This window comes from Oscillibacter sp., from assembly GCF_032018205.1.
Classification (GTDB): Bacteria; Bacillota; Clostridia; order Oscillospirales; family Oscillospiraceae; genus Oscillibacter.
Genome location: NZ_DALZOY010000005.1, coordinates 1 through 57,671, shown reverse-complemented (window position 1 = coordinate 57,671; position 57,671 = coordinate 1). Strand labels below are relative to the sequence as shown.

Here is a 57,671-nt window from a genome sequence, read left to right as displayed (position 1 = left end):
CGCAAGCCGCGTGCGGGACCTCTTTAAGGAGGCCAGCAAGGTGGCCCCCTGCATCGTCTTTATCGACGAGATTGACACCATCGGCAAATCCCGGGACAACCGCATGGGCGGCAACGACGAGCGAGAGCAGACCCTAAACCAGCTTTTGGCGGAGATGGACGGCTTTGACCCCACCAAGGGCGTAATCCTTCTGGCGGCAACCAACCGTCCGGAGGTACTAGATCAGGCGCTGCTGCGTCCCGGTCGGTTTGACCGGCGCATCATCATTGACCGGCCCAATCTGGCGGGCCGTCTGGCCACGCTGGAGGTCCACACCCGGAATATCCGTCTCAGCGAGGACGTGAATCTGAAAAAAGTGGCGCTGGCCACCGCGGGCACCGTGGGCGCGGACCTTGCGAATCTGGTGAACGAGGCGGCCCTGCGGGCCGTGCGTCTGGGCCGCAAGGCGGTGAATCAGGGCGATTTGCTGGCAGCCTTTGAGCTGGTCATCGCCGGCACGGAGAAAAAGGGCAGCGTGCTGACGGAATTTGAGAAAAAGCTGGTGGCATACCACGAGGTGGGCCACGCCATGGTGGCTTTTAAACAGAAAAATACAGAGCCGGTGCAGAAAATCACCATCGTTCCCCACACGCAGGGCTCTTTGGGTTATACCCTGCTGATGCCCGAAGAGGACAAAACGGAGCTGCGCACCCGGGATGAACTGCTGGCGAAAATCACCGTGTCCATGGGCGGCCGCGCCGCCGAGGAGGTGGTGATGGAGACGATGACCAACGGCGCGTCTCAGGACATTCAGGACGCCACGCAGGTGGCCCGGAACATGGTCGCCATGTACGGCATGAGCGACGAGTTTGGCATGATGGCTCTGGCCTCTCGCCGCAGCCAGTATCTGGACGGCGGCTACGGCATGGACTGCGCGCAGGACACCGCCGCCGCTATGGATAAAGCTGTGCGGGAAATTCTCACGGAGTGCTACGGCAACGCGGTATCCGTCATCCGGGAAAACCGAGAGGACATGGATAAGGTGGTGGCCTACCTTCTGGAGAAGGAGACGATTACCGGCGCGGAGATGGTGGCCATCATCGAGGGCCGGGACCCAGCTCTGGTGGAGGACGAATACGCTTCCACCCGGCAGGAGACACCGGGTATTGAGGCGCCCGCCAAGCGCATCAGCATGATTTCCGAGAAAATCGAGCCGCCCGCCCCGGCGGAGAGCGCTGACGAAGAAGCTTCCGTTGCCACAACGGAGAGTGCTGTGGAATCCCCCGCCGAAGAATCCGTTTCCCGGCAGCAGCCGGAAGCGGAAATGCCTGCCCCGCAGGCGGATGACGAAACCCGCTCCGTTTGATTTCATTATAAAAAGAGCGCCGCCCATCTGGGCGGCGCTCTTTTTGCTCTTTCATCCGTGCAAAACGGAACGCTCAGATCATGCACTCCTTATCCTGCCCAGAGAGACCTCTCTCCACCGCAGGCAGTGTATAACGGCTCATGTCTATCTGCAAATCCCGGACGAAGTTGCTGTCGTGCTTGATATTGTGCAGATACGTATGGGCGTCCACGTCCCGGCGGCTCATCTCAATGACGGAGACGGCGATGTTGGAGCAATGGTCTGAAATACGCTCGAAGTTGGTCAAAAGGTCGTTGAGCACAAAGCCCAACTGGATGGTGCACGCCCCGCATTGCAGCCGATCAATGTGCCGCAGGCGGATTTCCTCAATCAGCCGGTCAATCGTCTCTTCCAGCGGCTCCACACGGACGGCGGCCTCCGGGTCGTTGCTTGCAAAGCAGCCCATGGCCTGATCCATAATGTCCTCCAACGCGCCCATGAGCACCTTCAGCTCCCGCCGGGCGGCGTCGGAAAACTCAAGCTGCTTGTCGTGGAGCTCCTGTGCAGACTCCTGTACGTTTAGCGCGTGGTCTCCCATGCGCTCAAAATCCCCAATGGAGTGAAGAAGCCGACTTACCTGACGGCTGCTCTCTCCGGAAAGCCCATGACGGGAAATCTGTACCAGATAATCGCCCAGGCGGTCCTCGTAGATATCCAGCTTGTCCTCGTTTTCCATAATCCGCGCTTCCCTTGAGGCGGAATAGCTTTCAAGCTGCTCCACTGCCAATAGGACGTTTTCCCGTGCCACTTCGGACATTTTCCCCACCATGGCGACGGACTCGTTGATCGCCGCGCCGGGGGTGCGGAGCAGCAGGGGATCGAGAAACGCAAACTGGTCCTTCTTCGTATCCGTCTTAACCAGCACACAGGCCAGCTTTTCAAGCTGCTTGGACGCGGGAAGCAGCATAACGGTGGTAAAGACGTTAAAAATCGTATGGCACAGGGCGATGCTGACAGCGCCCGCCGTTTTATCCATAAACGAAAGGTCTACCACGCTTCCCACGCCGTAAAGCAAAATCAGACAGATAACGGTTCCGATGATGTTAAAGGAAATGTGAACCGCCGCCACACGCTTTGCGTTGCGGCTTACCCCGATGGAGCTGAGAATCGCGGTGACGCAGGTGCCGATGTTCTGCCCCATGATAATGGGAATGGCCATACCATAGGTAATGGAGCCGGTGATGGCCAGCGCCTGCAAAATGCCCACCGACGCGGCGGAGGACTGAATAATCCCGGTAAACACCGCGCCCACCAGCACGCCCAGCATTGGATTGTTGAACGCGGTAAGAATCGTGGCAAATTCGGGCATGTCCTTCAGCGGGCTGACCGATGCGGCCATCAACTCCATCCCGTACATCAAAATGGAAAAACCCATAAAAATACGACCGATGTCCCGCCGTTTCTGCTTTTTGGAAATCATGATGAGCAGAATGCCCACCAGCGCAACCAGTGGGGAAAAGCTCTCCGGCTTAATCAGGTTCACCCACACGTTATCGCTCTCGATTCCGCTGAGGGAGAGAATCCATGCGGTCAGCGTGGTTCCGATATTGCTGCCCATGATCACGCCCACGGTTTGCCCAAGCTCCATCACGCCAGAGTTCACCAGCCCCACCAGCATCACCGTCATGGCGGAGGAGGATTGAATTGCAATGGTGATGCCTGCGCCCAGCAGCAAGCTCTTCATCGGATTGGAGGTCATGCGCTTGAGCGTTCGCTCAAGCTTGCCGCCTGCCATTTTCTCAAGGCTGTTGGACATGATGTTCATGCCAAAGAGAAAAAAGGCCAGACCTCCGCAGAGGGTGAAGACGGAAAAAATGTCCATCAAACGGTTCTCCTTTGTCGTTCGCGGGACAGACTCGTCTGTTTCCCCGCCGCATTTCGTATGTAAACGCAGCCCGTAAAAAGTCGCGTAAGGTTATTATATAAAAAATTTGTCGGGATAGGAAGCCCTTCGGTATAAATTCCTTATAAAAATTTCCCTTAGGTCACACTCCGCTCCAGAATTCCGCCAGACGCGGCACAGCCGCGCGGCCCTGAAAATAGCCGTCCTGCCACAGGGCACGGATTTTTCCTGTGTCCCGTTCCGTGCGGGAATAGCCCTCGGTGGACGTGGGGGCAATCACCACGGCCCGCCCTTCCCGCTCCATCGCAAACAGACGCTCCCGGTTTTCATTGTACGAATCCGCCCGCCGATCCATGGTTTCGAGAAACCTAGGATATTGCCGGTAATGCCGCCGAATCAGACTGTCGGACCTTTCCGGCTTGCGGACATAAGACCGCTCCCGGGTCAGCACCACCAGAATGCGGTCGCAGCCCTTGTCCAGCGCCCTCTGCCAGGGAATAGGGTCAGCGCAGCCTCCGTCCAGATAGGGCTGTCCGCCAATGTGAAAGACGGGGAACAGCAGGGGCATGGCGCAGGTGGCTTTTAAAACGGCAGACTGCACACTGTTTCGGGGAATGGGGAGATAGTCTGCCTTTCCCGTGTCAAGATTCGTCAAAACCGCCTCGGCCTCGCCGGGGTAGGCGGCAAACGTCCCGTAGTCAAAGGGTACATACTGATTAGGAATCTCCTCATAGGAAAATTTCAGCCCAAAATAGCACCGGTTCCCGGGATTCAGGAGGTTTTTCACCCCCATATACCGTTTATCGTTGGCGTAGTGACAGAGAATATTCAAATTCCTCCACTTTTGCCGGGAGAGATAGCTCACGCCGTAAGCCGCCCCGGCAGACACGCCGATGAAATAGTCGGGCATCAACCTTGCGTCCAGCAGCGCGTCGCACACGCCGGTGGAAAAAACGGTGCGCAGCGCGCCGCCCTCCATCACAATTCCTGATTTCATATGATCACCTCAAAACGCTTAAAGAGACCCCTTGGAGGAGCCATTCTTATCATACGCTTTTTTTGCCGCGGGGGCAAGCCCGGCGGCAAAAAAGGCACAAAGACCCAATCACGAAGCTTCGGCTCCGTAAAAGTTTACTTCTCCGCAGAGTTCCTGTCCCTTGCCCCAGAAAAACGGACAGGCCGCAAAAAAGCGGTTTAGGCACACAAAAAGCCCCGCCGGGCCATGCCTCGGCGGGGCTTTTCTTAAATAGTACGACTTACAGCATCCCCATCAGGTTGAACCCGATAATCAAACCGGAGAACACGATGGATACGGTGGAGCAAAGCTTGATGAGAATGTTCAGGGACGGCCCGGAGGTGTCCTTGAAGGGATCGCCCACGGTGTCGCCCACGACGGCGGCCTTGTGGCAGTCGGAGCCCTTTCCGCCGTGGTGGCCGGATTCGATGTACTTCTTGGCGTTGTCCCACGCGCCGCCGGCGTTGGACATGAATACCGCCATGGCAAACCCAGTGACGGACACGCCGCCAAGCAGGCCCACCACGCCCTCAGGCCCCAGAATCAGGCCGGTCAGAATGGGAACAATAATGGCAAGCAGAGCCGGGGCCACCATTTCCCGCAGGGCGCCCTTGGTGCAAAGGCTTACGCAGGAGGCGTAATCCGGGTCGCATTTCCCCTCCATGATTCCGGCAATTTCCCGGAACTGGCGGCGAACCTCCATCACGATGGACTGTGCGGCGGTCTGCACGGCGCTCATAGTGAATGCGGAGAACACAAAGGTCAGCATCGCGCCGATAAACAGGCCCACCAGCACCGTGGGGCTGGTGATGGACAGGTCCATGGCAAAGCCCTTTTGCTCCACGATGTTCACATAGGACACCAGCAGAGCCAGCGCGGTGAGAGAGGCGGAGCCGATGGCAAAGCCCTTACCGGTGGCTGCGGTGGTGTTGCCCAGAGAATCCAGTGCGTCGGTCCGCTCCCGGACCTCTTCGGGCAGGCCCGCCATCTCGGCGATGCCGCCTGCGTTGTCGGCCACGGGGCCGTAGGCGTCTGTCGCCAGCGTGATGCCCAGCGTGGACAGCATGCCCACTGCGGAGATGCCGATGCCGTACAGGCCCTTTGCAAAGTCGCCGCTGCCGGCGGCAAAGAAGCTGATGACCACTGCAGCAGCCACGATGAGAATGGAAGCCGCTGTGGAGCGCATGCCCAGAGAAAGTCCGCCGATGATGACGGTGGCGGAACCGGTTTCGGAGGAAGCCGCCAGCTTTTGGGTGGGCTTATAGGTGTCGGAGGTATAGTATTCCGTAAAATAGCCGATGGCACAGCCGCCCACCAGCCCGCAGAGAATGGCCACATACACGCCCCAGTTGCCCACGGTGTAAAGCGTCAGCGGCGCGGCCAGCACGGCGGAGAGCACAGCGGCAAGATATGTACCGGTGCGCAGAGAACGCAGAAGGGACATCTGGGTGGCGTCCTCCTTCGTCTTGACGAAAAAGGAACCGATAATGGAGCACACGATGCCGCACACCGCAATCAGCATGGGCAGCAGCATGCCCGCGTAGCCATATCCGGCCACGGCGGACAGGGCGAAGGACGCCAGAATGGAGCCGACATAGCTCTCGTACAGGTCTGCGCCCATACCGGCCACGTCGCCCACGTTGTCGCCCACGTTGTCGGCGATGGTGGCGGGGTTGCGGGGATCGTCCTCGGGGATACCGGCCTCAACCTTACCCACCAGATCCGCGCCCACGTCGGCCGCCTTCGTGTAAATTCCGCCGCCCACACGGGCAAACAGAGCCATGAAGGAAGCGCCCATGCCATTCATCACCATGATGTTGGCAAGCTGGCCCGCATCGGTGATGCCGAACAGGCCATGTAGCAAAAAGTACCACGTGGAGATATCCAGCATGCCAAGGCCCACGACGGTGAAGCCCATGACCGAGCCGGAGGAAAACGCCACCCGCAGGCCCTTATTCAGGCTCTCGGATGCGGCCTGTGCCGTGCGGGCGTTGGCGTTGGTGGCAATCTTCATGCCGATAAAGCCTGCCAGCATAGACCAGATGCCGCCGGTGAGGAAAGCAAACGGCGTGAACTTCGAGAGCATCTCTCCGCCGGAGGCGAAGGCCATCACCAGCAAAACGACAAACACCACGGCGAAGACCTTTGCCACGGTGGCATACTGGTGCTTCAAATAGGCGTTGGCGCCCTCCCGGATAGCAGCCGCGATTTTCTGCATTTTCTCCGTTCCCTCGGAGTAGCTCATGACCTTCTTCTTTTGCACCCAGGCAAAGCCAAGTGCAAGCGCAAAGCCGACAAAGCCGATCCAGAACATGTTTTCCATAGGTTTTCTCCACTCCTCTTCATGCCGTAATTTGTTAGCTATTTTTTACGTCGCATTCATTTTAACATACGGAAAAATTTTTACAATATAGTATTACCTATCCTTTTGCACGAAATCTTCCCTGTTTTTTTATCAATATTCGGCTTTGCCTCCAAAAATGTAGAGAGACAAGCTCTCTCGGAGCCTGTCTCTCATTGTTTTTTTAATATCCCGCAGAGGCCGCGCCGGGGAGAAGCTTAATATACCAGATCAAAATCCGCAAATACCCAGCGGCCGTTCAACTCCCGATAGGGGAACGCATAAAATTCCGCACCGGTGACCGTGGCCTGATCTCTGTCCAGCAAGTCCACCGTCACATTGATCAGGTAAGACCCATCCTCCTCCCGCTCCACGGCGGCAGTGGCGGCGCCCTTTCCCGTGTCCGCCGGGCGGCCGTCAGGGCGGGCGTACAACGCACCGTCAATATCCCGATAACGGGGAGCAGGCGTTTCCCGGTCTAGCAGGCGGGCAATCACATCCTCTGAAAAAAGGCTTTCCAGATAGGTCTCCAAATCGTCCAGCGTGTAAAGCCCGACGTAGTCCACCCGCTGATATTTAACCCCGTTTTCCTGCCGCACCGGCCCCACGCAGGGCAGGGGATTCAGCTCAAACCACTCATATGCGGCCACGGCCCGGTCATAGGCGGCAAGGACCTCCTCCTCCGTCAGCTCCCGGGCGCTGCCCGTGGTTTCCGCCGCGTTCATCATTTCCGCAGAATCGACGGCATCCTCCTGCGGCGAAGCAGCCACAGCCTCCGCCAGCTCTCCGTTGGAAACGGCAGGGAAAACCGCCACTCCCGCCAAATCACCACAGCCGATCAGGAGCGCGGCGGACAAAAACAGCGCAGCATATTTCTTTGCGTTCATACGGGCGTTCCTCTCCCTTCCGCGGGTTTGGCGAAGAGTCCGCCAAAATTTCCCTTTGTGGTTTAAATGTATCACATCTATGGGAAAAAATCCACTGATTTTTCCAATTTTTTGCCAGAATTCAATCTATTTTTTACTTTGAGTGGGGATACAAGTCCATTTTTGCCCGCCAAGACTCGTTTTACTCCCAAAGCGCCAAAAAACGCCGCCGAGGCTCTCCCTCGCGGCGTCAAATCCATCCTATTTCGTTTTGCGTGTTGCCGGCAGCGGCCTGCCGGGGCGCGTCCGCCTCCGGTTCAGGTCCAATTTCTTCCCAAAATAGAAAAAACCCACGCTTTTACAAGCGCGGCTCCGTTGCTGCCTTAGCGATCGCTGGGTACCTGCGTGGCAGTGCCATAAATCAGGTCGTCCAGATCAAACGCTGTGAACTTGTCGTTCTGCATCATTGTATGCGCCTCCTCTCTGTTCTTTTGTAATTTTCATTATAGCTACTTTTTTTCAAAACGCAAGTGCTTTTTGACGCTTGTTACAAAAACTTAACATTTTTTATACGCATCTTACAATTCAACTCTTTTAACAATTTTGGGTAAACTCTATTTTACACCCAAAACGCTGTCAGACATCCCTTGGTTTTGTCATATCTCACGAGACGCCCCTCTGAAAAGGCGAATAATTTTTGGTTCTTTGTTGAATTTTCATCTCGTCAGAGGTCATAAATTTATGTTATAATCACCATACGCAAGGTGGCAAGGACCACTTGCATTCGCCGTAAGTCGTCGCCGTATTTTTTCGGCGGCCCGGACCGTGCCGCTTCGGCGGCGCGAAGAACGGTTTGAGGGACGCTACTGATGAAAAAAGCTACCGTGCGCCGCCGCATTGCGGAGTCGGCGCTGATTTTTCTGGCATTGGCCGGTTTTGTAATCTGGGACAACAATGCGCTGGAGGTAACCCGGGCGGAGTTTTCCTCCTCCCGCCTGCCCGCCGGGTTTGACGGGCTTGTGGTCATTCAGCTTTCAGACCTTCACGGGAAGGAATTTGGAGAGGGAAACAAGCGCCTGCTGGACGCGGTGGCGGCTCAGTCGCCGGACTTGATTGCCGTTACCGGCGATTTGGTGGACGAAAATACGAAGCGGCCTCTTCAATACGCCGCCGCCATCGGCGGGGCACTGTCGGCTTTGGCTCCCACCTATTATGTGACAGGGAACCACGAGTGGGCCTTACGGCAGGCAGAAGATGTCTGCGCCGCTCTGGAGAGCGTGGGCGTGACCTGCCTTAGAAATCAAACCGTTCCCATTGAGCGGGACGGAGAGCGGATTCTTCTCTCCGGCGTGGACGACCCCAATGCCTATGCCGACCAGAAAACGCCCGAGGAAGTGACACGGGAACTGCTGGAAGCCTATGGCGAAAACGATTTTCGCCTGCTGCTGGCCCATCGGAACAACCGCTTTGCCACGGAGTATTATCGGCTGGGCTATGATTTGACGCTGGCGGGCCACGCACACGGCGGCCTTGTCCGCCTTCCCTTTACCGACGGGCTGGTGGACCCACATCAGGGTTTGTTCCCGTCCTACACCTCCGGATTTTACACGGTGGAGGGCGCAAAGCTTTTTGTGTCCCGGGGTCTTGGCAATATTTTCCCCTCCGCGCGGCTGTTTAATCGGCCGGAGGTGGCAGTTCTGACGCTGCGGCGGGAGCTATGATTTCAGTCCCTGAACGGGGCTTTTTTGAGGATTGATCATGAGAGAGTTTCATGCCGCACAATTTGATATCGCAGTGGTTGGCGCGGGCCACGCGGGAATTGAGGCGGCGCTGGCGGCCGCCCGGCTGGGCCTGCGCACCGTGGTGTTCACCATCAATCTGGACGCGGTGGGCAACATGCCCTGCAACCCCGCCATCGGCGGCACCGGCAAGGGCCACCTTGTCCGGGAGCTGGACGCGCTGGGCGGTGAAATGGCAAGGGCCGCGGACGAGTGCTGCATTCAATACCGCCTTTTAAACCGAGGAAAAGGCCCTGCGGTCTGGTCCCTCCGGGCGCAGGCGGACCGGCGGAAATATCAGGAGCGGATGAAGCACACACTGGAACGGCAGGAGAACCTCACCGTCCGTCAGGGCGAGGCGGTGGAAATCCGCACCCGGGACGGCGCGGTGAGCGAGGTGGTGCTTTCCACCGGAGCGGTGTTTTCGGTCCGGGCGGTGATTATTGCCTCCGGCACCTATTTAAATGGACGGACACTGATCGGCGAGTGCGTGGAAGCCTCCGGCCCCGACGGAATGCACGCTGCGAATCGTTTGACGGACTCTCTTGTGAAGCTTGGTTTGCCCCTGCGCCGGTTTAAAACCGGCACGCCGCCCCGCGTCAACGCCCGCAGCGTGGACTTTGACGAGATGGAGCTGCAGGTGGGGGACGAGTCGCCCCCGCCCTTTTCGTTTACCACCGAAACGCCGCCGGTGAACCGGGCGGTCTGCTGGCTGACCTGGACCACGGAAGCGACCAAACAGATCGCTCTGGATCATTTGGACCGCTCCCCCATCTACGCGGGGGTCATTGAGGGGGTCGGCCCCCGGTATTGCCCCTCCTTCGAGACGAAGGTGGTCCGCTTTCCCGACAAAAAACGCCACCAGTTGTTTGTGGAGCCCATGGGACTGAACACGGAGGAGCTGTATGTGCAGGGCTTCTCATCCTCCATGCCGGAGGAGATTCAGCTTGAAATGCTCCACAGCGTTCCGGGCCTTGGGCACGCGGAAATGACCCGACCGGCCTATGCCATCGAGTATGACTGCGTGGACCCGCTGGCCCTGTATGCAACGCTGGAATCCAAGCAGATTCCGGGCCTGTTCGGCGCGGGGCAGTTTAACGGCTCCTCGGGCTACGAGGAGGCGGCGGCGCAGGGCTTTATGGCGGGAGTCAACGCCTCCATGAAGCTGCTGGGAAAGCCCCCCGTGGTCCTCTCCCGGTCGGAATCCTACATCGGAACCCTGATTGACGACCTTGTGACCAAGGGAACCGAGGAGCCCTACCGCATGATGACCTCCCGCAGCGAATACCGCCTGCTTCTGCGGGAGGACAACGCCGACCGGCGGCTGACCCCCATCGGCCACCGCATCGGCCTGATCTCTAACGACCGCTTACGGGCGGTGGAGGAAAAATACGTCCGGGTGGACGCGGAGATTCGCCGCCTGACCCATACGGGCACAGGCCCCTCCCCGGCTTTATCCGCGTTTCTTGCGGAAAAGGAGACGGCGGACATCACCGACGGCTGCCGCCTGATCGACCTGCTTCGCCGTCCCGGCGTCCACTATGAAGAGCTGTCCCCCTTCGACCCCGGCCGCCCCGCTCTGACCCCTGCCGAAGCGGAGCAGGTGGAGTTGAACGTGAAGTACGAAGGCTACATCCGCCGACAGGAAAAGCAGGTGGAGGATTTCCGCCGCATGGAGGGCAAGGCCCTTCCCCGGGATTTGGATTACGCCTCCATTGGGGGGCTTCGTTTGGAGGCCCGGGAGAAGCTGGCCGACCTCCGCCCCGCCGACATGGGACAGGCATCCCGGATTTCCGGCGTATCTCCGGCGGACATCGCCGTTTTAATGGTTTATCTCAGCCGCTGACTTTGCCCGCACTCAGCCCGGCCTAGTCATCTGAAAAATGCGCGCTCTGGAAGACGGCGCGCGGTTTACTTTCGGGAAAAGGAAGTTATACTATGATTCTCGACCTGACGCACACCATCCGCGAAGACATGCCGGTTTATCCCGGCACTTCTCAGCCCGTGTTCCAGTCCACCGGAAATCTGACCCGGAACGGCTATCGGGAGACGCTGCTTCAATTTGCCTCCCACACCGGCACGCATATGGACGCACCCTCCCACATCCTGTCCCACGGGTCCACGCTGGACGTGCTGCCCGTATCTCAGTTTTGCGGACGGGCGGCGGTGGTGGACGTGTCCGCCCTTGCCCCCGGCGAGGTCATCACAGCGGAGTTTCTGCGCAGCCTCAACGGCGCGGTGCTGTCCACCGACTTTATCCTGTTTTACACCGGCTGGGAGAAAAGGTGGGGGACCGACGCCTATTTTGAAGATACCTTTCCCGTCCCGGACAAGGAGGCGGCCCAGTATCTCGTCTCCTGCGGCTTAAAGGGCGTGGGGACCGACGCGCTGAGCGTGGACACGCTGGCTACCTCGTGCCGCCCGGTTCACAAGGTGCTGCTTGGCGGCGGACTGGTGATTGTGGAAAGCCTGTGCCTGAAAAAGGTGGTGGGCCGGAAGGACATGATGTTTTTTGCCCTGCCGATGAAATTTATGGATGCGGACGGCGCGCCCGTCCGGGCCATCGCGGAGTTCCGCGATTTTTCGGAGAAGGAGGAGATCTCTGATCCATGAAAAAGCTTCTTGCCATCCTGATATCCAAGGCGGGCCGCTTTGTGGGAAAGCTGGTGGGGCGCGGCAGCTCCCTGCCCGGCAAGTACGCGCTGCGGATCTGCCCGGACATTCTGCGTCAGGTGACGTTGCCCCCGCTGGTGATTGCCGTCACCGGCTCCAACGGCAAGACCTCCACCGTGGAGATGATTGCAGCCATTTTGCGGGCGTCGGGAAAAACCGTGGTGTATAACGAGGAAGGCTCCAACCAGATTGAAGGCGTCACCACCACGGTGCTGACTCACTGCACCCTTGGCGGCGTGATGAAGGCCGACGTACTGCTGATCGAATCAGACGAGAGGTACGCCGTCCACAGCTTCCAATTTTTCCACCCCACCCATTTCGTGGTTACGAACCTGTACCGGGACCAGTTGACCCGGAACGGCCACCCCGAGTGGGTGTTTGACGCGCTTTCGCCCGCCATGTTTCCCGAGACGCGGCTGATTCTCAACGCCGACGATCCTCTTTCCGCCTGCTTCGGCGTGAACCGGGACAACGTGAAATGGTTTGGGCTGGAGCGCTGCTCCATTTCCACGGAGGAACCCTCTGGGGTCTACCACGACGGGGCTTATTGCCCGGTGTGCAAATCCCCTATGGAGTACCGCTACTACCATTTCAACCACATTGGTAGCTATTTCTGCAATGAGTGCGAGTTTGCCCGGCCCTTTGAAATCGACTATGCCGCCACGGAGCTGGATTTGGATGAGGGAATCCTGCGCATCGGCGACGCGATGACCGTTCATCTGGCCTTCCGCAGCATTTACAACGTCTATAATATTTTGGCAGCCTGCGCCGTGTGCCATGAGTGCGGCGTGCCGGTGGCGGAACTTGCAAGGACCATTGACAACTATATCCTGAAAAACGGACGGATGGTCCGTTTCCTGCTGGGCGCGCACCACGGAATGCTGCTCACCAGCAAGCACGAAAACTCCATTGCCTACGACACGAACCTGCGCTATGTCCGGGCCACGGAGGACCCCTGCACGGTAGTGGTGATTGTGGACGCGGTGAGCCGCAAATACTACACCAGCGAGACAAGCTGGCTGTGGGACATTGACTTTGACCTTTTGAACTGCGAGCAGGTGCAGCGGGTGGTTCTATCCGGGCAGTATGCGTCCGACCTTGCGGTGCGCCTGTCCTTTACGGACGTGCCGGGAGAGAAAATTGAGCTGCACCCCGACATTGCCGAGGCCTGCGCAGCACTGAAAAGCAATGGGGCAGAGGACGTGTACGTCCTTACCTGCTTCTCCGACCGGGATAAGCTTCTGGCCCATGTGGAAAAGGAGGCTGTTTGATGGAGCTTCGGTTTTTGCACATCTATCCCGACCTGATGAACCTGTACGGGAGCTGGGGAAACCTTGCGATTCTGCGCCGTCACTTGGAGGATATGGGCAACACTGTGACGGTGGAAACGCTTCGCCCCGGCGACGCGATGGACTTTTCCGGTGCGGACTTTGTGTTCGTGGGCGCGGGGACGGAGCGCAGCCAAAAGGCGGCTATCGAGGACCTCGCTCGCTTTGGAAAGGAGCTTCGCTCCGCGGCGGACGACGGCGTGGCCATGCTTTTTTGCGGAACGGCCATGCAAATGCTGGGCCAGTCCGTCACGGACGCGGCGGGAACGTATTACATGGGCCTTCGGGTAGGCGCTTTCAGCAGCCAGCAGGGAAAAAAGCGGTTTGTTGGGGACGTATATGGACGCACGGACCTGTATGAGGAGCCCGTGGTGGGCTTTATGAACTCCTGCACGCTGGTAAGCGGCATCGTCACGCCCCTTGTGACAAAGCTGTCTCTTGGCTATGGCAACGAGAAAGAGCAGGGTCCGGAAGGCTTTCGGAAAAACAACGTGTTTGCTTCCGAGCTGACGGGGCCCCTTCTGGTGAAAAATCCGCCCCTTCTGCGCCATGTGATTTCCGCCATTTATGACCGAAGGGGCGAAGAGCTGCCCGAGCTCCCCATTTACCGGATGGAGGAGGAGGCTTATGCCACCGCCTGCCGGGAACTTTTGGCCCGGATTGAAGCTGATAAAGCACACTGAAAACCTTTTTGCAGGATTACGTTGCACACCCGCCGTCTCATGAGACGGCGGGTGTGCTGTTTTTATTAAAAAACATTTTACCGTAATTTTGGAAAAGCTGTTGTAAAAAAATTACCTCGGCACTATAATAAAATCATCCCCATTGAAAACATTTTGAGGAGGCTGAGGAATGAAACGGAAAAAGTTATCGGCGCTGCTTCTGGCTCTGGTGATGGCAGTGAGTTTGGCTGTCCCCGCTCTGGCAGCGGAGGATACCCGAACCCTTACCATTCTCCAGACCAGCGATCTGCACGGCATGATCAATCCCTTCGACTACGCGTCCAACAAGGAGAACAAAACCAGCATGGCCCACGCGGCGGCCATCATCGCGGCTGAACGAAAGGTCGACCCCAAGCTGCTTCTCATTGACACCGGCGATTCCACCCAAGCCAACTACATTCAGGAATTTAGATCCGAAACGCCACACCCCATGATCGACGCGCTGAACTATTTGGACTACGACGTGTGGACCCTGGGCAACCATGAGTTTAACTTTGAGTTCAAATACCTGACCAAGGAGATTCAGGAGTTTCAGGGCGTCACTCTGGCGGGGAACATTTACCGCAAGGACGGCGCCCGCTGGCTGGATGCCTATCACATCTTCGACGTTGACGGCGTGAAGGTGGCGGTGTTCGGCATTGACGCGCCTCATATCCCCATCTGGGAAAAATCCGACCCCACCCACTATGACAACATGACCTTTACCACCCCCATGGAGGAAACGGGCAAAATCCTCACCGAGCTGGAGGGGAAGGCCGACGTGATCATCGGCTCCGTGCACTACGGGCTGGACGGCGAATACGGCGCCGAGGGCGTCCGCGAGGTTGCCGAAACTTACGGCGACAAGATCGACGCGCTGTTCATCGGCCACGCCCACGCCGTGGTGGACGAGACCATCAACGGCATCCCTGTGCTGGAGCCCGGTTCCAATGGGCAGTACGTTTCCAAGCTAACCCTTTCCCTGACGAAAAAGGACGGCGGCTGGGATGTGACGAAGGCCAACGGCGACCTGCTTGACTGCTCCGCCGTGACGCCCGACGCCGCGTTTTTGAAGCGGTTTAAGACGCTGGACGACAAGAGCAAGGCTCTGGCCTCCACGGCAGTGGGCGAAGTGGGCGAGACGTTCCTGGACCCCGTGGAACTGCTTCCCGGCATCCCCAACGCCATTTTGCAGGACAACCCCGTTGTGGATCTCATCAACAAGGTGCAGATGGAAAACGCCAAGGCAGACGTGTCTCTGGCGGCCCTGTTCGACGCAAGCTCCAATCTGGAAAAGGGTCCCTTCCTGAACCGGGACAGCGTGAAAATCTACAAGTATGACAACACGCTTTACGGCGTGAAGGTCACCGGCAAGCAGCTCAAGGCCATCATGGAGCGGCAGGCGGGCGACTTCTTTAACCAATACGTCTCCGGCGACGTGACCATCAGCTTTAACCCCAATATTCGGATGTACAACTATGACGAGTTTGCGGGCGTGAACTACGAGATTAACATCTCCAAGCCTGTCGGCTCCCGCATCCAAAACGTCACCTATCAGGGCAAGTCCCTGACGGACAATCAGACACTTGTGCTGGCGCTGAACAACTATCGCTATGGCGGTCTGGTCACTGCGGGGCTTTTGAACGAGTCCGACGTGGTGTACGAGGGCGGCGCGGTTCGGGATATGATCACCGACTACGTGGCCGGCCTGAAAACCCCGCTGATGCCCCAGTGCGACAACAACTGGAAAATTACCGGCGCGGATCTGAGCGACCCTCAGAAGAACCTGATCTACGAGAAGGTGCGCTCCGGTGAGCTCACCGTCCCCACCTCCGAAGATGGGCGCACCCCCAACGTGGCCTCCTTGAACGGCCCAGCTCTGCGGGCGGCGGGCAAGCTGAGCGCCATTGCCACTGAGACCCCTGTTGTCCCCGCGCCGCAGCCTGAGCCCGTCAACCCCTCCGGCCCGGCGGACGCTGACCAGAGCTACACGGTAAAGGCCGGCGACTGCCTGTGGAACCTTGCCCAGAAATTTTACGGCACGGGAACTAAGTGGGGCGTGATTTACCAGCGCAACATCGCCACCGTCAAAAATCCGAATGAGCTTCAAATCGGCCAAATTCTGGCCATTCCCGCAGCTTAAAAATTTCATGCCCTATGTAATCCGGTAGACGGGAAGCTGCTGAAGCAGCTTCCCGTCTACCGGATGGAGGAAGATGCCTATGCCTCCGCCTGCCGGGAACTTTTGACCCAGCTTGAAGCTTTAAGCACACTGAAAACAAGGCTGCGGATGTGTCCAGAGACACGTCCGCAGCCTGTTTTATGTCCGCCTGCGGTGAAAAAACCTCTTGACGAAATTTTCCTCCTGCGTTATACTTCCATGCGTTCCATTAAAAAGCGGTCGGAATGCACAAAGCAATCGTTTTCTATCTGTTTAATTGACTAAACAAACTCTTCGAGATACAGATTTTGAGCAATTCCGTATTCTTCCTCGCCTAGATACCCATACTTGTTTAAAACGTTGCTTTGCCAGACCCGAACAGAAAGGATGAAACTAAATGGAGAAAATTCTGGAGTATTTCGGAACCTTTACCCCTGCGGCGGATGGAGTGATCGCCGCCTTCAAATTTGAATACCTCACCTCGCTGGGCTTTGCCGCCATTGTCATCTTTTGGGGGCGCGCCATGGTGGGGCATTCCAAACTTCTCCGCAAATACGCAATTCCCGCCCCCGTCGTTTCCGGTTTGCTTTTCTCTCTGATTATTGCCCTGATCAAAATATCCGGGGCCATGGCCTTTTCCTTTGACACGAAGGTGGTGCAGGACCTTTGTCAAAACTTGTTTTTCCTGTGCGTGGGCTTTGGATTTAGCTGGAAGATGATCCGCCACGCGGGCGGAAAGCTGTGCGCCATGATTGCCATCGCCGCCTGCCTGCTGATAACCATGCAGAATTTGCTGGGCGTGGCCATAGGCAATCTGATCGGCCTGCATCCCCTGCTGGCACTTCAGTGTTCCTCTGCCGCCATGTCCGGCGGCGTGGGCACCGCCTCCGCTTTTGGCCCCATTTTTGAGGGCATGGGCGCGGCCGACGCCACTACCGTGGGTGTTGCCGCCGGAACGATGGGCAACATCATGGGCTCCTTAATTGGCGGCCCCGTGGCCGCATTCCTTATCCGCCGCCACGGTCTGAAATCAGACCCGAATGACAGGCCCGAATCCTTGGCTTCCGGGCAGGAGCCCCGGCTGAACAACAGCCGCATGATCTCCATGTTTGCCATGTGCCTGCTTCTGGCGGCGCTGGGCATGCCCATTTATATGCTGCTGGACAGCATTCCCAAAATTGAGATGCCCAAGTTCATCGGCTGCCTGATTGCCGGCGCCATCGCCCGCAACGTGATGGAAGCCTTTCACATCAAGTTCTATGTCCCCGAGGTGGAGGCCATCGAGCATATGTTCCTGGAGCTGTATCTGGCGCTGGTGCTGATGACCATTGATATTACGAAGCTGGCTTCCGTAGCCGGGCAGATGGGTATCATTCTGCTGGCGCAGGCGATTTTGATGGCCCTGTTTGGCATTTTCATCTCCTACAATATGTTCGGACGGAACTATGGCGCGGCGGTGATGACCGCAGGCAACTGCGGCTGGGGCTGCGGCTCCGGGCCCAACGCCGTGGCAAACGAAAAAGCGGTGATGGACCAGTACGGCTGGCACAATGTGGCGTGGGTCCTCTATCCCTCCTTCGCCGTGCTGATCGACGACATCTACAATCCCATTTTCCTCTCCCTGTTCGGCAGCTTCCTCGTGCGCTGAGGGGAACTCTTTTCCGCAAGCTGATTTGCGGGGCGAGGGAAGATACTTTCATCTTGAACGGTCAAAGAGGAGACGCTCAGGCGGGCGTCTCCTCTTTGTTTTTAATGGAACGTCCAGCGTGGGGTAAACGCCGCCCGGGCGCGGGGCAGCCTTCCATTCCCCCCGCGATTTCGCCGCAAAAAGTTTCTCTCGAAAAACCTGCCTCTTTTCATTGAAAATTCCCGGATATACCGGTTTTCCTTCCTTGACAGGTTAATCGTTTACCAGTATAATAACTGCGGAATTCAACAACAGAATCCCCCGGCTCATCTGTTTTGAAAAACGCAGGAAAGGAAGCGTTCATATGATTTATTCCGCCGAAGTGCAGCATATGTGCCCTGTGGCCAAGGGCGCGTATCATGGCCCGGCGCCCATCCCTCAGGAGGGAAAGTGGGTGCAGGCCAAGGAAGTAAAGGACATCTCGGGACTGACCCACGGCGTGGGCTGGTGCGCCCCCCAGCAGGGGGCCTGCAAGCTGACACTGAACGTGAAGGAGGGCGTGATTGAGGAGGCGCTGGTGGAAACCATCGGCTGCTCCGGCATGACCCACTCCGCCGCCATGGCCTCTGAAATTCTGGTGGGCAAGACCATTTTGGAGGCGCTGAACACCGACCTTGTGTGCGACGCCATCAACACCGCCATGCGGGAGCTGTTTTTGCAGATTGTCTACGGCCGCAGCCAGACCGCCTTTTCCGAGGGTGGCCTTCCCGTGGGCGCGTCTTTGGAGGACCTGGGCAAGGGCCTGCGGTCCCAGATTGGCACCATGTTCGCAACCCGGGAAAAGGGTCCCCGCTATATGGAAATGGCAGAGGGTTATGTCACTCGCGTGGCGCTGAATCAGGACAGCGAAATCGTGGGCTACGAGTTCGTGAATCTCGGCAAGATGATGCAGTCCGTGAAAAAGGGCGTGGACGCAAACGAGGCGCTGGAAAAGGCCAAGTCCCATTACGGCCAGTTTGAAAATGCCGCCAAATATATCGACCCCCGCGAGGAATAAGAAAGGAGGACAGAAACATGGCTCTGTTTGAAAGCTACGAAAGAAGAATTGAAAAGATCAACGCTGTCCTCAAAGAGTACGGCATCGGCTCCGTGGAGGAGTGCCGCGAACTCTGTCAGGCCGCGGGGTTTGACCCCTATGAGATCACCAGAAGCATTCAGCCCATCTGCTTTGACAACGCCTGCTGGGCGTACTGTGTGGGCGCGGCCATCGCTCTGAAAAAGGGTGTGGCCACCGCCGCCGAGGCCGCCGAAGCCATCGGCGTGGGCCTGCAGGCCTTCTGCATTCCCGGCTCCGTGGCGGAGGACCGCAAGGTGGGTCTTGGACACGGAAATCTGGGCGCTATGCTGCTGCGGGACGAGACAAAGTGCTTCGCGTTTCTCGCGGGACACGAGTCCTTTGCCGCCGCGGAGGGTGCCATCGGCATCGTGCGCAACGCCAACAAGGCCCGGAAGGAGCCCCTGCGGGTCATCCTCAACGGCCTTGGCAAGGACGCGGCCCAGATCATCAGCCGCATCAACGGCTTCACCTACGTGCAGACTCAGTTTGACTACTACACTGGCGAGCTGAAGACCGTCCGGGAGGTCCGGTATTCCGAGGGGGAGCGGGCCAATGTCCGCTGCTTCGGCGCGGACGACGTGCGCGAGGGCGTGGCCGTCATGCACCATGAGGGCGTGGACGTGTCCATCACCGGCAACTCCACCAACCCCACCCGGTTCCAGCATCCGGTGGCGGGCACCTATAAGAAGGAGTGCAACGAGCAGGGGAAGAGATACTTCTCTGTGGCCTCCGGCGGCGGCACAGGCCGGACACTGCATCCCGACAACATGGCCGCCGGTCCCGCCAGCTACGGCATGACCGACACCATGGGCCGGATGCACTCCGACGCGCAGTTTGCCGGGTCCAGTTCCGTCCCCGCCCACGTGGAGATGATGGGCTTCCTCGGCATGGGCAATAACCCCATGGTGGGCGCGACCGTTGCGGTCGCCGTTGCGGTTTCCGAGAGCAAGAAATAAACATTCGGAGTTCCTGAACCGTTAAAAGTAAGCTGAAGCCCCCGGTTCCACATGGAATGAACGGCCCCAGTAAAAACGAACAATAGACAAGAAGTCCCCTGATGTAGGAAAATATAACTACATCAGGGGGTATTTATATGAGTAAGAGAAACAGGGCAGATATTAAGACGTCGGAAGCGATTATCATGGAACTGCGTGCGGAGGGAAAAACACATCAAGAAATAGCAGACAAACTTGGGTGGAATTTTGTTCAGATAAAGAACTGAGTAAATCGGCATAACAGGGAGCGGAAACGTATGCCATCGGTTTTTTCACCAAAGACCGGAAGAAGTGAAGCCGGAACGGTTGTATGAATACATCACTTTGCAGCGCAGCCGTTATGCGATCCACGCCATGAGCCAAGTCCTCCATGTGAGTGAAGCGGGTTACTAGCCACCGCCTTTGGCTACACTCCGGAAAACATTGACACTCTGCTCGCGCAGGGCTTCACCCCGGAGGAGTTGTAGGAGTTTCTCTATTGCGGGGAGCTGTAACCTAATAGGGTATCCCTTACTGCGGCGACTGCATCGATCAGCACCGCGAGGGAATCCAGTCCTACTACTAGCCCGCCCCCATCTTTTACGGCGAGGGCTCTTGTTATCTGTGCGTGGAGCTGGGGATCGACGACGGCGGCGAACGGGACTCCGTGACAAAAAAGCTGATGGACATTGGAAACCGGGAAGCGGAACACATCTACATCAAACACGACGGCTCCCTGAACAAGGGAATGGAGATCGTGACCCACCCCATGACGCTGGACTATCACAAAGCGCGGATGCTGTGGGCCGCCGCAATGGAGATGGCATTGGCAAAGGGCTATTATAGCCACCGGGCGGAGACCTGTGGTCTGCACGTCTACGTCAGCCGCATCAGCTTTGGCAAAACCGAAGATGCACAGGAAGCCGTCATTGCCCGTATCCTTTTCTTCGTGGAAAACCACTGGAATGAGCTGTTGTGATTCTCCCGCCCCACTAAGCGGCAGCTGGAGAAGTGGGCGTCCCGCTATGGGCACAAGGACAATCCCAAGAAGGTTTTGGCCAGCGTGAAAACCTCCTGCGCCGGGCGCTACGCCTGCGTCAACCTCACCAATTTCAGCACCATTGAATTTCGCATCTTCCGCGGGACCCTGAAATACAACACGCTAATCGACACGCTGGAGTCCGTCGAGGAGCTTTGCAGCGCGGCGATTTCCTGTTCCGACGAGGAGATGTCGGAGCTGATGTGGACGGAGTTTGTTACCCGCCTGTCGCCCCAGCGGCACCTGGAGCTGATCGAGTATCTGAAAGAGCGGCGGTTGTACGTCAACGAGCCGCTCTCCGCTGTGGAAGAGGTGTAAATATGTGATGTCTCTTTGGAATGGTGGACTATGGGCACCTCCTGCCGCAAAAACGCAAGCGTCAAATCCTGATAATCCTCGCCGCCGAATCCCAGGCAAGGGGAATCGACGCCAGCGGCATCGCCTACAACTCTCGGGGCATTCTACACATCTACAAAAGCCCGTACGGCTACGCCCCGGAGGACGTCGATATGCCACTCAAGCAGGGCTTTTCGCGGGAAGACGTGGAGGACTTTCTATACTGCGGAGAATGTTAATGGGATATAGGCAGTATACAGTCCGTCCCACACGCGATGCCGACAACAGCGGCATAATCGGTTAAGTTTTGGGTGGGTATCACGCAAAAATGATACCCGCCCAACCGCTTACAGTGTTTTCGAAAAGGTGCACAGCACCGCCTGCTACTCCCGCGTCAACTCTGAAACCAGCGCGATTCACCGCGAACCTCGCTGCCCGTGTAGGGAAAAAAGTTTTGCAAGACCACGTCCAGCACCTTGCACAGATACTCAAAATTTACCACGGTGATTTCCTTTTCTCCCAGCTCCACAGTCCACACAAAACTTTGAGAAAGGCTGGGTTTGTGTGCATGCTTGTTGGTAGTGTACCCGCGCTGCTCGCGGAGCTGTGTAATGCGTTCTCCAACTGTCATAAGCCAACCACCTATCTCTTTTGAAATAGGTTGGAAAAATCTCCTAATTTTATTTGCATTTAAAAATATATTATATGAACTGAAGAGTGGATACATGATCGTTTCCGAGATTAGTACCGTATGAATAGAACTGTCGATCATGCAGAGGGGCTTTTCACCCAGCGCAGAGCGCGTTGCGTATAACAGTTGTCGCAAAGAATTTTCTATCCTGGGTGATCGGAAGGTATCCCGGTTTACGGAGCTTTATCAGAGTAACGCCTCCTTGGAGAATGTCATTCAAACCTCCCCAGGGCAATTTCAGGCGGTGCTACAGTCAGTGCTGGAACGCCGCGTGGAAATTCTCATGAAACACGATGTGCTCATGGTGGACACACAGCTTCAGCCGGACACGTACGGCGAGCAGATAGACGCGTGGTCGCCCTGCTACATGTATCGTAAGTTTCACAACTTCCGATAGAACTTGCTGGGTTTCATGTGTAATCTGCATATGGCCTTCTTTTTAGCGCTTGGCATGCAGCATACTATTCTTGACACCAAGGCGTGGTAAGGTAAGATTGATCGTAAACTTCAAAAGAGTATGGCTGATTTTTCCGCCAGCAGAATTGTTTCTCAAGCGAACTTAAATGCCAAGATCATGCAACTGTAAGTCGGGGTTCGAATGCAATATCAAATTTTTTATACCGAGACAGCAGTGAATAATATTTCTCATCTCGGTATGCCGCTGTGGTCGTCCACGTAGTACGTATTGTCGCGCGAGATCAGGCGTCCGCAGTGGGCGCAGCGGTGGTAGTAGTCGTCATAGCAGCTCTGGCAGAGCACGGTGTTGGAATCGCCCTCGCTGTCATCGGACCAGATCCGCTCACCGCAGCAGTCGCAGACGGCGGTCAGTTCCTCAAGGCAGGTCTCGCACGGCACTTGTTCGTCGAAAATGGTCTGCGCTTCAATAGGAAATTTGGTGCCGCAGTGGTCACAGGTAAAGGTCTCCATCATTTCAACTTCCTCCGTGATTACAAAATGAGGTTTGGGGAAGCTATCCCGAGGCCTCTGCAGTTATAATATATATCCCGAAGAGCGGGGGAATCGAATTCCGGTGCGGGCAAGTTGAGGGTGGATAGGTGCTGAGGAGAGGGGAGGAAACGCTGCAATTTTAAAAATGCGTGGAGGGCGGATAACAAGGTGTGTGCACTTGCACCTGCTTGCTGTCTGCTTTATCACACAGCTGATCCGTCAATCTTTAATTTGCTGCGGAGGCGGCCTTTCCAGAGGGACAAGACCGAATAGCTGAAAATAGAATTTCTTGCTATTGGGGGTTTGTAATCAGTTGCTTTACATTAAAGGGGACTTATTGTATAATAAAATCAATTTATGTACTTTCAAATGTATGTTGTTTGGTCGTGATAAATAAGTCTAATTCATGTGAGCTGGTTTATACATACGCTTTCGGCTTAACTGTTATTTGGGTATGCAGGACTTTACAGAACGAAGATTATATTTTAAAAAGGAGGTTTTTATGAAAAGGAAAGAGTATTCCACCGATAATATATTTGAGCATTTATTTCTCCGCTATCCAGGGCTGATGTGTTGCCGGGAGGATATCCATGCGGCTTACGACCGTATGGCGGAAGGCTATCGCAGGGGCGGAAAGCTGCTGGTTGCGGGCAACGGCGGCAGCGCGGCTGATAGCGAGCATATTGTGGGAGAGCTGATGAAGTCGTTTCTATTCAACCGCAGGATCACCCCTTCTTTTGAAACGGAACTTCATAGACTATTTGGCGCGGACGGGCAGTCGCTGGCGGATAAGATGGAGGGGGCACTTGCTGCCATCCCTCTAACGTCTATGCCAGCGCTGTCTTCTGCCTTTTCTAACGATGTGGACGCCGCTGTTGGTTTTGCGCAAATGTTGAATGGATACGGAAGCAAGGACGATGTGTTTTTGGGCATTACCACCTCGGGCAACTCCCAAAATATTTTATATGCACTCATGGCTGCCAAGGCCAAGGGGATCTTCACCGTGGTTCTGACTGGGCAAAGCGGCGGCAAGGCAAAGGCGCTTTGCGATGTGTGCATCTGTGTTCCCAGCTCCCAGACCTTTGCCATTCAGGAGTATCACCTCCCCATTTACCACGCCCTGTGTGCCATGCTGGAAGCAGATTTTTTTGAAGAAAAGTGAGTGAGAACAGGAAATGACCATGCGAATCGAAGAACGTCTTGCCCAGTTTGACCGCCTGACGGTGCTGGTGGCAGGCGACTTTATGATCGACCAGTATCTCAGCGGCACCAGTACGCGCATCTCGCCTGAGGCGCCGGTGCCGGTGGTGCACATCAAAAGAACTTTTTTTCGGCTGGGTGGTGCTGGCAACGTGGCGCGCAATCTGGCGGCGCTGGGCGCAAAACTTCGCGTCGTGCTGGAGGTGGGGGACGATGCCAACGGCGCGATGCTCGTAGGAGAGCTGGCGCAGCTGGGGGCGGATCTGACCTATGCCCGGCAGACGCCCCAGGTGCATACCAGCGTCAAAACGCGAGTGCTGGCGCAAAACCAGCAGTTGCTTCGCTTTGACGAAGAGAATATTCGTCCGGTTTCATCTGAGTGGGTCGAAGCCCTACGTCTGCAATCGGATTCGCTGTTTGCTGGTGTTGATATGGTGCTGTTGTCGGACTACGGAAAAGGCGCGCTTTCCCCAGAGATGACCGCCTTTTTGATTGGCGAAGCAGCCAAACGGGGGATTGGCGTAACGGTAGACCCCAAGGGAACGGACTATTCTAAATATGCAGGGGCAACGATCTGCACGCCCAACCTCAAGGAACTGACCGAGGCGGCGAGCGCGGAGCGTCTGGAGACGGAAGATGCTATCTATCAGGCTGCGGAGACGCTCTGCCAGCAAAACAACATCGAATATATGCTCACGACCCGCTCCGAAAAGGGCATGTCCCTGCAGCGAAGGGGCGCGGTGCAAAAGCAGGATTTTCCGGTAGTTTCCAAAGAGGTCATCGACGTGACTGGCGCGGGGGATACCGTAATCGCTGCCTTTACCCTGTGCTATGGCGCAGGTTTCCCGCTGGAGCTGTGCTGCAAGCTGGCAAACGCGGCGGCATCCATCGTGGTGTCCAAGACCGGTGCGGCAACCGCCACCCGGGAAGAGATTTGCGCTGTGCTGGAGGGCATGGGACACGAACGCTGCAAGATACGGACTGCGGATGCTCTGAGCACTGTGGTGGGGCATCTGCATGAAGCGGGCAGGCGGGTGGTGTTCACCAACGGCTGCTTTGATCTGGTACACGCTGGACACATTTCCTCGTTCCGTCAAGCGAAGGCGTTTGGCGATGTGCTGATCGTGGGCGTCAACAGTGACGATTCCATTCGCCGGATCAAGGGTCCCCGGCGGCCCATCGTGGGGCAGCAGGCCCGGCTGGCACTCTTGGAGGCGCTAGATATGGTGGATTATCTGGTACTGTTTGACGAGGATACGCCCCAAACGCTGATCGAGCAGCTCTGCCCCGATGTGATGGTCAAGGGCAAGGATTGGGAGGATAAGAGCGTGGCCGGGGGCGAGTTCGTACGTGCGCATGGCGGGCGCGTGGAATTTATTGAGCTGGAGCAGGGACTGTCCACCACGCAGATCATTGAACAGGTGCTGCACGCCTATGGAGAGAACGCATGAATCAACGAAAAGCGGTGTTTCTTGATCGGGACGGAACCCTGATTGTGGAGCGGAACTATTTGGGTGACCCCGCAAGGGTCACGCTGCTGGAGGGCGTCCCGCAGGCGTTGAAGCGGCTGGCGGACGCGGGCTTCCTGCTGGTGATGGTCACAAACCAGTCGGGGGTGGCGCGGGGCTATTTCACCATGGACGATGTGGCGCGGGTCAACGGCCGCGTGGCGGAGCTGCTGGAGAGGGAAGGCGTTCGCCTGGACGCGGTGTATATCTGCCCCCACCATGAACAGGGCTCTGTGCCGGAATACGCAGTCTCCTGCACCTGCCGCAAGCCCAGTCCCGGAATGGCGCTGGCGGCGGCAAAGGAGTGGAATTTGGACCTGTCCGCCAGCTATATGATTGGGGACAAGCATACCGACGTCAGCTTTGGCAGAAATTTCGGCGCCCGGGAAAGCTATCTGGTGCGCACGGGCCACGGTGCCGAGGCAGAGTCTGGGTACTACGTGGTGGTGGCCAGGCTGTCGGAGGCGGCAGCGGATATTTTGAGAAGAGATAGGGAGAACCCATGAGCGCATATTTAAAAAAATTTTTTCAATACAGGGATCTTCTGTTCCAGCTGGTCAGTAAAGACATCAAGACAAAGTACCGCCGCTCGATGCTGGGCTATCTGTGGAGCGTTTTAAATCCACTGATGATGATGATGATTTTGACGGTGGTGTTCTCAACCATTTTTCGAAATGACATTCCCAATTTCCCCGTCTATTTTCTCACAGGGCAGCTCATTTTTAATGCGTTTTCCGAGGCAACCAATACGGCGATGTCTTCGGTCATCAGCAATTCTGCACTGATCAAAAAGGTGTATTTCCCGAAATATATTTTGCCCGTTTCCAAGTCGGGCTCCGCCTTTGTCAATTTTGTACTGTCCCTGATGGCGCTGGTGGTAGTGTTAGCCCTCACCAAGACCCGGATCACCTGGGCGATCCTGTTGCTGCCGCTGCCACTGCTGTATTTGCTGCTGATTTCCACCGGGGTGGGTTTGTTTTTGTCGGCGCTGGCGGTGCGGTTCCGGGATGTCGTGCATCTGTACAGCGTGGTACTCACCGCGCTGATGTACTTGACCCCGATTTTCTACCCGATCACGATTTTGCCGGATGCAGCCAGACAGATCGTCAGCTTTAATCCGATTTTTCATATTCTGGAGATGTTCCGCTGCATGGTGATGTATGGAACGGTGCCAAGCTTGAAGGCGAATCTGGTGTGTATTGGGTTTTCCATCATTGCTTTGTGCGTTGGGATGCTGACGTTTCAGAAAAACCAGGATTCCTTTATCCTGTATTTATAAGGGAGAAAACCGATGAAAAACACAGCCCTCTCAGTCGATGGTGTAACAATGAAGTTTAATCTCGCCAAGGAGAATGTAGACAATCTCAAGGAATATGTGATTCGCAAGATTAAGCGCCAGCTGGACTATGAAAAGTTCTGTGCCTTGCAGGATATCTCCTTCACGTTGGAAAAGGGAGACTCGCTAGCGATCATCGGAAAGAACGGCAGCGGCAAAAGCACGCTGCTGAAGGTAATCTCCGGCATCATTCGGCCCACAGCGGGCGTGGTGACCGTCAACGGCAGCATCGCGCCTTTGATTGAGTTGGGCGCGGGATTTGACCAAGATTTGACCGCGCGTGAGAACGTGTTTTTAAACGGCGCAGTGCTGGGATACGACAAAAGATTCATGCGGAAGAAATACGATGAAATCATTGATTTTGCAGAGCTGTGGGACTTTGTGGATGTGCCTGTCAAAAATTTTTCCACCGGCATGGCCGCCCGGTTGGGCTTTTCCATTGCCACCATTATTACTCCCGAAATTTTGATTGTGGACGAAATTCTTGCGGTGGGCGACCACGATTTTCAGGTCAAATGTGAAAAAAAGATGAGCGAGATGCTCTCCCGTGGGGCGACACTGCTGTTCGTTTCGCATTCTGAGGAAAAAGTGAAGCAGCTATGCCGAAGGGCGTTGTGGCTGGATCACGGAAAGGCGCGGATGTTGGGCCCGGCAGACGCGGTCTGCGATGCTTATTTGCGGTCATGAACGCAGGCAGCAGCCTCCAAATGGCGAGCTGCTCATGCTGTGAAGAATGGAAAGGTGAGAAGTTATGAGTATAATCGTAACAGGCGGCGCAGGCTTTATTGGCAGCTGCATCGTTCGTATGCTGAACGATATGGGGCGGGAGGACATCATCATTGTCGACAACATTGCCAGCACCGAGAAATGGAAAAACCTGCGCAACAAGAAGTACCTGCAATATTACAATCGCGCGAATTTTCTGGAAGAGCTTCCCAATCTGGCAGGCGAGGTGGAATATGTGATCCACATGGGCGCGTGCAGCTCCACCACAGAGCCGGATTTTGACTACCTCAATCGGAACAACTTTAACTACACAAAAACACTCTGGAACTTTTGCGCCCAGAATCATGCCAGATTTATCTACGCCAGCAGCGCGGCAACCTATGGAGGCGGCGAGTTCGGCTTTGACGACAGAGACGACATCTGCCGCCTGCTGCCGCTGAACGGCTACGGCTATTCCAAGCAGATGTTCGACCTGTGGGCGCAAAAACAGACGTGTGCGCCGCCCCAGCATGTGGGGTTCAAGTTCTTCAATGTTTACGGTCCCAATGAATACTGCAAGGGCAGTATGGCCAGCGTAATTCTGCATGGCTTCCGCTCTGTGCAGGAAAGCGGAAAAATCAAGCTGTTCAAATCTTATCGGCAGGGCTATGAGGACGGCGGTCAGACCCGTGATTTTATATATGTGAAGGATATTTGCAAGGTGATCCGCTTCATAATGGCGAACCGGCAAGTCAGCGGCTTGTTCAATCTGGGCACGGGCAAGGCGCGGACATTCCACGATCTGGGCTGCGCCGTGTTCCGTGCGCTGGGGCAGAAGTCGAATATTGAGTTTGTAGAAATGCCGGAGAGCCTGCGGGCCAAGTACCAGTATTTTACCGAGGCCACCATGGACAAGCTGTCCGCGGCAGGCTATCGCGAGCCCTTTTACTCGCTGGAGGACGGCGTGAAGGACTACGTGCAGAACTATCTGGCAAAGGACTTTTTGATTTATTGATTCAATCATAGGCCGGTAAAAGACGGATATAGGAGATGCATATGGGCGAAAAGATCAAGGTTCTGACACAAATTAAACTTGGAGAGACGGTGCTGGATGTGGAATTGAACCACGGTACCGATTCCAGCGGGTACCGGGAGATCCATATCCAGAATGAAAAATTGCGTCTGGCGATGCCGGAAACGGAGTTTTTGCAGCTTGCCACAAGCGTTTTATTGGCAAAACGGCAGTTGGAACTCTTAAAAACCAAGCGGTATGGCGGGCAATGATGATGTATATTGAGCGAACTCTGATTGAAGAATTTTTTTTGGGGTTGAACGCCGCAAGCATTCAATATGTACTGATTAAAAATATTGGAAGGGAACTGCCGGATCGGTTGAAAGACGGAAAGGATATTGACATTCTGATTCATCCGGATAGCGGCCCTGCCTTTGTGCGCGTCATGCAGGAAATGGACTTTCAACGTATGCCGCCTCCACTGGGGGTACAGGCGGGCTGGAGCTTTGGCTACAAGCTCAGTGAGTATCAGTTTTGGAGCAAACAGGGGACGGCACAGCATTTTTATATTGATGCATTTGAAAAGCTGGCGTGCAAGAGTTTGAGTCCGAAGATGTGGATTCCCATTGATGCTTTCGTCAATGACTCCATCTGGCGCAACCGGGTGTTTGACAAGAAAAATCAATGGTGGTGTATGGACGAGGAAAATCTCGCCGCATATCTATTGATTCGATGCGTATTCGACAAGCATATTTTTAAGAAAGAGTATATTGCGGAAATTGAAAAGCGCGAGGCACTGTTTCAAGAGGAGACAGTGATTTGCAAGCTGCAGACGGTGTTTTTTTCGTACACGCCGCGCCTTCTGGCGTTGGTGCGGGAAAAGAGATATCATGAAATCTTTTCCGATTATATCGCTTTTGACGAATATTGATAGGAGGTCCCCATGAGTAATCCTGGTGTCATAAAGCTTGCGTCTCTCGCTGATACCGTGGAGGATTTTCCTTATCGGTTTGAAATTGAAGATAATATAGGAGAATCCATCCATATCCATTACAGAGAGTTTCGCCTTGATTTGACAATCAAAGAGTTTGTAGCATTGGCAGGAAGCATGGAACAGGTCATTGAAGCGCTTGTGTCTGTTTCAGGCTTTTCTTGCAATAAGTTTGACAAAGTCAATTTAGTGGGTCTGTCTCGAATGCTGCCGGATTTGGTGAAGATTGCGGAGGAGCGGATTGCGCTAAAGGATTTACTGGTTGAATCTGCGGATGAAACTGGGCATTCCACTTGCTGCCGCCTTGAGCGTTCCAGAATCGTCGCGGCGCTGCAGGGCAATACCAACGAGAACGATCGTCGGGAGCAGGTCAATTATTACAATGCGCAGGATGTTCGATATCAGACCAATGCGGAACGACTGGCGTATAATTTGCAGAAGGTCAAAACGCAGGGGTACCCTGATTCGGAGGAGCGCATTCTGCTGTTCAATTATTCCAACCTGATTCGAGACGGGGGACATCGGGCAGGCATTTTGTATGTGCTGTACGGTGGCGACTATCAGGTTCCTGTCCGCCGTCTCTTTTTCAGAGACGGAATGTACAGCGCGGCGGAGCAATCGAAGCAGGAGAGCCTCCGTCTGGCAGGAGAGCCGTCCTTTACAGTCAAAGGAAATGAAATTGAGATTGATATCCATTCACTGCTGAAGGATGCTGGATATAGCGGCGTGGCAGCGGTGGTGGAGAGAGAAGTGTAGTATGTTTACTGAAAAAATTCGTCAGGCCTTTCGTCAACTCCGCGAATGCAACGAACAGCTTCAGACGGTTCAGCAGCAGCAGAAGGAATTAATGGATATGCTGTTGCTGATGCAGGATGCCAATGCGACGGCCTTCTCGGAGCTGAGGGAAAGAATGATTCATGCTGAAAACAAGATAGACGGCATCACAAATCGCGCGGTGTCTATCGAGAACAAGATAGACGGCATCACAGACCGCGCGGTGTCTATCGAGAACAAGATAGACGGCGTCACAAATCGCGCGGTGTCTATCGAGAACAAGATAGACGGCGTCACAAATCGCGCGGTATTCATCGAGGGGAGAACCGATGAATTGATTGCTCGTGCAAAATCCATCGAAGGCAAAGAGAATGACATTGCTGAAAAATGGGAAAAAACAGGAAATGTGCGAATTAAATTGAAGGGCCTGAACTGAGCCGCACAGCAGAACCGTGGCACGCGGCAAATAAGAACAAAGCGTATGGTGGGAGAAAAGAGATGGGTTTTTTAAAAAAGCTACTCAGCAAACTCAAGTCAAGCCTCTATGTATTTAAAAAAGCTGAAATTCTCCGGAATGTTGTCAACAAGGAGATTGGCGGAGAGTATGACAATCTGTGCCATCAGTGCTACTTTAACGAGCGGTTTCAGGAGCAGCAGCAAGCAGAGGGCATACTTCCGGACCTCTCCCGCCTGCGAATTTCAATCTATCTAGGCGGAGCATTGGGGGATTATATTGTTTATCTGCGGCTGGTGGATGAACTGAGCACGGTTTGCGACTGCGACGTGGATCTCTTTTTGGACCGCATTGAGTTTGGCGAATTTATCTATGGCAACAGAGAGAATGTAACCATTGTACATGACGTTTACAATAATTTGTTTGTCTCATCGACGGCGCACTATGACCTTGCCCTCCATGTAGACCACGGCGCAATCTTGAAACACATAAATTTAGGAGCAATCCGCGCAAAGGCGCCGGCTTTTTATCATACAGCCTGCAAGATTGAAGAAGCTCTGCTTAGAAATGAACTCCACATTTCCGATCAGCACCAGCGCGAGAGCGTGATGCTCCGCTATGCAAAATTTTCTGGGGATACAAAGTGGTCCCTGCTCTCCTGTGGCGGCGCGGTGGACATGTGCGGAATGTATTCAAATATCCTGCTGGATATGCGGTGGCTACCGGTACTGGAACGGCATGCTCTGACGGGGCGACGCTACATCACCGTGAACTTTGGCGCGGATAAAAATATGGGTGGCACCGCGCAGACAAAGCTGCTGCCGGTGTCGACTTTGATGGAATTTATCACGGCATTCAAAGCAAAGCACTCGGACATTCTGGTGGTGCAGACCGGTGTGAAAAACAGTCTGGCGCTTGATAGAGCGGATCGATATGCCTTTGACTGCCGGCTGGAGGAAACGGCAATTTTGCTGAAGAGCTCCCTCCTGCACGTGGACTGTGAGGGTGGCCTGGTCCATTTGGCATCCCAACTGTCCACCCCCTGCGTGGTAAGCTTTGGCCCCACGCCGTCCTATTATTATGGCTATCCGCGCAATGAGAACATCGTCTCGCCGGTGTGTGGGGAGTGCATGTCCGTCACCGGACAGTGGAGCAAGGTCTGTCCCCGGGGTCTGCAACAGGCGGTGTGCATGGCGGCTATTACTCCCCAAATGCTTTTGGAGCGGGCGGAAAAGATCCTGAAGGAATTACCCACGCAAGGTCTGGAACCCGTTCAAATGACGCTGCGTGCTGCGGTGCAGGACGTACGGGCAGGCCATAGGGTATGCTTACTCGCTCCGCTGGGGACCGAAACCTTTGCCGCAGCACAGGCATTGCGAAAAAGGGGCTGCAATGTCAGCGTCTATATCCCACTACAACTGGACGCCAAGATCTGCGAGATGCGCGGCGCTCTAAAAAAACAAGGCATCCGGGTGGAGTACGGCGACGCGTTTAACGTGGCGGTGGCGACTGGTTCGTTTGATCGGGTGCTTTGTCAAGGCGCGAGGATTTCAACGGACTTGATGGCCTTCGCGCAGGACGAATGCGCCCGGCTGGCGGCAGTCGATGGACAGGTCGTCTGGTACGACGCGGAGAACATATGAGCAGTAGCTTCAAGCAACAGTTCAAACAGATGATAGGAACCCTGATCTATGGCAGCTTGCTGACGGTTTTCCCGTTTCCACGAAAGCGGACCGCAGAAAAGTCCTCCCCGCCCCGCCAGGTGGCGGTGGTCTGCCTTGCGGCGTTGGGCGACTTGATCACCTTTTGCCCCGCTGCACAGCAGATGCGCTCAGAGGGACTACGCCTCACCCTGATTTGCCGGGAGGGAGGAGGGATCGCAGAGTTTGCCGCAGAAACCGGTCTTTTTGAGGCGGTTATTGCATTGCCCCATCGTTTCCGAAGCAGGATAGCCAACCTGCGGCGGCTTGGTAGTCTCTCGGCGGAATTGGTAGTGGTTGCTCCGGTGCAGCGGCACATTCTCTCCGACCTGTATGCGCTGGCAATTCCCGCCCAGCGGCGGGTCTTGCCGGATACGACTGCGGGCTGCGCGCACCTCGGGCTGAAAAAGAGGGTGGATCGTCAGGTGGATCTGGTTCCCGTGACGGCGCAAAACGAACTGGAGCGAAACGCCCAGTATTCGGAGCCGTTGGGACTGGTGCGCGGTCCGCTGTCGCCCTTTGTGTTCAGAGGGGAAAAAGGCGCTTGGCAAAAGACGGAGCCATCCTGTGTGGCGATTTTTCCGGGGGCTGGCGGCAGTATCTCCAAATGTTGGCCGGTAGAGCGGTTCGCATGGGTGGCACGGCAGCTGGCCGAGCGGACAAGATGCCGTGTTTTGATTTTCGGCACTGCGGCAGAGCGGTCATTGTGTGGAAAGCTAGCGGCGCTTTTGCCGGAAACCGCCCGGGATCTTTCCGGGCAGACAACTCTGGCAGAGCTGGCGCAGCGGCTGAAAGGCTGCTGCTTGTCGCTGACCAACGATTCTGGCAGTGCCCATCTGTCAATTGCCCACGGTGTACCCACCGTCATTGTCTGCGGTGGCTGGGAATATGGGCGCTTTTATCCAAATCCGACTCTGCCGCCGGATTGCCGGGCGGTTTTAGCGAAAGAACTGCCGTCCTGCGTCCCCTGTGGACAGAGCAAGCCGGACTGCTCCGGCCGAGCGTGTGCCCCCTGCGTCGCGGCGGTGCGGCAGGAGACGGTTTTGGAAGCGGCGCTGGCCTGTATGGTGGAAGGGAAGAGGTTTTAAGAAATGATGGTATCTGTTTTAATGGGTGTGTACAATGGCGCTGACACGGTGGAGCGAGCGATGAATTCCCTGCTTCAGCAAACCTTTTCTTCCCTAGAAATTCTTGTGTGTGACGATGCCTCCACAGATGGGAGTTTGGGTGTACTGCGCGCCTTGCAGGAGCGCCATCCGGACAAAATCAGATTGCTTCAAAACGCGGAAAATCAGGGACTGGGCGCAACGTTGAACACCTGCTTTGCCCATGCAACCGGTGATTATATTGCACGGATGGATGCCGACGATGTTTCTCTGCCCATGCGTATCCAGCAGCAGACAGATTTTTTAGAATCGCACCCCGCGTTCGCAATGGTAGGGTGCAGTGCCGAGAAATTTGACGAACAGGGAATCTATGGTGAACTTCGCTACCCCAAAGCACCGCAGCCCCGGGATTTTCTTTGGAACAATCCATTTTTGCACCCCTCGATGCTAATTCGCGCCGTGATTTTGCGAGAACTTGGCGGCTACGATCCCCGCAACTGGTGCAAACGATGCGAGGATTACGAGTTGTGGATGCGGCTTTATGCTGCGGGCTATGCAGGATACAATTTGGAGGAAATTCTGTTTCAGTACTACGAGGGACAGGACAATCTGGTCAAAAGAAAATACCGATACCGTGTTACAGAGGCATTTGTGCGCTGGAGCGGCTATCGAAAGAATAAAATACTGCTGCCGGGACTGCCCTATGTGGTCAAACCCCTTTTGGTGGGATTGATACCAAGTCAGCTGCTGCATAAAATAAAAGAGAAAAAAGGAACGTATCGCGAATGAACAGAAACTTGAATCCCGATAATACATGGAGTATTTTGAAGGATATTGTCAAAACACACAAAATAGAATCTACCATTATTGCGGCGGTCACCGTGATCGGACTGGTTTGCTTTCAATACGGAGACGGTCTGTTTTTCACTGGCCATGCTGTGGAAATTTGGGATGCACTCATGTCGGGACGAATCAAAGAATTGCCGGACATATTTGTAGCAAATTATCGGGGAGCTCCTCATGGTGGGCTTGGCCTTTCCAGTGCAATTCTGCTGTCTCTTATGCCATGGGCTATCTGGAATTTTCCAGTCTGGTTGACGCATCCCATTGATACGAATCCAGATGTTTTCAGCCTTCCTTGTCTCATTTGGGGAAAGCTGCTTTTTGTTCTTTGTGTTGTGCTTCTTGGAGTACAAGTCTATCGGATTGTGTACAGCCTGACAGACAGCAAAAGCCGAGGACAACTGGCTGCAATTTTACTTTGGGGATCTGGCACAATAGCTTTGTCTGTTGGATATGGGATGCAGGATGAAGTTTTATACACGCTTCTTTTTGTAGTAGGACTAAGATATATTCTGAAAGAAAAAAGAGTGATTGGCCTTATTTGTATGGGGTATTCAGTTGTCCTTGCTCCGTTTATGATTTTGCCAGCTTTTCTTGTGCTTCTTTGGATGTATAAGAACCTTTTGATTGTAGGTGCTTTTGCGGGGTGCTTCTTGGCACCTCCATTTCTCCTTGCAAAATCAATTTCTTTGGGATATTCTTCTGTGGATGACGACTATTTGTCCTGGTTTTTTGAGAGAAGTACATTGGGCAGTGGCTATGGTGCAGTGTCTATTTTTGGTGTACTGGTGTGTTTGACTTTTATATTTTCTTATTTCTCAAAAGAGGACGAAGGGAAAAAGAATCACAAAAGATTGCTAAACTTGTTGGCCGTCCTTATGACTGGTATGTGTGTTTTGGCTTGGCTGCATTTTTATCGTGTCTTTTTGTGTGTTCCGTTCCTTTTAATTGGGATTCTCAGTGTAGACGAGGACCAAGAATCCAAGATCAAAATCGGAATGATCGGATTTCTGGCATTCGAGTTTATCCGTATGCTCTGTCCGTTTCTCTATCAAAGTGAGTGCATGAACACATATAGCATCACCGGAATCACAAAAGTGCTCCTTGGAATTACGTCAGAGTGCTCCATACCAATGGCATTGCAAACATTTTTTCCGGTGTTGATAGAGGTACTGCCCGGGATATCGATGGCAATTGCTTCTCTTGCAATCTTCATGCTGTGCTTGATTTATATGCCGTCGGCAAAGAAGCTACTCTCCATTCAACTACCGGTTAGAGTCTTGACCATCATCAATTGCTTGATCCCTTTCGTGATTTTCTCTGGTTTTTTATTGGTGTCCGCTCGTATGGATATTTATCAGATTGCGATTGATGGAAATGATGCAACAACTCCTGATCTTGCAGAAGTACAGTCCATCGACCAACATTATTTTGAAGCCGCCGGAAAAACCGTTAACCAAATCGGCGTTCGAACGGTTACTTGGGGTAATTCCTATCCGGGAGATGTGGTGCTCTGTTTAGAAGTTTTGGAGAAAGATTCCCTTGAAGTTATTGAAACCACAAGAGCTGATCTAAACTCGCTTCCCAACAATGATATTTATTATTTCCACTTTGATAATTTTCGCTTAAATGCAGATGAATGGTATATTTATCGGTTCAAATTGGAGGGAAATCTTGCCCAGGAGATCAGCCCGTTGGTGCTGCTTCACTCAGATGAGGGAAGCAATGATTCTTCTCACAGTTATGTCTGTGTGGAAGCAGAAAATGGCCCTGAAAGCCAGATTATGGAGTACCAAATTATTCAAAGTATGTATTCATTGAAGTAGGCTGAAAGAGGAGACTGAGAAATGTATACCACCTTAGAAAGTGTCCGCTCTTGGGCGACAGACAGCGGAAATAATTCTATGGAAGCTCTGTATCAATGGGTACAAGAACGCAATCAAAATTCCCATGTCAGTATTGTGAAAAACCGCCTTTCGGACAGTGCCCAATGGTTTTACGACCGAGAAAGCGGTTTCATTCACAACCGGAACAACAGCTTTTTTCAAGTTTCCGGTTTGCAGGTTCTAAAGGATGGTAAGGTCGTTGCCGAACAGCCCATTCTCTTGCAAAGGGAAATTGGATATCTTGGTATTCTTTGTCAAAAAAGGGGCGGTGTACTTTATTTTCTCATGCAGACGAAAATTGAGCCGGGCAATGTGAACTGTGTGCAGATTTCCCCCACCATTCAAGCAACCAAGAGCAACTTTACCCAAAAGCACGGGGGAAGAAAGCCGGCATATCTGGATTATTTTTTGAACGCCGAGCGTTACGAGGTTGTGGTGGATCAAATTCAGTCGGAGCAGTCCTCTCGTTTTTGGGGAAAGCGAAACCGTAATATTATCGTCTATCTGCCCGAGACGGAGCAGGTGGAGCTTCTGGCGAATTTCCGTTGGATGACACTGAGACAGCTGAAAAAGCTGATGAAGCAGGAAAATTTAGTGAATATGGATACTCGCACCGTGCTTTCCTGCATTCCCTTTACCATGACGGAAATCAGCACGGAGGAGCTTGCTCAAATTGAAGGCTGCTTCCAAGACCACGCTCTCTACCGCTCCATTTTTGAAAAGCCGAAGCAGAGTATTCTGTCCCAAATGTATCACTATGTGAATAACGCAAAGATGTTTGCGGATACCCAAAAAAAGCTGGTTCCGCTGCACCAACTGTCTCACTGGGAAATGCGAGATGAGGGAATTTTTTGCAAAGAACCCTATCCGTTTCAGGTGGTCTACTGTAACATCGCCATTGAGGGCAGAGAGGTGACCGAGTGGACGCAGCCGCTGTTTGAAGCCTGTGGCATGGCACAGTTCGGACTGTTTACCACGGTGCAGGATGGCGTCCGCAAGTTTTTGGTACGAGGTCTTTCGGAAATTGGCTGTTTTGATGAGATGGAATTTGCTCCTACCGTCCAGCTGGAGGCAGGATTTGACGAAAGCAATCTTAACGACATTGAGAAATTGTTCCAAAAGCAGTATAATGAAAAAAGTGGTGTCCTTTATGATGCGATTTTGTCGGAAGAGGGCGGACGGTTCTACCATGAGCAGAACTACAACCGTATTTTAGAGATTGCCGCAGAGGAGCTGGGCGAATTGCCGGAGGGGTATTTCTGGGTGGATTACTACACGCTGAACACCTTAAATCAGGTGAATAATTGCCTGAATATTCAGCTTCGCAATCTGCTGTCCCTATTGGAGGTGTAAGGATTTGACCAAAATCAGACTGGGAATACTCGGTACTTCCGAGATTGCCTTTAGGAGGTTTTTACCCGCATTGTCGAAATGCGACGAATTAGAATATGTTGGTGTCGCTTCTCGTAATATCGAAAAAACCAAACCCTTTGTAGAAACCTTTGGGGGCAAGGGCTATAGCTCCTATGAGGAATTGTTGGCAGACAAAAGCATTGATGCTATCTATATTCCACTTCCTCCGGCGCTCCATTATGAGTGGGGCAAGAAGGCCTTGGAGTCTGGCAAGCATATTCTGATGGAAAAGCCTTTTACTACGTCAGCTAAGGAAACAGTCGAGCTCTTGAAGTTGGCAGAGAAAAAGAGCCTTGCCGTCCATGAAAACTATATGTTTTTGTACCACTCCCAGCTTGTAACCATACAAAAAATGTTGGCAGATGGAGATATTGGTGAGCTTCGACTGATTCGTGCTACTTTCGGTTTTCCAAAACGAGATGCCAACGACTTCCGCTACAACAAAGCCTTGGGTGGAGGAGCCTTGCTGGATTGTGGTGGTTATCCCATCCGCTTATCCGCAGAACTTCTGGGAGATACGGCGAAAATCAAGGCAAGTGCCTTGCAGTATTCTCCCGAATTTGAGGTGGATATTGGGGGCAGTGCAACGCTCCAAAATGACAGGGGACAGGTGGCACAAATCGCCTTTGGCATGGATAACAGCTATAAGTGCGAATTGGAGGTATGGGGCAGCATCGGCTGCATTTTCACCAACCGTATTTTTACTGCACCCATGGGCTATGCTCCGCAGTTGGTGCTAAAAAAGTGGAATGAGAAACAAACGCTGACATTGCTGGAGGATGACAGCTTTGTAAATTCCATTCGACTGTTTTCATCATGTATTCAAACCGCTTTTGAGGGCGAGAAAAACAGGGAACGTATCTGTCGACAGGCGGTGCAAATGAATCAATTTATGAGAGGTGCAGAGAGATGAGGGTAACAGGATTAGAACTGCAAGGCGTTAAGATTATTGAGCCTAAGGTTTTTACAGATGATCGTGGATACAGCTTTGAATCTTTCTCCAAAAAGGAGATGGAGGCAAACGGAATTCATTATAACTTCGTGTTGGACTATGAAGCAATGAATTTGAAGAAGGGAACTCTCCGTGGTATTCATTTCCAGAATAACCCCCATCCGCAGACCAAGTTGGTTCGAGTTTTACAGGGAGAAATTATGGATGTGGTGGTAGATTTACGAAAGGACTCTCCAACCTTTAAGCAGTGGATTACCCACACCATCTCTGCGGAAAACCAGAAGCAACTTCTTATTTCCAATGGATTTGGCCATGCTTTCCTGACCAAAGCAGACAATACGGTGGTACTCTATAAATTTGACGATTTTTATGATAGCTCACTGGTCCGTACCATCCGTTGGAATGACCCTGAAATCAACATTGATTGGGGAACACAGGATCCGATTCTCTCTACGGGAGATGCAAATGCCGTCTGCCTCACAGACAGCGATGTGAATTTCACAGTAAGTGAAAATAGATAACAGAAAACGATTCACCAATAGTAGTTTTTGATTTTGAAAACAGGAACGTTGGTAATGTGACATGGTCAAAACGAAGATTTTTTACTGGAAAAAGTAATATGTGTGGAGGATTTTGGAGGAGTAGAATGAAATTTTACGAATTAAAAATTCATGGCGCTAAGGTTATAGAACCAGACTGCCACGAAGATCATTTGGGATGGGAAGAAACCCTTTATTCAAAAGCCGATTATGAAGACATGGGAATTTCAGATGTCTTTATTCAGGAAAATTACAATTTCACATATAAAAGTATGTGCTTCAAAGGAATCCATTATCAGAAACCACCCTACGCACAGGCAACACTAATTCAGTGTATTCAGGGAGCCATGCTTGATTTTGTGGTGGATTTACGATCGGATTCTCCTACATATGGGCAGTGGATAAGCGTAGTTTTATCTGAAGAAAACCGAAAAATCCAATACATCCCCAAAGGCTGTGGGCATGCTAGCTTTTCACTCACAGATAATAGCAGGTACAAAATGAAGGTCAGCGAATTTTATGAGCCTTCTGCTCACGAAAGCATCTCCTACTTGAGCAATGTTTTGGGAATTACGCTTCCCTGCAAGGAAATTCTGATTTCGGATCAAGACAAAAACGCTAAAAAATTCGAAGAACTTCATTTCGATACAGAGGAAATTTTTGAAAGCCGTGATGAGAAAAACAAGGAAAAACGTTACCTCAATGATTTGTCTGTTCGTCCTTTTGCATTGAAGGATATTCAGGTGTTCTCCCCTAAATATTATGAAGACTTTAGAGGATATTTTACAGAAACATTTTCTGAACGTAAATTTAAGGAATATGAGATAAATACGTTATTTGTACAGGATAAAAGGGTGTTAACATATTCTAATGGGACAATACGAGGGATTTATTCTCAGAATACACCACATGCACAGAATCTGTTGTTCTCTTGTACGCAAGGAGCGGTCCAGCTTTTTCTGATTGATTTAAGCAAAGATTCGACAAGCTTCAAGCAGTGGAGCAGTGAAGTGTTTTCCATGCAAAACCATAAGCAAATTATGATTCCTCAGGGCTATGGCTATGCATATGTTACCTTATGTGATAATTGCGAGGTTCTTATTAAATCTGATGAATATGATATTCCAGCAAGTAGAGAGCTGCTTCGTTTTGATGATCCTGAAATTGGGCTGAAACGATTCAGAAAAGATGGTCAATAAAGTTCAACAATTGAAAAAGTGAGGATTTGAAGGCAATTAAGATTGTACGAAAGATCTCTTGTGGAAAAATTTTATTAAACCGATAAGTTACTGGAGGTTTCTATGAAAACAGAAGAATTAGCTTGGAGAATACGAAAGCATACAGTCGAACTGGCACATATTACAAAATTAGCACATACGGTCTGCGCACTATCCATTGCCGATATTGTCGCAGTTCTCTATAATGATGTAATGAAAATTGATCCCAAGGATCCCAAAAATGAAAACCGCGATCGGTTTGTTTTGAGCGAAGGTCACTGCAGTTTTGCGATGGCAGCTGCCCTTGCGGAAAAGGGATTCTTTTCTGTAGAAGATTTAATCAAAAAATTTCCAGATGGGGGAAAATTAACTAATTTCTTGTATAAAAAAGGCGTTTCAGGAATTGATTTTGCTACTGCATGTTTAGGCCTTGGTTTTCCAGTTGCCTGTGGTATGGCATATGCCGGGAAAAAAGATAAGAAAAATTATAATGTGTATTCAATTGTGGGCGATGGTGAATGTAACGAGGGCTCCATTTGGGAGGCGGCTCTTTTTGCAGGGCACCACAAGTTATCAAATCTTACGGTGGTTGTAAACCACAATAAATTGCAGGGACAGGATAGACTTGAAAACATTTTGTCCTCGACCAATATTGCTGAAAGATGGAAGAGTTTTGGTTGGCATGTCATTGAAGTCAATGGTCATGATCTCAATGCACTTAGATATGCCTTAAATTTTAGACATGGAGAGAAACCTGTTTGCGTCGTTGCTCATACGACCAAAGGAAAGGGCATCTCCTTCATGGAAAACAATGTCGTTTGGCATTACCTGTACGCCGATGGAGAAGAATTTGATATTGCAATGAAGGAACTGGAGGAGAGCCGTCCATGAAAGAATCTTTTTTTGATGCACTCTGTGAGTTAGCAGAAGCAGATCTCAATGTGGAATTTATAAAAGCTGATGCAGGATTTAATGCCAAATATCAAAACAACTATGCAAATCAGTACCTAAATATTGGAATTTCGGAGCAAAACATGATTGGTGTTGCGGCCGGAATGGCTTTCTCAGGAAAAACTGTTTTTGCCTATTCCTTAGTAGACTTTACGTCCTTGCGCACGCTGGACCAAATTCGTGTTAATCTGGGATATAACTGTGCCAATGTAAAGGTCGTATCTTGCGGAACCGGCTTTGATTACTGCGATGACGGTGTTTCTCATATTGCTGTGGATGATATCTCCGCACTGCGTACCGTTCCTAATCTGGTCATTTTCTCTCCCTGCGATCCTTACGAGGCATATGTGGTGACAAAAAAGGCCGCAGAAACCAAACTCCCTTGTTTTATTCGTTTGGGTCGTGGTGGAGAACCAAAATTGCACACTGCACCTGTTGATAATTATAAGATTGGTGATGTATTGACGCTTCAAGAGGGAAGAGATGTTAAGATCTTAGTTACGGGTTCCATAGCCGGTGAGGCATTAAAGGCCTGTCAAAAACTAAATGCGATGGGGATCAATACTGGTGTGTATAGTTGTCCGACAATTAATCCCATCAATAAGTCTTTTATCGAGCAGGCAATGAAAGACGCAAAAATGGTACTTACTGTGGAGGAGCATACGCTTGCAGGAGGCTTTGGTGCAATGATTGCGGAAATAATTGCAGACTCCAATATGTCCGGGCAAGCAATTTTTAAGCGAATTGGTGTGGATTATCAATTTACCACTGCCCCTGAAATTCATGATGAGCAGATGCTGTCGGGCTTGTACTACAATTATACACCTGCTGAATATCTGAAGATGCAGTGCAAACTTACTGCGGATGCAATGGTAGATTGCGTAACGGCTTCTTTGCAATAAGGAAGTGATAACTTTGAAAACAATTAGTGTTGTCATTCCCTGCTATAATGATGAAAAAACGATTGTACCACAATACAAAAAAATCTGTGAAAGCTTTGAAACAAAATTGCCGACATACAACTATGAAATTATATTTGCAGATGACTGCTCTTCCGATAATACTTGGGACGAAATTTCTAAAGTGTGTGAAAAAGATAAAAGAGTAAAGGGGATCCATAATACAGCGAACTTTGGGGTCATTCGTAATCTTTTTTGTTGCTTAAAATATGGGCACGGGGATGCAGTGTTTATGCTTATGGGCGATATGCAGGAGCCCGTTGAATTATTACCGGAATTTATAAGCCATTGGGAAGCAGGTGCAATGATAACAGTAGGACAAAAAATAGGAGCCACGGAATCTGCTTTCAAAAAGTTTGCACGGAGGAGCTATTATCGTTTGATTTCCAAGTTTGCGCTGAAACCCCAAATATCAAATTTTACCGGCTATGGACTATATGATAAGTCCTTTATTGAAATTCTAAATGGAATTGACGATATGCAGCCCTATATTAAGGGGATTGTCAGCGAGTTTGGAGGAAGAAACGTAGAAATTGTCCCCTACAAGCTTTTACCTTCACCGAGGAAGTCAAATTTTAATTTTATGAGGAATTATGATTACGCAATGGCGGGAATTACAGGATATGCTAAAAATTTACTCCGTCTTTGCACTTTTGCTGGTGTAGGTGTAGGCGTTCTTGCTTTTGGCTTTTCCATTTACACCTTAATAAACAAGCTTTTGAATTGGAATAATTATCCCATGGGTATTCCAACATTGATGATAGGTCTCTTCTTTTTAAGCGCCGTGCAATTATTTTTTATGGGTATTATGGGAGAATATATCTTAAGTATTAATGAGCGGACGATGAAGCGTCCAATGGTTATTGTCGATAAACGAATTAATTGGGATAGAGCGTATGAATGAATTTAATGATGTAAAGCAGGAAACAATTCGATTTTTGAAATTTGGATTGGTTGGTATTTCTAATGTATTAGTAGCACTTTGCATCTATTATTTATTCCTTTACTTTGGAACGCACTATATTCTTGCAAATACTATTGGATATATAGTTAGTGTTTTCAATTCATATCTGTGGAATAGCAAGTTCGTATTCAAGCATGATCACCGGCAAAAAATGAACAAACTTATTAAAACATATTTAGCCTATGGTGTGACATATTGTATCAATTCTATTTGCCTTTGGCTGCTTGTTGATATTATGGATATCTCCGATACGCTTGCACCTATCCTGGTTCTTTTTATTGTAGTCCCTATCAATTACATCATGAGTAGATTTTGGGTATATACGAAGTAACACGACCAGAAGAAAAAGAGAAATTAGAGGAAAAGCATATGAAAGGTATCATTCTAGCCGGTGGGAGTGGAACGAGACTCTATCCCGTTACCAAGTCAATCTCTAAGCAGATTTTGCCAATTTATGACAAGCCCATGATTTACTACCCCTTGTCCACTCTGATGTTGGCAGGTATTCAAGAGATTTTGATTATTTCCACTCCCAGAGATTTACCATTTTATCAGGAGCTTCTCGGTGACGGGGCAGACTACGGGTTAAAGCTGAGCTACGCTCTTCAGGAGCAGCCCAACGGCCTTGCGGAGGCCTTCCTCATTGGAGAAGAATTCATTGGACAAGACCATGTGGCGCTGGTGCTGGGGGATAATATTTTTTATGCCCGAGGCTTTTCCGAGATGCTGTATCAGGCTCGAGAGCAGATACATAACAGCAACGGCGCAGTCATTTTCGGCTATCAGGTTGCAAACCCCAAGTCCTTCGGCGTGGTGGAGTTTGATAAGGACTGGAATGTCCTGTCTTTAGAGGAAAAGCCGGAGCACCCCAAGTCGGACTTTGCTGTTCCCGGGCTTTATTTCTACGACAACTCCGTGGTGGAGATTGCCAAGCAGGTCACGCCCTCTGCCCGTGGGGAACTGGAGATCACCACTGTCAACAATGAGTACCTTCGCCGAAACCAGCTGAAAGTGCAACTGTTTGGCCGTGGTATGGCGTGGTTGGATACCGGAACCCACGAAAACCTGCTGGAGGCCGCAGACTTTGTGTCCATTGTCCAAAAGCGGACAGGCATGTATGTTTCCTGTATTGAAGAGATCGCTTTTCGCAAGGGCTTTATCACAAAAGAGCATTTGCAAAAACTGGCTGAGTCCATGCTGAAAACCGACTACGGTCAATATATGCTGCGAATTGCGGAGGAAAAGTAATGAGAACGATTTTAGTGACCGGCGGCGCCGGTTTTATTGGCAGCAATTTTGTTCACTATATGCTCGCTCACCACAACTACAAGCTGGTCAATCTGGACGCCCTGACTTACGCGGGGAATCTGGAAAACCTCAGCGGTCTGGAGGGCAACCCCAACCACGTTTTTATCAAAGGTGACATTTGCGACGAAGGATTGGTGTCCAAGCTGTTCGCAGAGTACGACTTTGACACGGTGGTGAACTTTGCGGCCGAAAGCCATGTGGATCGCAGCATTACCCACCCGGAGATTTTCCTGAATACCAACGTCCGCGGCACGCAGGTGCTGTTAGAGGCGGCGAAACGCCACTGGAGCGAGGAGCCCGACAACAAGCACTGCCGAGACTATTGTGAAGGCGTCCGATACTTGCAGGTTTCCACCGATGAGGTGTACGGTGCGCTGGGAAAGACGGGCATGTTCACGGAAACCACGCCCCTTTCGCCCAACAGCCCCTACTCCGCCTCCAAAACCAGTGCGGATTTGTTTGTCCGTGCCTATCACGAGACCTTCGGACTGCCGGTAAATATCACCCGCTGCTCTAACAACTACGGTCCCTATCAGTTTCCTGAAAAGCTGATTCCGCTGATGATCAACAACTGCAACTGCGGAAAGGCCCTGCCAGTCTACGGTGACGGCATGCAGATTCGGGACTGGCTGCATGTTGCAGACCATTGCAGCGCCATTGATACGGTGTTACATAAAGGAAAAATCGGTGAGATTTATAACATTGGCGGCAACAACGAAAAGGCAAATATCGAAATTGTGAAGCTGATTATCAAGACCCTGGGGAAGTCGGAGGACTTGATTTCCTACGTGCAGGATCGCCCCGGCCATGACCGCAGATATGCCATTGACAACACAAAAATTACCACAGAGCTTGGCTGGAAGCCTATCTATACCTTTGAGCAGGGCATTACCGAGACCATTCAATGGTACTTGAATCACAGGGATTGGATGGAACACATCACAACTGGCGGTTATCAGAATTATTACCAGGAAATGTATGGCAGGGCGAAAACCTCCTTATGACTTTTAGCTTTGCAGCCACATCGGCAGGAAAATTTCTATGTGCCTTTCATATCTCCACGGCTCCCATTATCGAACTGCGCGGCGGGCTACCCTACGGGATTGCACAGGGGCTGGATTATCCGCTGACACTGATGGCAGCTATTCTTGGGAATATGGTACCTGTGCCATTCATTATCGTGTATATATTCGCCACATTTTTGCGTGGCTTCGTAAATACAGTGGATGGTGGGACGAAAGAATTACTAAGTTAGAAAAGAAAGCACATTTAAAGAAGAGAATCGTACGGGGATGCGGCCAAAGAATCCTTCGCAGGCAGAATTGTCGGGAGAACATCCCTTCTTTGACATGGATCGCTGCAACTGTGCCCGGTCCATGCGGTGAATCCAACCTGTCCAGCGATAATGGTAGCCACGATCTGTATGAATCGTAGGAGTTTCCCTAGCTTTCAGTCTTTCAATCGCATCATCCAGCATTCCATTCACCAGTTCCGCATTGGGAGATCATCCAACACGCCATGAGACAGGCATTCCATCAAAGCAGTCAATCATAGGTGAAAGATATACCTTCCCCGCAGGAATGGCAAACTCCGTAATATCCGTAAGCCACTTCTCATTGGGGCGATTTGCATGAAAATTACGCGCAAGGATATTGGGAACTGCCGGCATTATTTCACCCTGATAGGAGCTATACACTCGCTTTTTGTGAATCCTTGGGTGCAAATGCGCTTGATTCATAAGACGAAGAACGATTTTTTCCGATAGTCGAACGCCATGTTTCCTCAGTTCCAAATGAATTCGACGATACCCATAGCATGAACAGTTTTCCTCAAAAATTGCTTTGATTTGCTTCCTTTTCGCGGCATATGGATCGTTTCGTTTCTCAGCCTTTTTTCGATAAAAATAGCTGCTGTGGTAGTGTCAACATTTATGCGCAAATTGGTTTGCAGTCTCATGTGGAATGAGATTAACCAGCCAACTCGGCGTCGTCCATGATTGTCTCCAAGTGCTTCATGTTCATGTATTTCTTGTTTCCCCACTGGGTGCCTGCAACATGACGCAGTCGGGCACAAACCAGCATAAGGGCGGAGTTTCCGTCAGGAAAAGCCCCCACCACGCGGGTGCGGCGGCGGATCTCACGATTGAGCCGCTCAATGGCTGGTTGATCTCATTCCACATGAGACTGCAAACCAATTTGCGCATAATTCTTGACACTACCAATGCCGCAGGCCCATCTTGCCATTCACCTCCCGCCGTGCTATGATGGGTGCAAATAAACGAAGACAGGATGATTTTATGATGTGGATGCGAAGCCGCGTTCTTGCGGTATTGATTGCGGGCATCAGCCTGATTATCGCGGTGAGTCTGGCCGTCGGCAGTCTTGTGGATTACAAGCAAAACGCTTCCGGCGGCATCAGCGCCACCGGATCGGCCACGAGAGATTTTACATCCGATTTAATTGTCTGGCGCGGCAGCTTCTCCGCCTACGGGCAGTCCACTACGGAGGCGTATGCGTCCATCCAGCACGACGCGGGCGTGGTTCGGGACTATCTGCTGTCCCACAACGTTCCTGAAGAGAGCATTGTATTTTCGTCTGTCACCATCGAACCCGACTACCGGGAGATCTACAATGATTACGGCAACTATGTCGACTCGGAGCTGAAGGGCTATTCCCTCAGCCAGCGGCTTACCATTCAGTCCTCGGACGTGGAGGGCATCGAGGTCATTTCCCGGGACATTACAGAGCTGATCGGTTCCGGCGTAAATTTTTATTCGGAGTCCCCGGAGTATTACTACACCAAGCTGGGCGAGCTAAAGCTGGAGCTGATCGACGCCGCCACTGCGGACGCCAAGGCCCGCGTGGACATCATGGCGGAGCAATCCGGGGGCAAGGTTGGAAAGCTGCTCAGCGCCGACCTTGGAACCTTCCAGATTACCGCGCAAAATTCCGCGGAGGATTCCTATGTTGCGGGCGGTGCGTTTAACACCTGGTCCCGGGAAAAAACCATGTTTATCTCCGTCCGCCTCCATTACGCCCTGCGATAAATCGGGAGACTGGCTTCTGCGCCCCATGAAAAAGCAGCCTTTTTGCAGTTGATCTTACATAAAATGAGAATCCGAACCCGACCTCAACAGAGGCGGGTTCGGATTCTTATAATTTATTTCATTGATTCAGAAGGGATGCACTGGCGTTTCCGTTTTACCAGTATTTTTCAGTGCCACTGGCCGCCATGGAAACTGCCCGCCCGGATACGGCCCGCACCTTTTTGGAGTCTCCCTGCTGCTCGCCTGAAGAAAATTCCTCTGGTGTTTCGGAAACCGGCTCGCTCTTGGGCAGACGGCTCCCGGAGCTCAGCTTAAATACGCTGACATAGTTTTTCAGGTTGTCAGCCTGCGCAGAGAGCTCCTCGCTTGCGGCGGCGCCTTCTTCGGCTGACGCCGCATTATTCTGAACAACCTGAGAAATCTCCGTGATCCCCTGATTGATCTGTTCAAGTGCTGCCGCCTGCTCGTGGGAGGCCGTGGCAATGGCATCCACAAGCTCGCCCGCTTGCGAGACTCCCACCACGATCTTGCTCAGCGCATCGGCTGTTTCATTTGCGATGATGGTTCCGGCTGCGACCTTGTTTATGGAGTTTTCAATCAATTCGGTGGTTTCCTTGGCCGCCTTGGAGGACTGTGCAGCCAGACTTCTGACTTCCTCGGCAACAACCGCGAACCCCTTTCCGTACTGGCCTGCCCTTGCTGCTTCCACAGCGGCGTTGAGCGCAAGAATATTTGTTTGGAAGGCAATATTTTCAATTACCTTGATAATCTTACTGATGTTTTCAGAGGACGCGTTGATTTCATTCATCGCACGGAGCATCTCGGCCATTTGAGCATTGCCGGCATCCGCGTCTTTTTGGATATTCCCTGCCAATTCATTTGTTTTTTGCGCGTTCTGTGCTGTTTGAGTTGTCTGCGAAGTAATTTCTTCCATGGACGCCGACAATTCCTCAACAGAGCTTGCCTGTTCAGTCGCCCCCTGGGAGAGTGATGTGCTGGAGTCTGCCACGAGCCCCGCGCCGGAATCCACTTGGTCTGCGGATGTAACGATGGAAGCTGCAAGACCATGGAATTTTGCCACAAGCTCCGAAAGCGCCTTTCCCATGATGTCTTTTTCAGAACGAACCGTTACTGCCAAAGACAAGTCTCCCGTCGCCACGATTTCCAGTTCACGGCTGAGTTTTACCGTTCCTTCAATAAGCTTATTAAAGGCGAGCGCGACCTTTCCGATCTCGTCTTTGCGCTTTTTCACTTGTGTGTCTTCCTCTGTTATTAACCCGTATATGTCAACATCTCCAACAGCGATATGCTCGGAAACCATTTCAATCATTTGAAGCGGCTTGCTGATAATACCGGATGTGTAAGTACCCAGAAGCAGGGAAATGACAAAGGATACGACAATTACAGCAATCATAATCACCATTGCGATTGACGCCTCCGTCTTATTACTCACAAGATTTTCTTGCGCGTTGGCTTCTTTCCTTTGCGTAAGTAATTCAAAGCTTTCCGCCGCATTTTGTGCCTCAGGGACCGCTTCATTGATCAGAGACAGTATATCTTCTTTTGCTTTTCCCGCCTTGGCATCTTTTATGACATTATTAACTGTATCCGTGTAGGCTTCATACGCCGTCATGGTTGAATCATATATCCGCTGCCCTTCACTACTCGTAACTGTTTTGCTGTATTCTTCCATTTGAACCTGAACCGCATCCATTTGAGTCGATATTTCCTGATAGTATTGATCGCGACCCGTATCGTAGTAAATATAAAGGTCGCGAACCGCAACTCTGATCTCCTTAAAGCTGCTCTCCGCTCCAGTGCAGTAAACGATTCCCATGGTTTGATTATCATAGGTCGCCTGCTGGTTATTGTTCATTCGCAGCATGTTGACAATGCCGACAGCGCCGACTGCGATTCCCAAAACCGATATAAAGAGAAATCCTATAATTAGTTTTTTAGATATCTTTAAATTCTCAAACCACTTCTTCATTGTCCTGACTCCTTCAATTATTCACGGCATCGTGTCAACTTGCTTGCCGTGATACTTTTATTTACACATTTTGGCCTCGCCTCAGGGGCAGGTCGAAACAGTGCCGATGTCCTCCGCGTTCAGCAGCCTCACCCAGTCGCGCAGCAGTATCCTCATTTCGCGCAGCTTATTCATATCATTAACATACCCGCCGCCGGTCCCGGAGCTTAGATTCGGTTTTTGCACGCTATTTTTGCCGGGCGGGAATATTAGAAACCGTCTTTTGCGGAGTCTCCGCCGTCATTCAAAAATTGTCTTAAAAGACTGGTCATTATCTCACTTCCTTAAACTTTTTTAGAAATACGCTTAGCACCTGTAAAAACTTGCTCGCACGACCCTGAATAAGCAGTACCTTATTCAGGGCACTATATTATATGGGAATAAATTCGCTGGCCGTAGTTTGTCAAAGACTGCGGAATCGCAACGCAAGCACATTGCTATTACTGAATTATCAGATATTTACGACTGAAGCTGTGACGGCGATTGAAGCAATTGCCATATGCGTGATGTGCAGCTCGTTGAACTTATCCATTGCAATTTTCTTCTGTTCCATGAGAGAATGTGCGTAAATGTTTAGGGTAATTGAGACGCTGGCATGTCCCAAAATTTCGCTAAGCGTTTTAATGTCAACGCCAAGCTCTAATGCTCTTGTGGCGAAGGTATGACGGATCGCGTGAAACTTTCGGTCTTTTACGCAAGCGTCCTTTAAAATCTTTTTATACAGCTTTTGATAAACCCTGGGGTCTGTCGGAGTGCTTGTACCGGAGATCAAATGGCAGTTTTCGCCGGTGCATTGATCGCTGTACTTTTTTTGCATGTCCAGGAGAAATGCAGGCAGAGGGATTTTTCTCATGGATCTCTGACTTTTCGGCGTGCCAACAAGAAGCTTCGTTTTGCATTTGCCACCCTGCATGTTTTTTACGCGAGTTACTGTTTTCGTAACAGACATCGTGCCGGCTTCATAATCAAAATCACTCCATTTTAAGGCGCAAAGCTCCCCAAGGCGTATCCCGGTATAAAATGTCAGAAGAATTCCAAACGCTCGGATATCCTCAGAATGAGAAATCGCATTTTCGATCAGTCGCTGTTCATTTATGGAGAATACCTGCACCTCCGTGTTTTCCGTCTTTGGCAGTTTGACAGCTTCCATGATGGCTGAACATGTCGGCCAGCCCTTCACAATCTCTTTTAGCGCCGTCTTAAAAACAATTAGTATTTTTCTCTTGTAGGATTCGGAAAGCGTAGAATAATGATTGATAGACGCGGTGAATCGTGCAGCTGAAAGCTCCGTAAGGCACTCATTTCCGGGCTTTTCAAAAAAGGGAATTACATAGTGCTGTACGCAGGAAAAGTAATTTCCGAAGGTTGACGCTTTCACGTGATTGGTAATATCTCCATACAGCCAATGCTCAAATAGCTCCACCGCACTCTCAACTGGCCCGGGTTGTTTCATTTCCCGAGGTCTTATGTGCTCCTTGTAATTTTTTTGCTTATCCTTAACTTCTTTGTACGTTTTAGCATAGACATAACGGTATTTTCCGTCTGGCTTGAGAATACGCCCCTCCCAACGCCCGTCTTTGCGTTTATAAACATTTTCTCCTCTTCTTGGCATGTTACTGCTCCTCTCGTGAATGACTTGAATTTTGACGGCGATTAGATCGCCAAATGCAGAAAAAGCTCTGCATTTTCGTCTGAGTATATCGGATATTTGACCTTTACCACCACTTTTTTTATTTTGCAGACCAACCGGGGTTATTTTATACTCAGAATATGTCGATAAATAAGATAATTGGTGATAAAAAGCCTCCGCAGTCTTTGACAAACTACGGCCAGTTTTTGTATTTTAAATTCCACCACTCGGGCAAGCAAAAGACCGTCGACTTTCGTCGACGGTCTTTTGCTTTTCCTGTATTAAAATGGGTTTTGGGGCTTTAGGTGTGTCATAGATCTTATAAGTACACTCGAAAAAATTGAGTGATGGGCGCTGCAAACCTACTCTACGGAGCGTTGATTGATTATTCTTTGGTAATCGCTTACACTATGACTGATGGGGCGTTAAGCTTGGATTGCAGCAGAGCAGGCACGGTTTACACGCCTTATAAAGGCATCGGGGAAAGAAGAAGGGGTATCGCAAATGGATTTTGTGAAACGGAAGGAATTGAAAAACGCCTATAAAGAAAAAGCGGCCGTCGGCGGTGTCTACCGCATCCAGTGTAACGGGAACGGACGCGCTTGGGTGAAATCCACAACGAACCTGACGGGCCAGCAGAACAAGTTCGCATTTTCCGTTTCGACCAATTCCTGTCCGGAACCGGCCATGCGAACAGAGTGGATGAAATATGGATTACAGTCTTTTTCATTTGACGTCCTTGAGGTATTGAACAAGAAAGAGACGCAAACGGACCGTGAATTTTCGGAAGATATTCAGGCTCTCCATAAAATATGGCTGGAACGGCAGCGGCAGGAAGGAGTCTTGCATGGAACAGATCATTAAAATCAAGCAGTTTCTTGATGATTCCGGAAAAATCAAGCAGCTTCCGCAAAAACAGAAAGTGAGACACGCCCTGTTGGAATATCTCGCCGAAAAATTTGAACTTGGCCGTACGTATTCGGAACGGGAAGTCAACGGTATCTGCGACCTGTGGCACACCTTCGGGGATTATTTTCTCCTTCGGCGAGAACTCGTCGACCACGACCTTTTGTGTCGTGAACGGGATGGATCCCGCTACTGGAGAGCGCAGACCGCCGGGCAAGAAACGGAGCTTGAGCATGACTCGTGAATTTTATTCCATTGGATTTCATATGACGGCGCAGAATTCGGCGGAGGATTCCTACGTTGTGGGCGGCTGGGCGTCCGAGTGAGGCTGCGAATCACTTCTATAACCATATACCTCCTGAAATGGGCATGAGAAAAGGTATTAATTACTGGCGGGGGCGTGTGCGCGGGGAGAAGATAGAAGAAGTTGGTGGCGTAATCGGCCACGCAGTGAAACGGATCGTTCATAAATTCTGTGTAAATCGACATAGCTATACTCCTTTCCCAAAATTTATAAAAATTATAGCATAATCTTGGCAAATTTGTTAAAATAAAATTCAAAATTGCTATAATTTTAATGTACATATCGTACAGTTCAATTTAAAAAAGAAAGGGGACCATATCATGGGAATCATCAGCACGCTTCTAACCGGAGGCTGCCTTGTGGGGAAGCTCTGCCAGGGTCTCTCCAGTGCGTTTTCCAGCAACAGCATCTGCGTACAAAACGGAGTAACTAAAATTTACGACGCGGATTTGTCGGTGGGCGGCGCCACATTTTACAGCAGCAACGAGGACAGCCCCACCGAACAGTATTACAACTATGTGGCCAACCCCACCACTCTGCCCATTTCTCTGGCTATGCCGAATGTAGATGAGAAGGGTGGCATTGAGATGCTGGTTCCGGCCAAAAAATCCCGGCCCATGAGTCTTCTGCTGGATAAATCTGTGGCGCCGTCCACCGAATTGCTGATTGGTCCCATCTCCGACAAGGATGCTGCCAATGGCGGCATTGAGGACACCGCCGTCAAACTCAGCTTGCGCAGTCTTCCGCTGAACGGTACGCCGGTGACCATCGGCGGTGTCACCGTCTCCGCTGACCGAGTCTCCGGACTACTTCACGTCTCCACCGACAGCGCCGTCATCGGAAACCTGACCTATTTTTCCGCTACCGCTGACTCCGGCTTGGAGGCAGAGAGGCGGGACACCATTATCCCTCAGCCGCAAAACGAGGCGCTGGTTGCCGGAATTACCCGGAACTACGCGCTGAATTTTGGGGACATGGGCTTCTCCTCAAACGACAAGCTTAACTGTCGGCTTTATTTTACTATCGCCGGAGGAAACGCGCTTCGGATAGAACAGCTGTCTAAGGGGAGCCGTCCACTTCCTCACGGCTATCTGGCTTATCTCCAGCAACGGGGGCTGGCGCCAGAGGAATGATCTCCATTGTCACCAGCTGCCTACCCATGGGCTTTGTGGGGGATGCCTACCGAGCGGCACTGGAGGCTGAGGTTTATCTTTCGCGGACGGTAGTCTGGACGGCGGAGGATGAGAGCGTACCGCCGGGGCTTTCCCTCAGCGCAAACGGTGTACTCTCCGGCGTGCCGATACGCAGCTATCGGGGCAGCATTGAGGTTTGCGCCGCCTGTGAAGATCCGGAGGAAACGGCGAGGACGGTGCTCTCACTGAGAATCTACGGTGCGCTTAGCCTGAAAGCGCTCTCCCTGCCCGACGGGCAGGCCGGACAGGCTTATTCCGCGCCGCTGGTGGCCGAGGGCGGCGCAGGCCCCTGCCACTGGATGGCCGACAGCCTTCCCTTGGGGCTGCAGCTCTCGGGCGCGTGGCTCACGGGAACGCCCCAGGTTTCGGGGGGCTTTGCCCCCATCACGTTTACTGTTGTTGACGCGGAGGGACACAGCGCGGAAAAGTGTGTGTTTCTCCGCATTTTATAAAACAAAAGGAGGTATCAGCATGACCCGCTTCACAATGACTGCAAACAAATCGATACCTCTGGCGGTGCCAGAGGGCTACTATGTTTTTCTTCAGGCCACCACTATGGCCGGCTTTAAAATTGGCTTTACTGTTAGAGACGCGGAGGGCGGCACGGCCTATTTCGACGAAAGCCGCCAGAGCTTGAATCCGTTGCCACCGCTGGCTGCTTTTTTTCAGTCCCACGCATCGGCGCTTGAGCTGTTTGTGGACATTCCCCAAAGCCAGCAGATCGACATCCGAATGGACAGCATGGACATCGCGGACGAGAAAGGGAATCTGATTCTGCGCACCATTTCCATTGCTGGGGAGGACTGGACCGATAAGGATTATAACGATTTGTTGGTGACGGTGACCGCCTGTAAGAGCAATCATTAACCGAAAAAGCCGTTTTAACATAGCTTTCTGATGAACTGTATCCGGCTTGTCAATGACAAGCCGGATACAGTTCACGTCATGCAGTGCGATGGCCCAGACTTATTCATGTTGGTGCTTTTTTATGATGCGGCTCATCGTTCCAAGAGAAAACATACTCTGCCCCAGTCCGTGAAATGTTTTATTCTCTATTTTATTCAACATAAAAAAGTATTGTCCATGCACAAGATTACCCGATGCGCTCTTAATCCTGCATATTTGTAGTCAGCATATCCAATCGGAGATTAACCTCTGTACCATCACTGCATTTAAGGCGAATGATTAGTAGCTGATCATCAGGGGTTACATACGTCTCCATTCTAGTCGCACACTGTGCTAAGCTCGTCAGCATCTTTGCGCTGAGAAAAATATCCTTTTCTTTCAATGCAACCCCCTCCCAGCGACATTCATGTACTATGTCAAAAAAAGCTACTCCTGAGGGACTTGTATCAACATCTTAACCTCTTCCCCATTCAGCAGCTTCGCTGTATTAAGGAACAAAGCTATGCGCTCTTTTTGCTCAATCGATTGGCTCTAACTGGGTAATTGCTGCAAGGAAAGAAATGACTTTCGTTTTATGAATCTTAATATTTTCCAAGCCCTGCAGTTGAATGGACAATGCCCACTTCGTTTTCATTTGGCTCTCCAAAAGAATGACGCGAAGCTTCACGGTCATCATAGACGACGGTTCTGCTATCCAGTCTGAATTTGCTAACCTCATGCTGCAAAGTCTGCGCCTGTGCGGCCAGCTCCTCGCTGGAAGCCGAGCTTTCTTCAGCCGTTGCTGCATTTGTCTGCACTACTGCCGAGACTTGTGACAAGCCTTCGTTAATTTGTCCTATGGAAGCCGCCTGTTCACTGGTGGCAGCTTCAATTTCACGAATGGACTGTACCGCCAATTCTGCTTTTTTTGAAGCTTCGATTAAACGTATTGATGTATCAGCAGCGATTTTCTCTCCATTTGATACAGTTACAACTGATTTTTCAATCAGCGCCGCCGTTTGCTTAGCCGCTTCCGCAGATTTTCCCGCAAGGTTGCGTACTTCATCAGCTACCACGGCAAATCCTTTCCCGGCGCTACCGGCGCGTGCGGCTTCAACAGCAGCATTTAAAGAAAGAATGTTTGTTTGGAAAGCAATGTCCTCCACCAACTTGGTGATTTTGGAAATTTCCTGAGAAGTTTCGCTAATCTCCCGCATGGATACGTTGAGGTTTTTCATTTGGTTATTGCCTTCCGCAAGATCACGTTCTGCCTGCTCAACATAATTCACAGATTTCTGAACATTCGTTATATTCTGCTCTGCTTGCTCTGATACACCAGAAATTGAAGCTGTAAGTTCTTCGATTGTTGCGGCCTGCTCCGTGGCTCCCGATGCAAGAGCCTGTGCAGCGTCAGACACTTGCCCTGCACCGGCATTAACCTGATTTGCGGCATTGTTAATATGGCTGAGAGTATTGCTCAAGGAAACGGATATATTTAACAGCGCCTGCTTGATAACAGAGAATTCTCCTGCATAGTCCTGTTCCAAATGAATACGAAGATCTCCCTGCGCTATTGTTTCCAGCGCGTGTGTAATTTCCTTAATATAGTTGATATACTTATTAAGCTGAACGACGGTACGATTGATTGCAATGGCCATCTGTCCTGTCTCATCGCGGGTCGTCACCTCAGCTGAAATATCCAGCTTTCCGTCTGCAATTTGATTGGCTGCATCTGTGAGTTTTCTAATAGGTGCAGCGATTTTTCTTGCCACAAAAATAATCAGCAGGGATATGACTGCCGCTGCAATAATAAATATAGTCAACATAGCGTTTCGTATTACTGAATACTCTTGATAATATTCGGCGTCCGGCAGCCCGGTAGCGACTACCCAGCCTGTATCCCCAACAGGAGATACATATCCATGAGCCAAAACTCCATGAGAAGTAAATTTCACCGAGCCTTGCTCTTTAGATAAGAGGGCGTTTTTAATATTTTCCGACATATCGGTTTGGCTGACGTTAAGATTAATATACTCTGCTGAGGGGTGATAGATTAACTGACCGGAACTTGTGGCAAGAATATAAAAACCTTCTTTACCGAGCTTATATGATCCAATCGTCTGGCTCAGTGCTTCCAGTGTAAAATCAATTCCAACTACCCCAATTAATTCGCTTCCATCCGGAGCATAAACAGGAGCAATAGCACTTACGATCTGCGACTTTGTAACAGAATCCTCGAATGGCTCTGTCATAATTGCTTTATCTGCTGTACTGATCATCTTATACCAAGGGCGCTCGGTGACAATGAAACTGCTGTCAGATAGGTAGCCATCCGACTGTGCCATCTGGCTGGAATCGATGTCGGCCACCCAAACAGCCGCTGTAGATTCGGTATCTGCATTGTAGGTAGATACCAATGTACGCATAACACTTTCGTAATCTTCCGCCTGACTGATATTTGTTTCAGGCTTTAAATTCTGAAAAAAGTCTTGTAATTCAGCACTGGCAGAAAGCTGTTCCATCTTATTAAGATATGTATTGAAAAATCCTTCTATTTCATGGGCGGCTGACAAAGAGGTGGCGGTTAACTCATTCTGTGTCAGTCTGTCAACACTGGTCTGCGTTAGCCGCAACGTAATGATATTAACGACCACGAAAGATACAATGACTGGAACTCCAACAAAAATTAATATTTTTAATACCAGTTTCTTTAAACCCTTGGCTTTTGAATGGGATGCAACGCCTTGGGCGCCCTCTTTTTCCTGGAACACCTTTTTCATAGGATTAGATTTCACAATGCTCCTCCTCACCTTATTTTCCAAACTTCAATTATGCTATAGTTTTTTGCTACTACTTACATGATTCTTTTCTCAGGCCGTATGCCAGAATAAAATTTGTGCGACAATCTTATAATATGTTAATGGTAGAAATAGGCGGTGATTCTGTCACAGTTTATCCGAAACCATGCGTAAGATAGCTTTTTCCCTGAATTACAAAGCACTTTTGGCAGGAGTGACCAGAGAATTGACGGCACATTC

Annotated in this window: 56 protein-coding genes and 2 pseudogenes (1 of these 58 running past the window's edge); 47 read left to right on the top strand and 11 right to left on the bottom strand. The window is 51.5% G+C overall.

All coding sequences use genetic code 11. The features are described from left to right. Positions 1-1,345: the 3' portion of an ATP-dependent zinc metalloprotease FtsH gene (gene ftsH, locus RTU96_RS05485; protein ID WP_312635426.1), read on the top strand. The gene continues 932 nt to the left of window position 1, outside the view; the window shows 1,345 of its 2,277 coding nt (coding positions 933-2,277); its start codon lies beyond the left edge, outside the window; its stop codon occupies positions 1,343-1,345. A gap of 73 nt (positions 1,346-1,418) precedes the next feature. On the opposite strand, the gene RTU96_RS05480 is transcribed toward ftsH, so the two are convergent. From RTU96_RS05480 to RTU96_RS05465, 4 genes are all read right to left on the bottom strand, one after another. After that, positions 1,419-3,206, bottom strand: coding sequence for a Na/Pi cotransporter family protein (locus RTU96_RS05480; protein ID WP_312635425.1), 1,788 nt, complete (start codon positions 3,204-3,206; stop codon positions 1,419-1,421). 163 nt (positions 3,207-3,369) lie between these two features. Beyond that, positions 3,370-4,224, bottom strand: coding sequence for a patatin family protein (locus tag RTU96_RS05475; protein WP_312635424.1), 855 nt, complete (start codon positions 4,222-4,224; stop codon positions 3,370-3,372). A gap of 259 nt (positions 4,225-4,483) precedes the next feature. Continuing rightward, positions 4,484-6,565: a sodium-translocating pyrophosphatase gene (locus RTU96_RS05470; protein WP_312635423.1), complete on the bottom strand. Its 2,082-nt coding sequence runs from the start codon at positions 6,563-6,565 to the stop codon at positions 4,484-4,486. 236 nt (positions 6,566-6,801) lie between these two features. Continuing rightward, complete coding sequence (locus tag RTU96_RS05465) at positions 6,802-7,470, bottom strand: hypothetical protein (RefSeq protein WP_312635421.1); 669 nt, start codon at positions 7,468-7,470, stop codon at positions 6,802-6,804. Between the two features lie 66 nt (positions 7,471-7,536). Between RTU96_RS05465 and RTU96_RS05460 the strand changes: the two genes are divergently transcribed. The 14 genes from RTU96_RS05460 (at position 7,537) to RTU96_RS05395 (ending at position 21,422) form a co-directional block, all read left to right on the top strand. Next, the gene (locus RTU96_RS05460) at positions 7,537-7,836 is read left to right on the top strand and encodes a hypothetical protein (protein ID WP_312635419.1); all 300 of its coding nucleotides are present in this window, start codon (positions 7,537-7,539) and stop codon (positions 7,834-7,836) included. A gap of 482 nt (positions 7,837-8,318) precedes the next feature. Beyond that, positions 8,319-9,170, top strand: coding sequence for a metallophosphoesterase (locus RTU96_RS05455; protein ID WP_312635418.1), 852 nt, complete (start codon positions 8,319-8,321; stop codon positions 9,168-9,170). A 37-nt stretch (positions 9,171-9,207) separates the two neighbouring features. Beyond that, the gene (gene mnmG, locus RTU96_RS05450) at positions 9,208-11,073 is read left to right on the top strand and encodes a tRNA uridine-5-carboxymethylaminomethyl(34) synthesis enzyme MnmG (protein WP_312635417.1); all 1,866 of its coding nucleotides are present in this window, start codon (positions 9,208-9,210) and stop codon (positions 11,071-11,073) included. A gap of 92 nt (positions 11,074-11,165) precedes the next feature. Beyond that, positions 11,166-11,840, top strand: a complete 675-nt coding sequence (locus tag RTU96_RS05445) for a cyclase family protein (protein WP_312635416.1) — start codon at positions 11,166-11,168, stop codon at positions 11,838-11,840. Further along, positions 11,837-13,171: a MurT ligase domain-containing protein gene (locus tag RTU96_RS05440; protein ID WP_312635415.1), complete on the top strand. Its 1,335-nt coding sequence runs from the start codon at positions 11,837-11,839 to the stop codon at positions 13,169-13,171. The genes RTU96_RS05445 and RTU96_RS05440 overlap by 4 nt, the downstream gene beginning before the upstream one ends. Further along, positions 13,171-13,911 (top strand): hypothetical protein, encoded by a 741-nt coding sequence (locus RTU96_RS05435; RefSeq protein ID WP_312635413.1) that lies wholly within the window; start codon positions 13,171-13,173, stop codon positions 13,909-13,911. The genes RTU96_RS05440 and RTU96_RS05435 overlap by 1 nt, the downstream gene beginning before the upstream one ends. 169 nt (positions 13,912-14,080) lie before the next feature. Continuing rightward, positions 14,081-16,072, top strand: coding sequence for a 5'-nucleotidase C-terminal domain-containing protein (locus RTU96_RS05430; RefSeq protein ID WP_312635411.1), 1,992 nt, complete (start codon positions 14,081-14,083; stop codon positions 16,070-16,072). 415 nt (positions 16,073-16,487) lie between these two features. Then, positions 16,488-17,738, top strand: a complete 1,251-nt coding sequence (locus tag RTU96_RS05425; protein WP_312635410.1) for a sodium/glutamate symporter — start codon at positions 16,488-16,490, stop codon at positions 17,736-17,738. Positions 17,739-18,081: 343 nt separating this feature from the next. After that, entirely contained in the window at positions 18,082-18,774 is a 693-nt protein-coding gene (locus RTU96_RS05420; RefSeq protein WP_312158941.1) for an iron-sulfur cluster assembly scaffold protein, read from the top strand. A gap of 17 nt (positions 18,775-18,791) precedes the next feature. Further along, complete coding sequence (locus RTU96_RS05415) at positions 18,792-19,790, top strand: GGGtGRT protein (RefSeq protein WP_312635408.1); 999 nt, start codon at positions 18,792-18,794, stop codon at positions 19,788-19,790. Between the two features lie 137 nt (positions 19,791-19,927). Next, positions 19,928-20,056 (top strand): hypothetical protein, encoded by a 129-nt coding sequence (locus RTU96_RS05410; protein ID WP_312635406.1) that lies wholly within the window; start codon positions 19,928-19,930, stop codon positions 20,054-20,056. Positions 20,057-20,436: 380 nt separating this feature from the next. Then, entirely contained in the window at positions 20,437-20,787 is a 351-nt protein-coding gene (locus tag RTU96_RS05405; RefSeq protein WP_312635403.1) for a hypothetical protein, read from the top strand. 75 nt (positions 20,788-20,862) lie between these two features. Next, positions 20,863-21,165, top strand: a complete 303-nt coding sequence (locus tag RTU96_RS05400) for a hypothetical protein (protein ID WP_312635402.1) — start codon at positions 20,863-20,865, stop codon at positions 21,163-21,165. A 20-nt stretch (positions 21,166-21,185) separates the two neighbouring features. Then, positions 21,186-21,422, top strand: coding sequence for a hypothetical protein (locus RTU96_RS05395; RefSeq protein ID WP_312635401.1), 237 nt, complete (start codon positions 21,186-21,188; stop codon positions 21,420-21,422). A gap of 155 nt (positions 21,423-21,577) precedes the next feature. Here the strand turns inward: RTU96_RS05395 and RTU96_RS05390 are convergent, their stop codons facing one another. Continuing rightward, positions 21,578-21,814, bottom strand: a complete 237-nt coding sequence (locus RTU96_RS05390) for a helix-turn-helix domain-containing protein (protein ID WP_312635399.1) — start codon at positions 21,812-21,814, stop codon at positions 21,578-21,580. A 316-nt stretch (positions 21,815-22,130) separates the two neighbouring features. On the opposite strand from RTU96_RS05390, the gene RTU96_RS05385 reads away from it, so the two are divergent. After that, positions 22,131-22,271, top strand: coding sequence for a hypothetical protein (locus RTU96_RS05385; RefSeq protein WP_312635398.1), 141 nt, complete (start codon positions 22,131-22,133; stop codon positions 22,269-22,271). Positions 22,272-22,519: 248 nt separating this feature from the next. On the opposite strand, the gene RTU96_RS05380 is transcribed toward RTU96_RS05385, so the two are convergent. Continuing rightward, entirely contained in the window at positions 22,520-22,729 is a 210-nt protein-coding gene (locus RTU96_RS05380) for a hypothetical protein (RefSeq protein WP_312635397.1), read from the bottom strand. Positions 22,730-23,324: 595 nt separating this feature from the next. Between RTU96_RS05380 and RTU96_RS05375 the strand changes: the two genes are divergently transcribed. From RTU96_RS05375 to RTU96_RS05260, 25 genes are all read left to right on the top strand, one after another. Beyond that, a complete protein-coding gene (locus tag RTU96_RS05375; protein WP_312635396.1) occupies positions 23,325-23,984 on the top strand; it encodes an SIS domain-containing protein in 660 nt (219 codons plus the stop codon). A 19-nt stretch (positions 23,985-24,003) separates the two neighbouring features. Next, positions 24,004-25,473, top strand: coding sequence for a D-glycero-beta-D-manno-heptose 1-phosphate adenylyltransferase (rfaE2, locus tag RTU96_RS05370; RefSeq protein WP_312635395.1), 1,470 nt, complete (start codon positions 24,004-24,006; stop codon positions 25,471-25,473). Continuing rightward, a complete protein-coding gene (locus RTU96_RS05365) occupies positions 25,470-26,036 on the top strand; it encodes an HAD family hydrolase (RefSeq protein WP_312635393.1) in 567 nt (188 codons plus the stop codon). Before rfaE2 ends, RTU96_RS05365 begins: the two co-directional genes overlap by 4 nt. Continuing rightward, complete coding sequence (locus RTU96_RS05360) at positions 26,033-26,809, top strand: ABC transporter permease (protein ID WP_312635392.1); 777 nt, start codon at positions 26,033-26,035, stop codon at positions 26,807-26,809. The genes RTU96_RS05365 and RTU96_RS05360 overlap by 4 nt, the downstream gene beginning before the upstream one ends. Before the next feature lie 12 nt (positions 26,810-26,821). After that, positions 26,822-27,553: an ABC transporter ATP-binding protein gene (locus RTU96_RS05355; protein ID WP_312635391.1), complete on the top strand. Its 732-nt coding sequence runs from the start codon at positions 26,822-26,824 to the stop codon at positions 27,551-27,553. Positions 27,554-27,617: 64 nt separating this feature from the next. After that, positions 27,618-28,586, top strand: coding sequence for an ADP-glyceromanno-heptose 6-epimerase (rfaD, locus tag RTU96_RS05350; RefSeq protein WP_312635390.1), 969 nt, complete (start codon positions 27,618-27,620; stop codon positions 28,584-28,586). Positions 28,587-28,627: 41 nt separating this feature from the next. Continuing rightward, on the top strand, positions 28,628-28,855 hold the full coding sequence (locus tag RTU96_RS05345; RefSeq protein WP_312635389.1) for a hypothetical protein: 228 nt from the start codon (positions 28,628-28,630) through the stop codon (positions 28,853-28,855). After that, a complete protein-coding gene (locus tag RTU96_RS05340) occupies positions 28,852-29,514 on the top strand; it encodes a hypothetical protein (RefSeq protein WP_312635388.1) in 663 nt (220 codons plus the stop codon). The genes RTU96_RS05345 and RTU96_RS05340 overlap by 4 nt, the downstream gene beginning before the upstream one ends. Before the next feature lie 12 nt (positions 29,515-29,526). Further along, on the top strand, positions 29,527-30,330 hold the full coding sequence (locus tag RTU96_RS05335; protein WP_312635387.1) for a hypothetical protein: 804 nt from the start codon (positions 29,527-29,529) through the stop codon (positions 30,328-30,330). Between the two features lies 1 nt (position 30,331). After that, positions 30,332-30,784, top strand: a complete 453-nt coding sequence (locus RTU96_RS05330; protein WP_312635386.1) for a hypothetical protein — start codon at positions 30,332-30,334, stop codon at positions 30,782-30,784. 62 nt (positions 30,785-30,846) lie between these two features. Next, positions 30,847-32,445, top strand: coding sequence for a hypothetical protein (locus tag RTU96_RS05325; protein WP_312635385.1), 1,599 nt, complete (start codon positions 30,847-30,849; stop codon positions 32,443-32,445). Continuing rightward, entirely contained in the window at positions 32,442-33,590 is a 1,149-nt protein-coding gene (locus RTU96_RS05320) for a glycosyltransferase family 9 protein (protein ID WP_312635384.1), read from the top strand. Before RTU96_RS05325 ends, RTU96_RS05320 begins: the two co-directional genes overlap by 4 nt. A gap of 3 nt (positions 33,591-33,593) precedes the next feature. Next, the gene (locus RTU96_RS05315; RefSeq protein ID WP_312635383.1) at positions 33,594-34,397 is read left to right on the top strand and encodes a glycosyltransferase; all 804 of its coding nucleotides are present in this window, start codon (positions 33,594-33,596) and stop codon (positions 34,395-34,397) included. Next, positions 34,394-36,277, top strand: a complete 1,884-nt coding sequence (locus RTU96_RS05310; protein ID WP_312635382.1) for a hypothetical protein — start codon at positions 34,394-34,396, stop codon at positions 36,275-36,277. Before RTU96_RS05315 ends, RTU96_RS05310 begins: the two co-directional genes overlap by 4 nt. 21 nt (positions 36,278-36,298) lie before the next feature. Beyond that, a complete protein-coding gene (locus RTU96_RS05305) occupies positions 36,299-37,690 on the top strand; it encodes an NDP-hexose 2,3-dehydratase family protein (protein ID WP_312635380.1) in 1,392 nt (463 codons plus the stop codon). A gap of 4 nt (positions 37,691-37,694) precedes the next feature. Continuing rightward, positions 37,695-38,663: a Gfo/Idh/MocA family oxidoreductase gene (locus RTU96_RS05300; RefSeq protein ID WP_312635379.1), complete on the top strand. Its 969-nt coding sequence runs from the start codon at positions 37,695-37,697 to the stop codon at positions 38,661-38,663. Then, on the top strand, positions 38,660-39,223 hold the full coding sequence (gene rfbC / locus RTU96_RS05295; RefSeq protein WP_312635378.1) for a dTDP-4-dehydrorhamnose 3,5-epimerase: 564 nt from the start codon (positions 38,660-38,662) through the stop codon (positions 39,221-39,223). Before RTU96_RS05300 ends, rfbC begins: the two co-directional genes overlap by 4 nt. 125 nt (positions 39,224-39,348) lie before the next feature. After that, the gene (locus tag RTU96_RS05290) at positions 39,349-40,440 is read left to right on the top strand and encodes a dTDP-4-dehydrorhamnose 3,5-epimerase family protein (RefSeq protein ID WP_312635375.1); all 1,092 of its coding nucleotides are present in this window, start codon (positions 39,349-39,351) and stop codon (positions 40,438-40,440) included. Between the two features lie 102 nt (positions 40,441-40,542). After that, positions 40,543-41,349, top strand: coding sequence for a transketolase (locus tag RTU96_RS05285; protein ID WP_312635374.1), 807 nt, complete (start codon positions 40,543-40,545; stop codon positions 41,347-41,349). After that, complete coding sequence (locus tag RTU96_RS05280) at positions 41,346-42,311, top strand: transketolase C-terminal domain-containing protein (protein ID WP_312635372.1); 966 nt, start codon at positions 41,346-41,348, stop codon at positions 42,309-42,311. The genes RTU96_RS05285 and RTU96_RS05280 overlap by 4 nt, the downstream gene beginning before the upstream one ends. Positions 42,312-42,315: 4 nt before the next feature. Next, positions 42,316-43,272, top strand: coding sequence for a glycosyltransferase family 2 protein (locus tag RTU96_RS05275; protein ID WP_312635371.1), 957 nt, complete (start codon positions 42,316-42,318; stop codon positions 43,270-43,272). Continuing rightward, positions 43,265-43,663 (top strand): GtrA family protein, encoded by a 399-nt coding sequence (locus RTU96_RS14740; protein ID WP_397356482.1) that lies wholly within the window; start codon positions 43,265-43,267, stop codon positions 43,661-43,663. The genes RTU96_RS05275 and RTU96_RS14740 overlap by 8 nt, the downstream gene beginning before the upstream one ends. Positions 43,664-43,701: 38 nt before the next feature. Beyond that, the gene (gene rfbA, locus RTU96_RS05270; RefSeq protein WP_312635370.1) at positions 43,702-44,580 is read left to right on the top strand and encodes a glucose-1-phosphate thymidylyltransferase RfbA; all 879 of its coding nucleotides are present in this window, start codon (positions 43,702-43,704) and stop codon (positions 44,578-44,580) included. After that, a complete protein-coding gene (rfbB, locus tag RTU96_RS05265; protein WP_312635369.1) occupies positions 44,580-45,644 on the top strand; it encodes a dTDP-glucose 4,6-dehydratase in 1,065 nt (354 codons plus the stop codon). The genes rfbA and rfbB overlap by 1 nt, the downstream gene beginning before the upstream one ends. Next, positions 45,641-45,895 (top strand): small multi-drug export protein, encoded by a 255-nt coding sequence (locus tag RTU96_RS05260; protein WP_312635368.1) that lies wholly within the window; start codon positions 45,641-45,643, stop codon positions 45,893-45,895. The genes rfbB and RTU96_RS05260 overlap by 4 nt, the downstream gene beginning before the upstream one ends. A gap of 36 nt (positions 45,896-45,931) precedes the next feature. Here RTU96_RS05260 and RTU96_RS05255 read toward each other — a convergent pair. Together RTU96_RS05255 and RTU96_RS05250 are read right to left on the bottom strand one after the other, a co-directional pair. After that, a pseudogene (locus tag RTU96_RS05255) lies at positions 45,932-46,552 on the bottom strand (IS3 family transposase); the annotation flags it as partial. Between the two features lie 55 nt (positions 46,553-46,607). Then, positions 46,608-46,796 (bottom strand): annotated as a pseudogene (locus RTU96_RS05250) (transposase); the annotation flags it as partial. 140 nt (positions 46,797-46,936) lie between these two features. Between RTU96_RS05250 and RTU96_RS05245 the strand changes: the two are divergent. Continuing rightward, complete coding sequence (locus RTU96_RS05245; protein WP_312635367.1) at positions 46,937-47,686, top strand: SIMPL domain-containing protein; 750 nt, start codon at positions 46,937-46,939, stop codon at positions 47,684-47,686. A gap of 154 nt (positions 47,687-47,840) precedes the next feature. Here the strand turns inward: RTU96_RS05245 and RTU96_RS05240 are convergent, their stop codons facing one another. Together RTU96_RS05240 and RTU96_RS05235 are read right to left on the bottom strand one after the other, a co-directional pair. Further along, positions 47,841-49,676 (bottom strand): methyl-accepting chemotaxis protein, encoded by a 1,836-nt coding sequence (locus RTU96_RS05240; RefSeq protein ID WP_312635366.1) that lies wholly within the window; start codon positions 49,674-49,676, stop codon positions 47,841-47,843. 490 nt (positions 49,677-50,166) lie between these two features. Continuing rightward, positions 50,167-51,327, bottom strand: coding sequence for a tyrosine-type recombinase/integrase (locus RTU96_RS05235; protein WP_312635365.1), 1,161 nt, complete (start codon positions 51,325-51,327; stop codon positions 50,167-50,169). A gap of 522 nt (positions 51,328-51,849) precedes the next feature. On the opposite strand from RTU96_RS05235, the gene RTU96_RS05230 reads away from it, so the two are divergent. The 5 genes from RTU96_RS05230 (at position 51,850) to RTU96_RS05210 (ending at position 54,615) form a co-directional block, all read left to right on the top strand. Next, entirely contained in the window at positions 51,850-52,209 is a 360-nt protein-coding gene (locus RTU96_RS05230) for a GIY-YIG nuclease family protein (RefSeq protein WP_312635364.1), read from the top strand. Then, complete coding sequence (locus RTU96_RS05225) at positions 52,193-52,495, top strand: DUF2087 domain-containing protein (RefSeq protein ID WP_312635363.1); 303 nt, start codon at positions 52,193-52,195, stop codon at positions 52,493-52,495. Before RTU96_RS05230 ends, RTU96_RS05225 begins: the two co-directional genes overlap by 17 nt. Positions 52,496-52,875: 380 nt before the next feature. Continuing rightward, a complete protein-coding gene (locus RTU96_RS05220) occupies positions 52,876-53,688 on the top strand; it encodes a hypothetical protein (RefSeq protein ID WP_312635362.1) in 813 nt (270 codons plus the stop codon). Next, positions 53,685-54,200, top strand: a complete 516-nt coding sequence (locus RTU96_RS05215; RefSeq protein ID WP_312635361.1) for a putative Ig domain-containing protein — start codon at positions 53,685-53,687, stop codon at positions 54,198-54,200. The genes RTU96_RS05220 and RTU96_RS05215 overlap by 4 nt, the downstream gene beginning before the upstream one ends. A 19-nt stretch (positions 54,201-54,219) precedes the next feature. Next, positions 54,220-54,615, top strand: a complete 396-nt coding sequence (locus RTU96_RS05210; RefSeq protein WP_312635360.1) for a hypothetical protein — start codon at positions 54,220-54,222, stop codon at positions 54,613-54,615. 620 nt (positions 54,616-55,235) lie between these two features. Here RTU96_RS05210 and RTU96_RS05205 read toward each other — a convergent pair. After that, complete coding sequence (locus RTU96_RS05205) at positions 55,236-57,413, bottom strand: methyl-accepting chemotaxis protein (RefSeq protein ID WP_312635358.1); 2,178 nt, start codon at positions 57,411-57,413, stop codon at positions 55,236-55,238. Positions 57,414-57,671 lie beyond the last annotated feature (258 nt).

Bases quoted from the DNA above. Each gene is read 5' to 3' on its own strand.
- RTU96_RS05480 (WP_312635425.1), bottom strand. From the start codon at position 3,206: ATGGACATTTTTTCCGTCTTCACCCTCTGCGGAGGTCTGGCCTTTTTT.
- RTU96_RS05475 (WP_312635424.1), bottom strand. From the start codon at position 4,224: ATGAAATCAGGAATTGTGATGGAGGGCGGCGCGCTGCGCACCGTTTTT.
- RTU96_RS05470 (WP_312635423.1), bottom strand. From the start codon at position 6,565: ATGGAAAACATGTTCTGGATCGGCTTTGTCGGCTTTGCGCTTGCACTT.
- RTU96_RS05465 (WP_312635421.1), bottom strand. From the start codon at position 7,470: ATGAACGCAAAGAAATATGCTGCGCTGTTTTTGTCCGCCGCGCTCCTG.
- RTU96_RS05460 (WP_312635419.1), top strand. From the start codon at position 7,537: ATGTATCACATCTATGGGAAAAAATCCACTGATTTTTCCAATTTTTTG.
- RTU96_RS05455 (WP_312635418.1), top strand. From the start codon at position 8,319: ATGAAAAAAGCTACCGTGCGCCGCCGCATTGCGGAGTCGGCGCTGATT.
- mnmG (WP_312635417.1), top strand. From the start codon at position 9,208: ATGAGAGAGTTTCATGCCGCACAATTTGATATCGCAGTGGTTGGCGCG.
- RTU96_RS05445 (WP_312635416.1), top strand. From the start codon at position 11,166: ATGATTCTCGACCTGACGCACACCATCCGCGAAGACATGCCGGTTTAT.
- RTU96_RS05440 (WP_312635415.1), top strand. From the start codon at position 11,837: ATGAAAAAGCTTCTTGCCATCCTGATATCCAAGGCGGGCCGCTTTGTG.
- RTU96_RS05435 (WP_312635413.1), top strand. From the start codon at position 13,171: ATGGAGCTTCGGTTTTTGCACATCTATCCCGACCTGATGAACCTGTAC.
- RTU96_RS05430 (WP_312635411.1), top strand. From the start codon at position 14,081: ATGAAACGGAAAAAGTTATCGGCGCTGCTTCTGGCTCTGGTGATGGCA.
- RTU96_RS05425 (WP_312635410.1), top strand. From the start codon at position 16,488: ATGGAGAAAATTCTGGAGTATTTCGGAACCTTTACCCCTGCGGCGGAT.
- RTU96_RS05420 (WP_312158941.1), top strand. From the start codon at position 18,082: ATGATTTATTCCGCCGAAGTGCAGCATATGTGCCCTGTGGCCAAGGGC.
- RTU96_RS05415 (WP_312635408.1), top strand. From the start codon at position 18,792: ATGGCTCTGTTTGAAAGCTACGAAAGAAGAATTGAAAAGATCAACGCT.
- RTU96_RS05410 (WP_312635406.1), top strand. From the start codon at position 19,928: ATGAGTAAGAGAAACAGGGCAGATATTAAGACGTCGGAAGCGATTATC.
- RTU96_RS05395 (WP_312635401.1), top strand. From the start codon at position 21,186: ATGGTGGACTATGGGCACCTCCTGCCGCAAAAACGCAAGCGTCAAATC.
- RTU96_RS05390 (WP_312635399.1), bottom strand. From the start codon at position 21,814: ATGACAGTTGGAGAACGCATTACACAGCTCCGCGAGCAGCGCGGGTAC.
- RTU96_RS05375 (WP_312635396.1), top strand. From the start codon at position 23,325: ATGAAAAGGAAAGAGTATTCCACCGATAATATATTTGAGCATTTATTT.
- rfaE2 (WP_312635395.1), top strand. From the start codon at position 24,004: ATGCGAATCGAAGAACGTCTTGCCCAGTTTGACCGCCTGACGGTGCTG.
- RTU96_RS05365 (WP_312635393.1), top strand. From the start codon at position 25,470: ATGAATCAACGAAAAGCGGTGTTTCTTGATCGGGACGGAACCCTGATT.
- RTU96_RS05360 (WP_312635392.1), top strand. From the start codon at position 26,033: ATGAGCGCATATTTAAAAAAATTTTTTCAATACAGGGATCTTCTGTTC.
- RTU96_RS05355 (WP_312635391.1), top strand. From the start codon at position 26,822: ATGAAAAACACAGCCCTCTCAGTCGATGGTGTAACAATGAAGTTTAAT.
- rfaD (WP_312635390.1), top strand. From the start codon at position 27,618: ATGAGTATAATCGTAACAGGCGGCGCAGGCTTTATTGGCAGCTGCATC.
- RTU96_RS05345 (WP_312635389.1), top strand. From the start codon at position 28,628: ATGGGCGAAAAGATCAAGGTTCTGACACAAATTAAACTTGGAGAGACG.
- RTU96_RS05340 (WP_312635388.1), top strand. From the start codon at position 28,852: ATGATGATGTATATTGAGCGAACTCTGATTGAAGAATTTTTTTTGGGG.
- RTU96_RS05335 (WP_312635387.1), top strand. From the start codon at position 29,527: ATGAGTAATCCTGGTGTCATAAAGCTTGCGTCTCTCGCTGATACCGTG.
- RTU96_RS05330 (WP_312635386.1), top strand. From the start codon at position 30,332: ATGTTTACTGAAAAAATTCGTCAGGCCTTTCGTCAACTCCGCGAATGC.
- RTU96_RS05325 (WP_312635385.1), top strand. From the start codon at position 30,847: ATGGGTTTTTTAAAAAAGCTACTCAGCAAACTCAAGTCAAGCCTCTAT.
- RTU96_RS05320 (WP_312635384.1), top strand. From the start codon at position 32,442: ATGAGCAGTAGCTTCAAGCAACAGTTCAAACAGATGATAGGAACCCTG.
- RTU96_RS05315 (WP_312635383.1), top strand. From the start codon at position 33,594: ATGATGGTATCTGTTTTAATGGGTGTGTACAATGGCGCTGACACGGTG.
- RTU96_RS05310 (WP_312635382.1), top strand. From the start codon at position 34,394: ATGAACAGAAACTTGAATCCCGATAATACATGGAGTATTTTGAAGGAT.
- RTU96_RS05305 (WP_312635380.1), top strand. From the start codon at position 36,299: ATGTATACCACCTTAGAAAGTGTCCGCTCTTGGGCGACAGACAGCGGA.
- rfbC (WP_312635378.1), top strand. From the start codon at position 38,660: ATGAGGGTAACAGGATTAGAACTGCAAGGCGTTAAGATTATTGAGCCT.
- RTU96_RS05290 (WP_312635375.1), top strand. From the start codon at position 39,349: ATGAAATTTTACGAATTAAAAATTCATGGCGCTAAGGTTATAGAACCA.
- RTU96_RS05285 (WP_312635374.1), top strand. From the start codon at position 40,543: ATGAAAACAGAAGAATTAGCTTGGAGAATACGAAAGCATACAGTCGAA.
- RTU96_RS05280 (WP_312635372.1), top strand. From the start codon at position 41,346: ATGAAAGAATCTTTTTTTGATGCACTCTGTGAGTTAGCAGAAGCAGAT.
- RTU96_RS14740 (WP_397356482.1), top strand. From the start codon at position 43,265: ATGAATGAATTTAATGATGTAAAGCAGGAAACAATTCGATTTTTGAAA.
- rfbA (WP_312635370.1), top strand. From the start codon at position 43,702: ATGAAAGGTATCATTCTAGCCGGTGGGAGTGGAACGAGACTCTATCCC.
- rfbB (WP_312635369.1), top strand. From the start codon at position 44,580: ATGAGAACGATTTTAGTGACCGGCGGCGCCGGTTTTATTGGCAGCAAT.
- RTU96_RS05260 (WP_312635368.1), top strand. From the start codon at position 45,641: ATGACTTTTAGCTTTGCAGCCACATCGGCAGGAAAATTTCTATGTGCC.
- RTU96_RS05245 (WP_312635367.1), top strand. From the start codon at position 46,937: ATGATGTGGATGCGAAGCCGCGTTCTTGCGGTATTGATTGCGGGCATC.
- RTU96_RS05240 (WP_312635366.1), bottom strand. From the start codon at position 49,676: ATGAAGAAGTGGTTTGAGAATTTAAAGATATCTAAAAAACTAATTATA.
- RTU96_RS05235 (WP_312635365.1), bottom strand. From the start codon at position 51,327: ATGCCAAGAAGAGGAGAAAATGTTTATAAACGCAAAGACGGGCGTTGG.
- RTU96_RS05230 (WP_312635364.1), top strand. From the start codon at position 51,850: ATGGATTTTGTGAAACGGAAGGAATTGAAAAACGCCTATAAAGAAAAA.
- RTU96_RS05225 (WP_312635363.1), top strand. From the start codon at position 52,193: ATGGAACAGATCATTAAAATCAAGCAGTTTCTTGATGATTCCGGAAAA.
- RTU96_RS05220 (WP_312635362.1), top strand. From the start codon at position 52,876: ATGGGAATCATCAGCACGCTTCTAACCGGAGGCTGCCTTGTGGGGAAG.
- RTU96_RS05215 (WP_312635361.1), top strand. From the start codon at position 53,685: ATGATCTCCATTGTCACCAGCTGCCTACCCATGGGCTTTGTGGGGGAT.
- RTU96_RS05210 (WP_312635360.1), top strand. From the start codon at position 54,220: ATGACCCGCTTCACAATGACTGCAAACAAATCGATACCTCTGGCGGTG.
- RTU96_RS05205 (WP_312635358.1), bottom strand. From the start codon at position 57,413: ATGAAAAAGGTGTTCCAGGAAAAAGAGGGCGCCCAAGGCGTTGCATCC.